This is a genomic window from Pantoea sp. MHSD4, assembly GCF_021043305.1.
GTDB classification, from domain to species: Bacteria; Pseudomonadota; Gammaproteobacteria; order Enterobacterales; family Enterobacteriaceae; genus Pantoea; species Pantoea eucalypti.
Genome location: NZ_JAJNDH010000010.1, coordinates 1 through 57,671, shown reverse-complemented (window position 1 = coordinate 57,671; position 57,671 = coordinate 1). Strand labels below are relative to the sequence as shown.

55 protein-coding genes and 1 riboswitch (1 of these 56 running past the window's edge) are annotated in these 57,671 nt (G+C 54.7%); of the genes, 29 read left to right on the top strand and 26 right to left on the bottom strand.

From position 1 onward, the window contains the following. Positions 1-340 carry the 5' portion of an ADP-glyceromanno-heptose 6-epimerase gene (gene rfaD, locus LQK91_RS20955; RefSeq protein WP_010258257.1) on the bottom strand. It extends 593 nt beyond the left edge of the window, so only the first 340 of its 933 coding nucleotides appear in the window; its start codon is at positions 338-340; the stop codon falls past the left edge of the window. A gap of 230 nt (positions 341-570) precedes the next feature. On the opposite strand from rfaD, the gene LQK91_RS20950 reads away from it, so the two are divergent. Together LQK91_RS20950 and tdh are read left to right on the top strand one after the other, a co-directional pair. Continuing rightward, positions 571-1,767, top strand: coding sequence for a glycine C-acetyltransferase (locus LQK91_RS20950; protein WP_008926948.1), 1,197 nt, complete (start codon positions 571-573; stop codon positions 1,765-1,767). A 10-nt stretch (positions 1,768-1,777) separates the two neighbouring features. Beyond that, positions 1,778-2,806: an L-threonine 3-dehydrogenase gene (gene tdh / locus LQK91_RS20945; protein WP_105100104.1), complete on the top strand. Its 1,029-nt coding sequence runs from the start codon at positions 1,778-1,780 to the stop codon at positions 2,804-2,806. A gap of 28 nt (positions 2,807-2,834) precedes the next feature. On the opposite strand, the gene LQK91_RS20940 is transcribed toward tdh, so the two are convergent. The 4 genes from LQK91_RS20940 to envC all read right to left on the bottom strand — a co-directional run bounded on the left by LQK91_RS20940 (position 2,835) and on the right by envC (position 7,279). Continuing rightward, positions 2,835-3,746 carry a hypothetical protein gene (locus tag LQK91_RS20940; RefSeq protein ID WP_105100105.1) on the bottom strand — a complete coding sequence of 304 codons (912 nt, stop codon included), beginning with the start codon at positions 3,744-3,746 and terminating at the stop codon, positions 2,835-2,837. Then, the gene (locus LQK91_RS20935; protein ID WP_105100106.1) at positions 3,739-4,968 is read right to left on the bottom strand and encodes a glycosyltransferase; all 1,230 of its coding nucleotides are present in this window, start codon (positions 4,966-4,968) and stop codon (positions 3,739-3,741) included. The genes LQK91_RS20940 and LQK91_RS20935 overlap by 8 nt, the downstream gene beginning before the upstream one ends. Positions 4,969-5,071: 103 nt before the next feature. Beyond that, entirely contained in the window at positions 5,072-5,974 is a 903-nt protein-coding gene (locus tag LQK91_RS20930) for a divergent polysaccharide deacetylase family protein (protein ID WP_008926944.1), read from the bottom strand. A gap of 3 nt (positions 5,975-5,977) precedes the next feature. Beyond that, on the bottom strand, positions 5,978-7,279 hold the full coding sequence (gene envC / locus LQK91_RS20925; protein ID WP_003851287.1) for a murein hydrolase activator EnvC: 1,302 nt from the start codon (positions 7,277-7,279) through the stop codon (positions 5,978-5,980). A 252-nt stretch (positions 7,280-7,531) separates the two neighbouring features. Here envC and LQK91_RS20920 point away from each other — a divergent pair, with 252 nt between their 5' ends. The 5 genes from LQK91_RS20920 to cysE all read left to right on the top strand — a co-directional run bounded on the left by LQK91_RS20920 (position 7,532) and on the right by cysE (position 10,652). Next, positions 7,532-7,963, top strand: a complete 432-nt coding sequence (locus LQK91_RS20920) for a rhodanese-like domain-containing protein (protein WP_003851285.1) — start codon at positions 7,532-7,534, stop codon at positions 7,961-7,963. A gap of 19 nt (positions 7,964-7,982) precedes the next feature. Further along, complete coding sequence (gene grxC / locus LQK91_RS20915) at positions 7,983-8,237, top strand: glutaredoxin 3 (RefSeq protein ID WP_008926942.1); 255 nt, start codon at positions 7,983-7,985, stop codon at positions 8,235-8,237. Between the two features lie 38 nt (positions 8,238-8,275). Then, positions 8,276-8,746 (top strand): protein-export chaperone SecB, encoded by a 471-nt coding sequence (secB, locus tag LQK91_RS20910; RefSeq protein WP_003851281.1) that lies wholly within the window; start codon positions 8,276-8,278, stop codon positions 8,744-8,746. Next, complete coding sequence (gene gpsA, locus LQK91_RS20905) at positions 8,746-9,762, top strand: NAD(P)H-dependent glycerol-3-phosphate dehydrogenase (protein ID WP_003851280.1); 1,017 nt, start codon at positions 8,746-8,748, stop codon at positions 9,760-9,762. Before secB ends, gpsA begins: the two co-directional genes overlap by 1 nt. A gap of 68 nt (positions 9,763-9,830) precedes the next feature. Next, entirely contained in the window at positions 9,831-10,652 is an 822-nt protein-coding gene (gene cysE / locus LQK91_RS20900; protein WP_003851279.1) for a serine O-acetyltransferase, read from the top strand. On the opposite strand, the gene trmL is transcribed toward cysE, so the two are convergent. The 3 genes from trmL to cpxR are packed head-to-tail and all read right to left on the bottom strand — an operon-like array spanning position 10,649 to position 13,229. Then, entirely contained in the window at positions 10,649-11,122 is a 474-nt protein-coding gene (gene trmL / locus LQK91_RS20895; protein ID WP_003851277.1) for a tRNA (uridine(34)/cytosine(34)/5-carboxymethylaminomethyluridine(34)-2'-O)-methyltransferase TrmL, read from the bottom strand. The two genes, cysE and trmL, sit on opposite strands and share 4 nt — an antisense overlap. Positions 11,123-11,157: 35 nt before the next feature. Then, the gene (gene cpxA, locus LQK91_RS20890; protein WP_003851276.1) at positions 11,158-12,537 is read right to left on the bottom strand and encodes an envelope stress sensor histidine kinase CpxA; all 1,380 of its coding nucleotides are present in this window, start codon (positions 12,535-12,537) and stop codon (positions 11,158-11,160) included. Beyond that, entirely contained in the window at positions 12,534-13,229 is a 696-nt protein-coding gene (gene cpxR, locus LQK91_RS20885; RefSeq protein WP_003851274.1) for an envelope stress response regulator transcription factor CpxR, read from the bottom strand. Before cpxR ends, cpxA begins: the two co-directional genes overlap by 4 nt. Positions 13,230-13,377: 148 nt before the next feature. On the opposite strand from cpxR, the gene cpxP reads away from it, so the two are divergent. From cpxP to LQK91_RS20855, 6 genes are all read left to right on the top strand, one after another. Beyond that, positions 13,378-13,887 (top strand): cell-envelope stress modulator CpxP, encoded by a 510-nt coding sequence (gene cpxP / locus LQK91_RS20880; protein ID WP_003851271.1) that lies wholly within the window; start codon positions 13,378-13,380, stop codon positions 13,885-13,887. A gap of 454 nt (positions 13,888-14,341) precedes the next feature. Further along, positions 14,342-14,497 carry a general stress protein gene (locus LQK91_RS20875; RefSeq protein WP_003851267.1) on the top strand — a complete coding sequence of 52 codons (156 nt, stop codon included), beginning with the start codon at positions 14,342-14,344 and terminating at the stop codon, positions 14,495-14,497. A gap of 243 nt (positions 14,498-14,740) precedes the next feature. Then, complete coding sequence (fieF, locus tag LQK91_RS20870; protein WP_003851265.1) at positions 14,741-15,643, top strand: CDF family cation-efflux transporter FieF; 903 nt, start codon at positions 14,741-14,743, stop codon at positions 15,641-15,643. A gap of 207 nt (positions 15,644-15,850) precedes the next feature. Then, on the top strand, positions 15,851-16,813 hold the full coding sequence (pfkA, locus tag LQK91_RS20865) for a 6-phosphofructokinase (protein WP_003851263.1): 963 nt from the start codon (positions 15,851-15,853) through the stop codon (positions 16,811-16,813). Between the two features lie 144 nt (positions 16,814-16,957). After that, complete coding sequence (locus LQK91_RS20860; protein ID WP_003851261.1) at positions 16,958-17,947, top strand: sulfate ABC transporter substrate-binding protein; 990 nt, start codon at positions 16,958-16,960, stop codon at positions 17,945-17,947. Between the two features lie 161 nt (positions 17,948-18,108). Beyond that, entirely contained in the window at positions 18,109-18,882 is a 774-nt protein-coding gene (locus LQK91_RS20855) for a CDP-diacylglycerol diphosphatase (RefSeq protein ID WP_003851260.1), read from the top strand. 28 nt (positions 18,883-18,910) lie between these two features. On the opposite strand, the gene tpiA is transcribed toward LQK91_RS20855, so the two are convergent. After that, positions 18,911-19,678, bottom strand: a complete 768-nt coding sequence (tpiA, locus tag LQK91_RS20850) for a triose-phosphate isomerase (RefSeq protein WP_105100107.1) — start codon at positions 19,676-19,678, stop codon at positions 18,911-18,913. A gap of 120 nt (positions 19,679-19,798) precedes the next feature. Beyond that, a complete protein-coding gene (locus LQK91_RS20845; protein WP_003851254.1) occupies positions 19,799-20,389 on the bottom strand; it encodes a DUF1454 family protein in 591 nt (196 codons plus the stop codon). Between the two features lie 98 nt (positions 20,390-20,487). On the opposite strand from LQK91_RS20845, the gene LQK91_RS20840 reads away from it, so the two are divergent. Beyond that, positions 20,488-20,922 carry a DUF805 domain-containing protein gene (locus LQK91_RS20840; protein WP_105100108.1) on the top strand — a complete coding sequence of 145 codons (435 nt, stop codon included), beginning with the start codon at positions 20,488-20,490 and terminating at the stop codon, positions 20,920-20,922. Here LQK91_RS20840 and fpr read toward each other — a convergent pair. Further along, entirely contained in the window at positions 20,913-21,659 is a 747-nt protein-coding gene (gene fpr, locus LQK91_RS20835) for a ferredoxin--NADP(+) reductase (protein ID WP_105100109.1), read from the bottom strand. The genes LQK91_RS20840 and fpr overlap by 10 nt on opposite strands. A 273-nt stretch (positions 21,660-21,932) precedes the next feature. On the opposite strand from fpr, the gene emrD reads away from it, so the two are divergent. Next, positions 21,933-23,126 carry a multidrug efflux MFS transporter EmrD gene (gene emrD, locus LQK91_RS20830; RefSeq protein ID WP_105100110.1) on the top strand — a complete coding sequence of 398 codons (1,194 nt, stop codon included), beginning with the start codon at positions 21,933-21,935 and terminating at the stop codon, positions 23,124-23,126. Here emrD and glpX read toward each other — a convergent pair. From glpX to LQK91_RS20815, 3 genes are all read right to left on the bottom strand, one after another. After that, a complete protein-coding gene (gene glpX, locus LQK91_RS20825; protein WP_105100111.1) occupies positions 23,116-24,126 on the bottom strand; it encodes a class II fructose-bisphosphatase in 1,011 nt (336 codons plus the stop codon). The two genes, emrD and glpX, sit on opposite strands and share 11 nt — an antisense overlap. A 95-nt stretch (positions 24,127-24,221) precedes the next feature. Continuing rightward, a complete protein-coding gene (gene glpK, locus LQK91_RS20820) occupies positions 24,222-25,733 on the bottom strand; it encodes a glycerol kinase GlpK (protein WP_003851245.1) in 1,512 nt (503 codons plus the stop codon). A gap of 30 nt (positions 25,734-25,763) precedes the next feature. After that, positions 25,764-26,615 carry an MIP/aquaporin family protein gene (locus tag LQK91_RS20815; RefSeq protein ID WP_003851244.1) on the bottom strand — a complete coding sequence of 284 codons (852 nt, stop codon included), beginning with the start codon at positions 26,613-26,615 and terminating at the stop codon, positions 25,764-25,766. 405 nt (positions 26,616-27,020) lie between these two features. On the opposite strand from LQK91_RS20815, the gene zapB reads away from it, so the two are divergent. Beyond that, positions 27,021-27,260 carry a cell division protein ZapB gene (gene zapB, locus LQK91_RS20810; protein WP_003851242.1) on the top strand — a complete coding sequence of 80 codons (240 nt, stop codon included), beginning with the start codon at positions 27,021-27,023 and terminating at the stop codon, positions 27,258-27,260. 53 nt (positions 27,261-27,313) lie between these two features. Here zapB and rraA read toward each other — a convergent pair whose 3' ends face one another. The 6 genes from rraA to priA all read right to left on the bottom strand — a co-directional run bounded on the left by rraA (position 27,314) and on the right by priA (position 34,497). After that, on the bottom strand, positions 27,314-27,799 hold the full coding sequence (gene rraA, locus LQK91_RS20805) for a ribonuclease E activity regulator RraA (RefSeq protein ID WP_105100112.1): 486 nt from the start codon (positions 27,797-27,799) through the stop codon (positions 27,314-27,316). 158 nt (positions 27,800-27,957) lie between these two features. Further along, positions 27,958-29,295, bottom strand: coding sequence for an HslU--HslV peptidase ATPase subunit (hslU, locus tag LQK91_RS20800; protein WP_003851236.1), 1,338 nt, complete (start codon positions 29,293-29,295; stop codon positions 27,958-27,960). 10 nt (positions 29,296-29,305) lie between these two features. Continuing rightward, positions 29,306-29,836 carry an ATP-dependent protease subunit HslV gene (gene hslV, locus LQK91_RS20795; RefSeq protein ID WP_003851234.1) on the bottom strand — a complete coding sequence of 177 codons (531 nt, stop codon included), beginning with the start codon at positions 29,834-29,836 and terminating at the stop codon, positions 29,306-29,308. Positions 29,837-29,924: 88 nt separating this feature from the next. Beyond that, positions 29,925-30,947, bottom strand: coding sequence for a cell division protein FtsN (ftsN, locus tag LQK91_RS20790; protein ID WP_105100113.1), 1,023 nt, complete (start codon positions 30,945-30,947; stop codon positions 29,925-29,927). 152 nt (positions 30,948-31,099) lie between these two features. Then, on the bottom strand, positions 31,100-32,137 hold the full coding sequence (gene cytR / locus LQK91_RS20785; protein WP_008926938.1) for a DNA-binding transcriptional regulator CytR: 1,038 nt from the start codon (positions 32,135-32,137) through the stop codon (positions 31,100-31,102). 164 nt (positions 32,138-32,301) lie between these two features. Beyond that, a complete protein-coding gene (priA, locus tag LQK91_RS20780; protein WP_003851229.1) occupies positions 32,302-34,497 on the bottom strand; it encodes a primosomal protein N' in 2,196 nt (731 codons plus the stop codon). Between the two features lie 226 nt (positions 34,498-34,723). Between priA and rpmE the strand changes: the two genes are divergently transcribed. Then, entirely contained in the window at positions 34,724-34,939 is a 216-nt protein-coding gene (rpmE, locus tag LQK91_RS20775) for a 50S ribosomal protein L31 (protein WP_003851227.1), read from the top strand. A gap of 80 nt (positions 34,940-35,019) precedes the next feature. On the opposite strand, the gene metJ is transcribed toward rpmE, so the two are convergent. Next, on the bottom strand, positions 35,020-35,337 hold the full coding sequence (gene metJ, locus LQK91_RS20770; RefSeq protein ID WP_003851225.1) for a met regulon transcriptional regulator MetJ: 318 nt from the start codon (positions 35,335-35,337) through the stop codon (positions 35,020-35,022). A gap of 273 nt (positions 35,338-35,610) precedes the next feature. On the opposite strand from metJ, the gene metB reads away from it, so the two are divergent. From metB to metF, 3 genes are all read left to right on the top strand, one after another. Next, complete coding sequence (gene metB, locus LQK91_RS20765) at positions 35,611-36,771, top strand: cystathionine gamma-synthase (protein WP_003851223.1); 1,161 nt, start codon at positions 35,611-35,613, stop codon at positions 36,769-36,771. A 2-nt stretch (positions 36,772-36,773) separates the two neighbouring features. Next, positions 36,774-39,209, top strand: a complete 2,436-nt coding sequence (locus LQK91_RS20760; RefSeq protein ID WP_105100114.1) for a bifunctional aspartate kinase/homoserine dehydrogenase II — start codon at positions 36,774-36,776, stop codon at positions 39,207-39,209. Positions 39,210-39,411: 202 nt separating this feature from the next. Beyond that, positions 39,412-40,308, top strand: a complete 897-nt coding sequence (gene metF, locus LQK91_RS20755; protein ID WP_008926936.1) for a methylenetetrahydrofolate reductase — start codon at positions 39,412-39,414, stop codon at positions 40,306-40,308. 94 nt (positions 40,309-40,402) lie between these two features. Here the strand turns inward: metF and ppc are convergent, their stop codons facing one another. After that, the gene (gene ppc / locus LQK91_RS20750) at positions 40,403-43,054 is read right to left on the bottom strand and encodes a phosphoenolpyruvate carboxylase (RefSeq protein ID WP_105100115.1); all 2,652 of its coding nucleotides are present in this window, start codon (positions 43,052-43,054) and stop codon (positions 40,403-40,405) included. A gap of 353 nt (positions 43,055-43,407) precedes the next feature. Beyond that, the gene (gene argE / locus LQK91_RS20745) at positions 43,408-44,556 is read right to left on the bottom strand and encodes an acetylornithine deacetylase (RefSeq protein ID WP_003851216.1); all 1,149 of its coding nucleotides are present in this window, start codon (positions 44,554-44,556) and stop codon (positions 43,408-43,410) included. 167 nt (positions 44,557-44,723) lie between these two features. Between argE and argC the strand changes: the two genes are divergently transcribed. The 4 genes from argC to argH all read left to right on the top strand — a co-directional run bounded on the left by argC (position 44,724) and on the right by argH (position 49,226). Next, positions 44,724-45,728, top strand: a complete 1,005-nt coding sequence (gene argC, locus LQK91_RS20740) for an N-acetyl-gamma-glutamyl-phosphate reductase (protein ID WP_003851214.1) — start codon at positions 44,724-44,726, stop codon at positions 45,726-45,728. Between the two features lie 14 nt (positions 45,729-45,742). Beyond that, positions 45,743-46,519: an acetylglutamate kinase gene (argB, locus tag LQK91_RS20735; RefSeq protein WP_078805310.1), complete on the top strand. Its 777-nt coding sequence runs from the start codon at positions 45,743-45,745 to the stop codon at positions 46,517-46,519. A 24-nt stretch (positions 46,520-46,543) separates the two neighbouring features. Further along, positions 46,544-47,761: an argininosuccinate synthase gene (locus LQK91_RS20730; protein WP_003851209.1), complete on the top strand. Its 1,218-nt coding sequence runs from the start codon at positions 46,544-46,546 to the stop codon at positions 47,759-47,761. Positions 47,762-47,852: 91 nt separating this feature from the next. After that, positions 47,853-49,226: an argininosuccinate lyase gene (gene argH, locus LQK91_RS20725; protein WP_105100116.1), complete on the top strand. Its 1,374-nt coding sequence runs from the start codon at positions 47,853-47,855 to the stop codon at positions 49,224-49,226. A 119-nt stretch (positions 49,227-49,345) separates the two neighbouring features. Here argH and LQK91_RS20720 read toward each other — a convergent pair whose 3' ends face one another. After that, on the bottom strand, positions 49,346-49,492 hold the full coding sequence (locus LQK91_RS20720; RefSeq protein ID WP_153574532.1) for a hypothetical protein: 147 nt from the start codon (positions 49,490-49,492) through the stop codon (positions 49,346-49,348). 180 nt (positions 49,493-49,672) lie between these two features. On the opposite strand from LQK91_RS20720, the gene oxyR reads away from it, so the two are divergent. Continuing rightward, on the top strand, positions 49,673-50,590 hold the full coding sequence (gene oxyR, locus LQK91_RS20715; protein WP_003851204.1) for a DNA-binding transcriptional regulator OxyR: 918 nt from the start codon (positions 49,673-49,675) through the stop codon (positions 50,588-50,590). On the opposite strand, the gene sthA is transcribed toward oxyR, so the two are convergent. Continuing rightward, entirely contained in the window at positions 50,573-51,973 is a 1,401-nt protein-coding gene (gene sthA, locus LQK91_RS20710) for a Si-specific NAD(P)(+) transhydrogenase (protein ID WP_003851201.1), read from the bottom strand. The genes oxyR and sthA overlap by 18 nt on opposite strands. 192 nt (positions 51,974-52,165) lie before the next feature. Between sthA and fabR the strand changes: the two genes are divergently transcribed. Both fabR and LQK91_RS20700 read left to right on the top strand, forming a co-directional pair. After that, positions 52,166-52,813 (top strand): HTH-type transcriptional repressor FabR, encoded by a 648-nt coding sequence (gene fabR, locus LQK91_RS20705; RefSeq protein WP_003851200.1) that lies wholly within the window; start codon positions 52,166-52,168, stop codon positions 52,811-52,813. A 14-nt stretch (positions 52,814-52,827) separates the two neighbouring features. Then, the gene (locus LQK91_RS20700; protein WP_003851197.1) at positions 52,828-53,181 is read left to right on the top strand and encodes a YijD family membrane protein; all 354 of its coding nucleotides are present in this window, start codon (positions 52,828-52,830) and stop codon (positions 53,179-53,181) included. 49 nt (positions 53,182-53,230) lie between these two features. On the opposite strand, the gene trmA is transcribed toward LQK91_RS20700, so the two are convergent. Further along, entirely contained in the window at positions 53,231-54,334 is a 1,104-nt protein-coding gene (trmA, locus tag LQK91_RS20695; protein ID WP_008926930.1) for a tRNA (uridine(54)-C5)-methyltransferase TrmA, read from the bottom strand. A 110-nt stretch (positions 54,335-54,444) separates the two neighbouring features. Beyond that, positions 54,445-54,627: riboswitch (cobalamin riboswitch) on the top strand. A gap of 69 nt (positions 54,628-54,696) precedes the next feature. On the opposite strand from trmA, the gene btuB reads away from it, so the two are divergent. Then, entirely contained in the window at positions 54,697-56,577 is a 1,881-nt protein-coding gene (gene btuB, locus LQK91_RS20690) for a TonB-dependent vitamin B12 receptor BtuB (protein ID WP_105100117.1), read from the top strand. Further along, positions 56,522-57,373, top strand: coding sequence for a glutamate racemase (gene murI / locus LQK91_RS20685; protein ID WP_033762375.1), 852 nt, complete (start codon positions 56,522-56,524; stop codon positions 57,371-57,373). The genes btuB and murI overlap by 56 nt, the downstream gene beginning before the upstream one ends. The last annotated feature ends 298 nt before the right edge of the window (positions 57,374-57,671 follow it).

Genomic DNA, 57,671 nt, shown 5'->3' with positions numbered 1-57,671 from the left:
CGTAGAGGAACGGGATCTCGCGCTCAAGACAGAAGTGAAGCAACTCTTTGGAGTACTGATAGTTGTTTTCCATCATGTACTTGCCATCCCACTCAGTGGTGGAGGAGCAGGCACCCTGATGGAATACCGCTTCGATCGGGCCTAAATCATCGCCCGCCATTACGCTCATCAGGAACTCTTCTTTGTCCATGTAATCGACGATATCCAGGTCGACTAAATTGGCAAACTTGGTGCCATCCTTCAGATTATCCACCACCAGAATGTCGGTGTGACCGCGATCGTTCAGCGCTTTGACGATGTTGCTGCCAATCATTCCTGCGCCGCCAGTTACGATAATCATGTTGTTACCTTCAACGTTGTGGGGTGAAACAGGAGGTTTCACACACGAATACCTCACATCATAACATTTCATCAGGGTGCAGACAGCCAGATGACTCTGTAACGCTTTGTGTGTACATCCGCGCGGCGTGAACTATGCTGCAAAAATGACATTCTGTTGGGCGATTTATCGTGAAGAAGCGGCCTGTTCAGTAAGATATGCCAGATTTTTGCCATCTGAGGAGAGCAATGATGCCTGCGCAATTTTATCAACAACTTCGTCAGCAACTTGATGATGCACGTCAGGAAGGACTGTTTAAACAGGAGCGGATCATCACCTCTGCCCAGCAGACGGAGATCGCAGTGGGCAGCGATCCGGCAGTGATTAACTTCTGCGCCAATAACTATTTAGGTCTGGCGAACCATCCGGCGCTGATTCAGGCGGCGAAAGCGGGGATGGATTCGCATGGTTTTGGCATGGCGTCGGTGCGCTTTATCTGCGGCACCCAGGATAGTCATAAGCAGCTGGAAAAGCGGCTGGCAGATTTTCTGGGCATGGAGGATGCCATTCTTTACTCCTCCTGTTTCGATGCCAACGGTGGCCTGTTTGAAACCCTGCTTGATGCCCAGGATGCAATAATTTCCGACGCGTTGAATCACGCCTCCATTATTGATGGCGTCCGGCTGTGCAAAGCGCAGCGATATCGCTATGCCAATAATGACATGGTGCAGTTGCGCGCCTGTCTGCAGGAAGCGCGCGATAAAGGTGCCCGTCATATTTTGATCGCAACTGATGGCGTCTTCTCTATGGATGGGGTGATTGCGAATTTGCCCGCCATCTGCGATCTGGCAGATGAGTTCTCCGCGCTGGTGATGGTGGATGACTCCCATGCGGTGGGCTTTGTCGGGAATGCCGGACGCGGAACCCATGAATATTGCGACGTCATGGGTCGGGTCGACATCATTACCGGCACGCTGGGTAAAGCGCTGGGCGGCGCGTCCGGAGGCTACACTGCAGCAAAAGCTGAAGTAGTGGAGTGGCTGCGTCAGCGCTCCCGTCCTTATCTGTTCTCCAACTCACTTGCCCCGGCTATTGTAGCTGCCTCGCTGCGGGTGCTGGATCTGCTCAGCGAAGGCGATGGGCTGCGTCAGCGTCTGTGGGATAACGCCCGTTACTTCCGGGAGCAGATGACGGCCGCGGGCTTTACGCTGGCCGGTGCCGACCACGCCATTATTCCGGTGATGCTGGGTGAAGCCAGCGTCGCCCAGCAGTTTGCCCACCTGCTGCAGCAGGAAGGTATCTACGTGACCGGTTTCTTCTATCCGGTGGTGCCAAAAGGTCAGGCACGCATTCGCACCCAAATCTCTGCGGCGCACACCCAGCAACAACTGGAGCGTGCGGTGGCGGCCTTTACCCGCATCGGCAAACAACTGGGCGTCATCGCCTGAGGAGTCCGTCATGAAAGCACTCGCCAAACTGAAGAAGGAAGAGGGCATCTGGATGGTGACCGATGCGCCGGTTCCTGAGCCCGGTCATAATGATCTGCTGATTAAAATTCGTAAAACCGCCATCTGCGGCACCGATGTCCATATCTATAACTGGGATGACTGGTCACGCAAAACCATCCCGGTACCGATGATTGTCGGTCATGAATATGTGGGTGAGGTGGTTGCGACAGGACAGGAAGTGAAAGGCTTTACGATTGGCGATCGGGTCTCAGGTGAGGGGCATATCACCTGTGGGCACTGCCGCAACTGCCGCGCTGGACGCACGCATCTATGCCGGAATACGATGGGCGTGGGCGTTAACCGCCAGGGGTGCTTCGCGGAATATCTGGTCATTCCGGCCTTCAATGCGTTCAAAATACCCGACAATATTTCTGATGAGCTGGCGGCAATCTTCGACCCCTTCGGCAACGCCGTACATACCGCACTGTCGTTTGATCTGGTCGGCGAGGATGTGCTGATCTCCGGCGCAGGCCCAATTGGCATTATGGCTGCAGCGGTCTGTCGCCATGTCGGCGCACGTAACGTTGTGATCACGGACATCAATGAGTACCGCCTGGAGCTGGCGCGGAAAATGGGTGTCACGCGTGCGGTCAATGTGGCGAATGAGAACTTGCGGGATGTGATGCATTCACTGGGTATGACGGAAGGGTTTGATGTCGGTCTCGAAATGTCCGGTGCACCGCCTGCGTTTCGTAGCCTGCTGGAGGTGATGAACCACGGCGGGCGCATCGCACTGTTGGGCATTCCGCCGGGTGAAATGGCGATCGACTGGAATCAGGTGATCTTCAAAGGGCTTTTTATCAAGGGAATTTATGGCCGCGAAATGTTTGAAACCTGGTACAAGATGGCAGCACTGATCCAGTCCGGTCTTGATTTAACGCCAGTGATTACCCATCGTTTTGGCATTGACGATTTCCAGCAGGGCTTTGATGAGATGCGTTCAGGACGTTCGGGAAAGGTGATACTGAACTGGAATTAAAACAACGGCCGCCGGGGCGGCCGCCTGATTAGCCTTGCTTTTTCTCTTCATCGGTCAGGTAGCGGACTTTACGCGTATAGTCCTGGCCTTTAAAGTTCAGCGGCTGTTGCGGATCGGTCAGGTATTTTTGCCATTCCGACAACGGGAATCCGCCGTGAGCGCCAACCACTTCAGGTGGGATCACCGCCGACTGTCCGCCAATTTTCTTCGAGACTGGCCAGTTAGCCCATTCCCCCAGATTGACGGTTTTAATATCCAGCATGTCCAGTAACACCGCCAGCGGGAGCTGATCGGTAGGCGGCTGGCTGTCGTTCATTAAATTCCAGGTATCATTAAACAGCGTCAGCCACAGCGGTGAAATACGCTGCCAGACTTCTCGCGTAGCAGCCAGGTAAGCGCCGTTAACGTGGTCTGTCAGATAGGGCCTGATACTATGCGGATAATAGGCGGGAATCGCTTCATCCGGCGCTCCCTCCAGCTTGGCAATCATTTTCCCCTGACGAAAACTGGAGTAAAGATGGCCTGGACCCATCATGATTTCAGGCATCTTAAGCAGATTGAGGTCGGAATCGATCATCAGAATGCCGTCGCCTTTTGCCTGCAGGGGCGCCTGCAATTTGATTAAACGGCTGCGATAGATCTGTTTGTAACGGTAGCTCTCTTCCCGGTGTGGGACATCCAGCGTTGCCACGCGGGTTTTTACGGGCAGGCTGCCAAAGGCGTGAGTGGGCTGATCGCTGACTATCACAATCTCTTCTGCTTCTGTCGCAAAGCGCGCCGCAAAATCAGCACTGAGCAGGGCTTCTTCAATATAGTCCGCGCCAGTGCAGGGAATCACGACAGACGTGACCGGCACAGTGCCCTGAACCGCTCTATTCGAATAAGGCAGGTTATGGCGCGCTCTGATATGACGGTAACGGGGATTCAAAAAATTAAGCATGAGGTTTCTTTTTGGCGACGCTTTGCAAAATATTCTCGACGCCGCTGATATAGGTTTCTATAGCGTACTGTTCACGTACGCGTTTCGCTGCCGCATTGGTCAGGCGCTGACGTAACTCCGCATCCTGCCACAGCGCAGTCAGATGCTGTGTCAGTTGCACCACGTTGCCATAATCAAACAGCAACCCGGTTTCATCATGACTGATCAATTCGGCAGTGCCGACTACGCGGGAGCCCACGACGGTGGTATTTACCAGCATCGCCTCCAGCACAACCCGTGGCAAGCCTTCACTGCGTGAGGCAAGAATAAAGGTATCAAAGGTTGTAAGGTAATCCATCGCATTGTTCTGGAAGCCCGTAAAGACCACGTGATGCTGGATGTTCTCTGCGGTAGCCAGTTGCAACAGATGCTGAAGCTCCGGGCCCGCTCCGACAATCATCATTCGCCAGTCTGCATCGGGGTTGGCGCGTTTAAAACGGCCCAGAGCCTGCAGAATGTGGTGATTAGATTTACGTAATATCAGGGAGCCGATCGTGCCAAACACAAAGGTCGACGGAGAGAGTTTAAAACGCTGGCGTACGTCAAGACGGCTGGGCAGAGGCTGGTGGATATCGATAGCATTACTGACGGTAAAACAGCGCTCCGCTTCCACGCCATGGCGGCGTAAGGTGTCACTAACACCCTGTGACACGGCAATGACCGCCTGACAATCCTGATTAACCATGTTAACCAGCCGCGGTTCCAGAACCGGATCGATACGGCAGTGCTGAACCACCGCTACCGGCAGGCTGCGCGCCGCCAGATAACCTTCCACATTGGTGCTGGGCTGGTTATTCATGTAGAGCGTGTCAAATTTCCCCAGTTGCAGCAATGAATTGATTTTGATGGCATTAGGCATAATGCGCCAGTGTGTATCAACTTTATCAATGGTGCGTTTCCTGAGTTTTTTATTGAAAAACAGCAGCGCCCGTGCGGCTTCTTTTATAAATTTGGCCCAGCGTGGTTGCCTGATTTGCGGAATAAAAAAGACCGGAATAGCCAGCGCATTCAGCGTGGCTTCGATGGTTTCGTCGTTGCCACGGCTGTAGTTGTGATAGAAGCAGCAGGTAATATCGAACTTTTGACGATCGATACGTTTCAACAGCTCCAGCATGCTGTTGGTGCCGCCGCCCCACTCTCTGCCGTTGTCCAGCAGCAGGATTTTTTGTTTATTAATCGTCATCCCTACACTGTTCCCGCAAAGCCCGTTATTGCCCGACCCAGGATTATAGTAATTTCTGTGCATAAATGAACGCTAAGCTCAGCACTTAGCATTCATGGCAAATTCAGAACAGATTTTTCAGCGTCTTAAACAGCGGACTGTTATTCACACTTTCGGCAATGACCGTCAAGGCTCTGGTCGCCGGAACCGGCGTCAGCGGCTGCTTCGGTTTACATATGTCGGCAGGCCGGAAGCGTGGCGTCACCGGTTTTGTCGGTGCCACAGGCGTCCGTGCGTTGTTGTGAAGAGATTCGTTCAATAGCTCGCTGGGGCGAACCAGCGTAATGTCGGCTGGCAGCGTGGGTAACATCTGCTGCAGCACCCGTACGGTGTTAGGGTGAGGATGCCCAATGGCAATGGCGTACCCATCGCGCTGCGCCAGCTTTACCGCCCGACTGAACTGCTGGCGGATGGCGTTGATATCCTGGCTGTCATCAAGGAAGACCCGGCGTTTTAACACTTTGACCTGGGTACCCTGAGCGGCAGGAATAGCCTGACTATTGGCGATGGTCATGCTATCAAGAAAGTAGAGATTATAGTGGTTCAGCGCCTGCATCACCTTCTGCATACCGGGCAGGCTTGAGGTCATCCTGCTGCCCATATGATTGTTCAGACCCACGGCATAAGGCACGTTGTTAACCGCATTGCGCATGATGCGGGCGACCTCTTCGCTGCTCATCTCCGGCGTTAAGGTATCTTTTTCCAGCGGCTGTTTGCTCAGCGGCGCCATGGGCAGATGGATCAACACTTCGTGACCCCCCTGATGCGCTTTAATTGCCATTTCACGGGCATGGGGTGCGTTGGGTAATACCGCTACTGAAATAGCCTGGGGCATCTGCAGGACCTTGTTCTCTTCTGCAGGGCGATAGCCAACATCATCAATGACAATGGACAGTTTGCCCGCCTGCGCAGCGGAGCAGAACAGCAGGGCGCTCATCAGAACGGGGAGTTTTCGACGTTGCAGCAAAACTTATTTTCCTAACCACGGGAGTGGATTGACGGCCTGTCCCTGACGTCGGATTTCAAAATAGAGCGATGGGGTACCGCGGCCACCACTGGTGCCCACCAGTGCAATAGGCTGTCCTGCCTTCACCTGCGTACCCACGCTCACCAGCGCACTTTGGTTGTAGCCATACAGACTCATATCACCTTTACCGTGTTCCAGCACCACCACCAGACCGTAGCCCTGTAACCAGTCGGCCATCAGCACACGGCCATCGGCGATAGCTTTCACCTCGGTACCTTCCCGCGCATCAATTACCAGGCCTTTCCAGCGAAGTTCACCCTGTAGTTGTTCACCAAAGCGATGTTCAATGCGTCCGCGAACCGGCCACAACGCCTGACCGCCCGCACGACCGAGCCCACCAGTACGCGCCACCAGTTCGCGTTCGCTCTGGGTCGGCTGATAGCTGGAGCCTTTGGCTTTCGCCTGCGCCTGACGCTGACGCACTTTTTCAGCCTCACGCGCTTCGCGGGCTGCACGCTCGCGCGCCTCACGTTCCGCCCGGGCGATTTTATCCTGCAGACGGCTTTCATTCTGGCGCATCTCGACCAGATCGGCCTGATCTTTTTCCAGCGCGCTTTCCAGCGACGTCAGGGTTTTTTTACGTGCTTCGCTCGCCTGTTGCAGCTTCTGCTGCTGGCCCTGCTGCTGTGCCAGTAAGTCTTTCTGCTGCTGTTGCTTTTGCTCAAGTGTGACGCGTTGCTGATTTAAGTCCTGACGCGTCTTTTGCAGCGATTCAATGCTTTTCTGGCGGGCAGCATTCATATAACCAAAATAGGCCAGAATACGCTCACTGCGCTGGCTCTCTTCACCGCCCATCAAAAGCTGTACTCCGTTGTGCTTACCCTGACGAAACGCCGCATCAAGCTGCTCGGATAACAGGCTTTCCTGTTGGGTTTGCTGTTTTTCAAGACGGGCGATGGAGGTGGTGAGCTGTTTGATCTCACTATTCAGGGCGCTGAGGCTATTGCGGGTGTCACGCAGCTGACGGCTTGCCTGCGCGATGATTTTTTCCTGGCTTTGCAGCTGATCCAGTAATTTGCTGCGTTGCACCTTCTGCGCTTTGACGCTTTTCTCTTTCTCAGCAATGTTTTGCTGGATGGACTGCAGCTGAGATTTGCTGTCTTCTGCACTTTGGGCTGCGGCAGGCAATAACAGTGCCCCCGCACAAAGCAGGCTAAGGGAGAGGCTGGACAGGTGTATGAACAACGGCAGGTTATCGCCGTTGCGACGGGTCCTTGTGTGCGAAACGGTTGTTTTTCCCTTCATAGGCCAATGATTATTCCACGATGAACCGCCGCTTACCAGTGCTCCCCACTGGCATTTGCTTTTCCAGTTATGTCTACTTTCGCAATGACATACATTAAGCCTTACGCCATTTTTGCTATTCAGCCACTTTTTTTGGAAAATGGCGCACAAATCGATACTCTGGCCGCATAGCATCTGTACATGCGAAGTGGCGCAGGTATACTCAGAACCCTTGTTTTAGCTTATTAGCCCGGTCTGGAGTCGTTACCCCTCATGCAAGAAATTATGCAGTTTGCAAGCAATCACCCCATCCTGAGTCTGGCATGGGTCGTTTTACTCGTTCTGGTGATTGTGACTACCGTTAAAGGAATGTTCTCTAAGGTAAAAACGATCAGCCGCGGTGAAGCAACCCGCCTGATTAACAAAGAGGACGCGGTAGTGGTAGACGTGCGTTCGCGCGACGATTTCCGCAGAGGGCATATTTCAGGCGCTGTAAATGTGGCAGCCGCTGAGATTAAAAAAGGCAACATCGACGAACTGGCAAAGCACAAAGCGCAGCCCATAATTGTGGTATGTGCAACCGGACAAAGCGCGGGTGATTCTGCTGCGCACCTGAGCGCTGCAGGCTTTGAGCAGGTTTCAGTGCTGAAAGACGGTATCAGTGGCTGGAGTGGTGAAAATCTGCCATTAGTCCGCGGTAAATAATCATACAGAGGTGTTGATCATGGCAAATGTTGAAATGTATACCAAGGCCACCTGTCCTTACTGCCATCGGGCGAAGGCGCTGTTAACGCAAAAAGGCGTATCGTTTCAGGAGATCCCTATTGATGGGGACATGGCGAAACGCGAAGAGATGATCAAGCGTAGCGGCCGTACCACCGTGCCTCAGATTTTTATTGATGCGCAGCACATTGGCGGCTGCGATGACTTATTCGCACTCGATAATCGCGAAGGTTTAGATCCCTTACTGCAGGCGTAATTTTACGCCGGACAATCTCATACATAGGATTTGGTCACATGTCAGAACATAACTCGAACGAAATGCAATTCCAGATTCAGCGCGTCTTCACCAAAGACATCTCTTTTGAAGCGCCTAATGCCCCGCAGGTTTTCCAGAAAGAGTGGGAACCGGACGTTAAACTGGATCTGGACACTGCATCTTCTCAGCTGGCTGACGAAGTTTACGAAGTGGTACTTCGTGTGACTGTAACCGCGACTGTGGGCGAAGAGACGGCTTTCCTGTGTGAAGTTCAGCAGGCCGGTATCTTCACCATCAGCGGTATCGAAGGAACGCAGATGGCACATTGCCTGGGTGCATACTGCCCGAACATTCTGTTCCCGTACGCTCGCGAATGCATTACCAGCCTGGTATCCCGTGGTACCTTCCCGCAGCTGAACCTGGCACCGGTTAACTTTGATGCGCTGTTCATGAACTATCTGCAGCAGCAGCAAGGTGAAGAAGGTGCTGAACCACATCAGGATGCCTGATGGAAACTCACGCTTCGATTAGCGTCATCGGTGCCGGTTCTTACGGCACCGCTTTGGCGATTACGCTGGCCCGTAACGGCCATCCGGTGCTGTTGTGGGGACATAACCCGACGCATCTGGCTCAACTTCAGAATGACCGCTGTAACACCGCTTTCCTGCCCGATGTGCCGTTTCCCGACAATCTTTCCCTTGAATCTGATCTGACCAAAGCTATTGCTGCCAGCCGCGACTTATTGATCGTGGTGCCGAGTCATGTCTTTGGCGATGTGCTGCAGCAGATCAAGCCTCATCTGCGACCAGACTCACGCATTGTCTGGGCGACTAAAGGGCTGGAAAAAGAGACGGGTCGTCTGCTGCAGGATGTGGCGCGTGAAATTGTCGGCGATACTATTCCGCTGGCCGTCATCTCCGGACCCACTTTTGCGAAAGAACTGGCAGCCGGATTACCGACCGCCATCGCGCTGGCCGCAACGGATGCGCAGTTTGCAGACGACCTGCAGCAGAAACTGCACTGCGGTAAGAGCTTCCGTGTTTATAACAACCCTGACTTTATTGGCGTCCAGCTCGGCGGCGCAGTAAAAAACGTGATTGCTATCGGAGCCGGAATCTCCGACGGAATAGGTTTTGGCGCGAATGCGCGTACCGCACTGATCACCCGCGGTCTGACTGAAATGAGCCGGTTAGGTGCAGCGCTGGGTGCCGATCCCACGACGTTTATGGGCATGGCCGGTCTGGGCGATCTGGTACTGACCTGTACTGATAATCAGTCGCGTAACCGCCGTTTTGGCATGATGCTGGGCCAGGGCGAGGATGTAGATAGCGCACAACGCATTATCGGACAAGTTGTAGAAGGCTATAGAAACACCAAAGAAGTCAAGGCATTGGCTGCGCGGCTGGGTGTGGAAATGCCGATTACCGAGCAGATTTATCAGGTGCTGTATTGCGAAAAACCGGCGAGAGATGCAGCATTGAGCTTGCTGGGACGCACAAGGAAGGACGAAAACAGCACTGGCTAACGCAGGACGCGTAGCATCATTACCTGCAGCGCCCATTCAGGCGCTTTTTTTATCGGGAGAAAGCAGCAATGTCGTCTGATGAGTTAGAACTGGTCTGGAACAATATCAAAGCAGAAGCGCGTGCCCTGGCTGATTGTGAGCCGATGCTTGCCAGCTTCTTCCACGCGACATTGCTAAAACATGAAAATCTCGGTAGCGCACTGAGTTATATGCTGGCCAACAAGCTGGCTAACCCGATTATGCCCGCCATCGCCATTCGTGAAATCGTTGAAGAAGCCTATCGTGAAGATCCGTCGATGATTATGTCAGCGGCTTACGATATTCAGGCTGTGCGTCAGCGCGACCCGGCAGTGGATAAATACTCTACGCCGCTGCTCTACCTTAAAGGTTTTCACGCCTTACAGGCCTACCGCATTGGCCACTGGCTGTGGAATGAAGGCCGACGCGCACTGGCGGTTTACCTGCAGAACGAAATCTCTGTCTCCTTTGCCGTCGATATTCACCCCGCCGCCCATATTGGCCACGGCATTATGCTCGACCATGCCACAGGCATAGTGATTGGTGAAACCGCCGTGGTGGAAAATGATGTTTCGATTCTGCAATCGGTGACGCTGGGCGGTACCGGCAAAACCAGTGGAGACCGTCATCCGAAAATCCGTGAAGGGGTGATGATTGGTGCCGGCGCGAAAGTCCTTGGCAATATTGAAGTCGGCAAGGGAGCAAAAATCGGTGCCGGTTCCGTGGTGTTACAGCCCGTGCCGCCGCACACCACTGCCGCAGGCGTTCCCGCGCGTATCGTCGGTAAGCCAGGCAGTGAGAAGCCGTCGATGGATATGGATCAGCACTTCAATGGCAGCCTGGCCGGTTTTCAGTTTGGCGACGGCATCTAGTCTTTGATCAGCGCGCCCGCGTAATCAAGCTGGCGCCACGCTTCATAAACCACAACCGATACAGCATTCGACAAATTCATACTCCGGCTTTCTGCTCTCATCGGGATGCGGATTTTTTGCTGCGCCGGTAACGCGGCCAGGATCTCGGCAGGCAATCCGCGGCTCTCCGGCCCAAACAGCAGATAATCGCCCGCCTGATAGGCGACGGCGCTGTGTGCAGGCGTCCCTTTGGTCGTCAGTGCAAACAGACGCTCAGGCGACTCAGTGGCGATAAACGCCTGATAGTCAGCATGGAATTTGATGGCGGTGAATTCGTGATAATCCAGCCCGGCGCGACGTAAGCGCTTGTCATCCCAGGCAAAGCCGAGCGGCTGAATCAAATGAAGCTGAAAGCCCGTATTGGCGCAAAGGCGGATGATATTGCCGGTATTCGGCGGAATTTCTGGTTCAAACAAGACAATGTTAAGCATAAGGCCCCCGATGACAGGGGCCGAAGCATAGCAAATTATTGACGGCCGGAGGAGTAGAGCGGCAACCAGAGGGTCAGACGCAAACCGCCTAATGGACTGTCATCGGCTTTAACCCAGCCGCGATGTTGCTGCACGGCCGTTTCGACAATTGCCAGGCCAAGACCGGTGCCGCCTGATTCGCGATCGCGCGCTTCATCGGTTCGATAGAAAGGACGGAAAATCTGTTCACGATCTTCCGGACTCACGCCAGGACCATCATCATCGACGTGGACCGTGATACCGGAAATATCAACGGAGAAGCTGACGCTGATGTGCGTGTGTGAATAGCGCAGCGCATTGCGCACAATATTTTCCAGCGCACTCTCCAGCGCATGAGGGTTCCCATAAAGCGGCCACGGGCCTGGCGGATAGGGGATATCCATCTTCTTGCCCATCTGCTCAGCTTCGAAACGGGCATCTTCCAGCACCCCATTCCACAATTGATTTGCCTTCATTGCTTCGCTGACCAGCGCATTTTTATGCTGGGTGCGGGAGAGCACCAACAGATCGTTAATCATGCCATCGAGACGCTGTGCTTCCATCTCAATGCGGCCCAGCTCTTTACCTTCACCCTGACGCCGACGCAGCAGGGCGGTAGCCAGTTGCAGGCGGGTCAGTGGGGTGCGAAGTTCATGACTGATATCCGATAACAGACGTTGCTGACCGGTCATCATCCGTTCCAGCGCACTGACCATCTGGTTAAAGCTGGAACCCGCAGCCAGAAACTCCTGCGGACCCGACTCCAGTTCCGGATGCTGACGTAGATTCCCGCTTGCGACTTCGTCAGCAGCATATTTCAGCTTACGTGCCGGACGTGCCAGGCTCCAGGCCAGCCACAGCAGCAGCGGTGAGCTGATGAGCATGGTGACGATAAGCAGCAGCAACGGACGGTCAAACAGCAGATTGACGAAGTCGAGCTGAGAGCTATTGGCGGGACGGATCATGTAAAGCTGGTAGTTATCTTCGCCATCGCGAACGGCAAAAGGCCCTACCAGCTCAACGCGACCATATTTCTTCTTCTGAGGATGATCGGCATTGTCAGACTGGCCGATAAAATTGCGGATAACCTGCATTTCATTATGTTGCGCGCCAATCACCCGACCTTCACTGGTTACTAACAGCAGCCGCTGACCCGGCGGTGCCCATTTTTCCACGGCACGAAACAGACGACGCCACCACATCAGATCGTTAGGGGGATCCTGTGACAGCTCTGCTTCAACGTGTTGCTCAATCATGATGCCCTGCCGCTGTTCACTTTCCAGCAGCGAGGTCATCTGTCGTGAATCGAGCTTGGGAACCATCAACACCAGCATCAACACCAGCGCCAGCGTCAACCAGAAGATGGCGAAGATACGGGTGGTCAGACTTCCAATCATGATGCGGAAACCATCAGGTAGCCACGGCCACGTAAGGTTTTAAACCAGGGATGACCATCACGGCGCTCAGGCAGCTTGCGACGCAGATTCGAGATATGCATATCAATGGCACGGTCAAAAGGTGTCAGGCGTTTGCCCAGCACTTCCTGGCTCAGATGTTCACGCGACACGACCTGGCCCAGGTGCTGCGCCAGCAGATAGAGCAGGGTGAATTCTGTGCCGGTCAAATCCAGCGTAACGTCATCAAAACTGGCCTCCTGACGGCCGGGATTGAGTCTCAGACAGTCCACTTCCAGTGTGGGCGAGCTGTTGTCGTGTTGCTGCTGTTCACTCCAGTTAGAACGCCGCAAAATAGCGCGGATACGCGCCACCAGCTCGCGATCGTTAAACGGCTTAGGCAGATAGTCATCTGCGCCCAGTTCGAGGCCCAGAACACGATCCAGCTCGCTGCCGCGCGCCGTTAGCATGATGACGGGGGTTTGATGTTGCTGACGCAGTTCTTTCAGAGTGTCGATACCGTTTTTCTTCGGCATCATGACATCCAGTAAAAGCAAATCAATCGAGTTATCGATCAGGTTCAGCGCTTGTTCACCATCACTGGCGACGACCACTTCAAACCCTTCCATTTCTAACAGTTCTTTCAAAAGCGAAGTTAATTCGCGGTCGTCATCTACCAACAGGATTTTATTCATTTTTGTAGCCCTCCGCAGGCAAAATACCGTGTTCCTGGCGCACCTATCCATCGCTTTACGTAGTTTTACACCCCCTGACGGATGTTTGCAGCTGTCGCCGTACACTGGCTCTCGTTGAATCGCAAAACGGAACGAACTGGAGTATACGATGCGCAAATTAACCGCCGTCGTCCTTGCCTCAGCGATGGCTCTGAGTGTCGCCAGCGCAGATGCTAAAGATGCGACGACGATTGACGAGATGCATCATGGCGGATTGCCGACAGGCAGTATGACGCAAAATCCGCAAAGCCACATGTTCGACGGCATCGAGCTGACTGAAGAACAGCGTCAGCAGATGCGAGACCTTATGCAACAGGCAAGACATGATCGCCCGGTCGTTCATATTGACGATATCGCTGCATTACACGAATTAGTGACTGCAGACCAGTTTAACGAAGCGGCCATTCGCCAAAAGGCGGAAGTCATCGCCAGAGTTCAGGTTGAACAACAGGTCGAGATGGCGCGCGTACAGAATCAAATGTTTCAACTGCTAACGCCGGCCCAGCAGTCCGCGTTACAGAAAAATTACCAGCGGCGACTTAACGAGCTGCGACAGTTTTCGAATTTGCAGTCAGCTTCATCGCTGCAGGCAGTGAGTAGTACCAGCAGTAACCAGTAATATAGTATCCCTGTTTTCCTTGCCATAGACACATCCCTGTCTTCCCCCACCATGATGGTGGGGGTTTTTTTTATCTTTTTTTCACTTTTTTTATTTTGACAGGAATCATCACCGCACAACAAAACCCCCGTTTTATTAGCGCTTGTCGGGAATTTGTTGGGAAGAATCGCTGATTTCTTAATATCTGGAACATGCTGTAAATTTAAGCGAGCCGGTGAGCATTTTTTCATCATGAAAATATCATAACTTACTGAAACTAAATGAATTGCAGACAAGTCATTAACATTTTAATTATATTTTTCAGTGAGATACATTCCCCGCGTTACGCTTGCTGGTTCAGTCACACCTTCTACACTAAATCTTGTCACTGCAGGGAAGTTAAGTGTCTTTGCGAAGTCTCAGGGAGCAACAACCACATTATGTAGTCCTGATAAATCTATTAACGGAGTAAGTTATGGCAGAGCATCGTGGTGGTTCAGGTAATTTCGCAGATAATCCGCAAAAAGCGTCTGAAGCTGGCAAAAAAGGCGGACAGAACAGCGGCGGCGGAAATTTCAAAAACGATCGTGAAAAAGCATCTGAAGCCGGGAAAAAAGGCGGCAAAAAGTAGTCGCCGACACGTTCCTGGAATTAGCCCGCGGCTGAAAGTAGCCAGGCAATGATGTGTATAACACTTCGCCCCGTCCTTCCCAGGCCGGGGCTTGTTTTTTGTACCTGCTTATTCCTGTCGCGATTTCAAAACAGCCTTCTTCATCGAATGACCTCCTAAGCACAGCCCGCCTCCCGGTGTTAAACTTCAGCCATTCATCTCTTTAAGTGTGCATCTTCACTGATGCTGCATAGGGAATCTGGCATGCAACACTCTTATGGCCGACTGGTAAAGCGTGCTGCGCTCGCGGCCACCATTCTTGCGTCTGTGCTGTTACTCGTGAAAATTTTTGCCTGGTGGTACACCGGTTCAGTGAGTTTGCTGGCTTCACTGGTGGACTCGCTGGTGGATATCGCTGCATCGCTAACCAACCTGCTGGTGGTGCGCTATGCGCTGCAGCCTGCTGATGAAAATCACACGTTCGGGCACGGCAAAGCGGAGTCGCTGGCGGCGCTGGCACAAAGTATGTTTATCTCCGGCTCGGCACTGTTTCTGTTTCTGACCGGCCTGCAGCATCTTGCCTCCCCCAGCGAGATGCGGGCGCCGGGTGTTGGTATTGTAGTAACCATTGTGGCACTGAGCTCAACGCTGGTACTGGTTGCCTTTCAGCGCTGGGTAGTGCGTAAAACCCGCAGTCAGGCCATTCGGGCTGACATGCTGCACTATCAATCCGACGTCATCATGAATGGCGCCATACTGATTGCGCTGGTGCTGAGCAGCTATGGCGTTGTACGGGCGGATGCCCTGTTTGCGCTGGGGATTGGTGTTTTCATTCTTTATAGCGCATTGCGGATGGGCTACGAAGCCGTACAGTCATTGCTGGATCGCGCATTGCCGGAAAATGAACGGCAGCAAATCCTGACGCTTGCGACAAACTGGCCGCAGGTGCAGGGCGTACATGATCTGCGAACCCGGCAGTCCGGCCCGACCAAATTTATTCAGCTTCATCTGGAACTGGAAGATCAGCTGCCACTGGTTCAGGCGCATCGGGTTGCCGACCAGGTTGAGAAAGCATTACGCAAAGAATTTCCCGGGTCTGACGTAATTATCCATCAGGATCCCTGTTCTGTGGTACCGTCTGAGACCAGGGACTCTTTAGGTTTTTAACGTAAATGAATCAAATCGATACGGAAGGGATGACGTAGCGCTAACTTTGCTGCAAAAAATAGTGAAAAGTTGTCTGACCTGAATCAATTCAGCAGCAAGCCTTTGATATACTATCTGCCATCACATGTCGCGCTAATCGTGAAATGATCTTCTGCAGCGATCGACAGGCAGGATTAACCCTTAGTTTTGAACAATCCAGAGGTTGTCATGATCAAAAAAATTGGTGTATTAACCAGCGGCGGTGACGCCCCAGGCATGAACGCAGCTATTCGTGGAGTGGTACGTTCCGCGCTGAGTGAAGGACTGGAAGTTTTTGGGATCTATGATGGCTATCTGGGATTGTACGAAGATCGCATGATCAATCTTGATCGCTACAGCGTCTCCGACATGATTAACCGCGGCGGCACTTTCCTGGGCTCAGCGCGTTTCCCCGAGTTCCGTAATGAAGATGTGCGCCAGGTTGCCATTGAGAACATGAAAAAGCGCGGCATTGATGCACTGGTGGTGATTGGTGGTGACGGATCTTACATGGGTGCTAAGCGCCTGACTGAAATGGGCTTCCCCTGCATTGGTTTGCCAGGCACCATCGATAACGATGTGGCCGGAACGGATTACACCATCGGTTATTTCACTGCACTGGAAACCGTGGTTGAAGCGATTGACCGTCTTCGCGACACCTCTTCCTCGCATCAGCGTATCTCGATTGTTGAAGTGATGGGCCGCTACTGTGGCGATCTGACCCTGGCGGCGGCGATTGCCGGTGGCTGCGAGTTCATCGTCCTGCCAGAATTCCCGTACACCCGCGAAGAGCTGGTAGCGGAAATCAAAGCAGGCATCGCCAAAGGTAAAAAGCACGCTATCGTGGCGATTACTGAGCACATCTGCGATATCGACGACCTGGCGCGTTTCATTGAAACAGAAACCAAACGTGAAACCCGTTCGACCGTTCTGGGCCATATTCAGCGTGGCGGTGCACCTTGTGCGTATGACCGTATCCTGGCGTCACGCATGGGCGCTTACTCCATTGAACTGCTGATGCAGGGTTACGGTGGCCGTTGCGTGGGTATTCAGAATGAGAAGATGGTGCATCACGACATCGTCGACGCGATTGAAAACATGAAACGTCCGTTCAAGCGCGACTGGCTCGACACGGCGAAAAAACTCTACTGATTCTTCTGCGGGGGTGTGCTGCACAGCATGCCCCGGCATATCCCCGCTATATTCCCCCCGGTTATAACAGCTTATTTTTAATTCTTTTAGCTCTGTAATGGTTTATGTCACGCTTAGCCCATAACGACATTGGGAGAGTGCGTAATGAACAAGTGGAGTATCGGCGTTACCCTGTTGCTGGCCTCAACCAGCGTTCTGGCGAAAGACATTCAGCTGTTAAACGTTTCCTACGATCCAACCCGTGAGCTGTACGAACAGTACAACAAAGCGTTCAGTGCGCACTACAAACAGGAAACCGGCGATAATGTCGTGGTCCGTCAGTCGCACGGTGGCTCCGGCAAGCAGGCAACTTCAGTGATTAACGGCATCCGTGCGGATGTGGTTACGCTGGCGTTGCAATCGGATGTCGATGCTATTGCAGAACGCGGTCGTATTGATAAGAACTGGATTCAGCGTCTGCCAGACAACTCCGCGCCTTACACCTCCACCATTGTCTTCCTGGTCCGCAAAGATAATCCCAAGGGCATTCACGACTGGAGCGACCTGACCAAACCCGGCGTGTCCGTGATTACCCCAAACCCGAAAACCTCTGGCGGCGCACGCTGGAACTATCTGGCGGCCTGGGGCTGGGCGCTGGATCATAACAACGGCGATCAGGCCAAAGCGCTGGCGTACGTCAGAGCGCTGTTTAAAAACGTTGAGGTGCAGGATTCCGGTGCACGCGGCGCAACTAACACCTTCGTTGAACGCGGGATTGGTGATGTGCTGATTGCCTGGGAAAACGAAGCTTATCTGGCGGTTAACAAATTGGGTAAAGACAAGTTCGAGATTGTCACCCCGAGCGAATCGATTCTGGCTGAACCCACCGTGTCCGTGGTCGATAAAGTGGTAGATGAAAAGGGAACGCGCAAAGTCGCAGACGCCTATCTGAAATACCTCTACTCGCCAGAAGGTCAGACTATCGCTGCTCAGAACTACTATCGTCCGCGTGATGCTGAAATCGCGAAGAAATTTGCCAGCCAGTTTGCGCCGGTGAAGCTGTTTACCATCAAGGACAAATTTGGTGGCTGGGCAGAGGCTCAGAAAGCGCACTTCGCCGATGGCGGCAGCTATGACCAGGTCATGAAACCGTAATACGTTGCGGTCAGCGCTCCCTGCGCTGACCGCTCACCCGCAACAATCCCACCTTTCTCTTTTCTCTGCCCGGCTGCTGACTGATCTGCCCGAATTCCCCGTGACATTTTTTTCCCGCCAGGCGAGGATGCAGGCTGCTAAACCATTCAGGAAGCGTTGTTATGCCGACACATCGTCGTGCAACCAGTCTGGTTGCGGTTCTGCTGGTGCTGGTCATTGCGGGGATACTGGTTGCCGCACTGCATTTCAAAAAGAACAGTGATGCGCTGTGGCAGATTGTCAGCGAGAAATGTGTGCCTCATCAGCAGAGCAGCGGAGACCCGGCGCCCTGTCAGCGTGTCGATCAGCAGCATCGCTATGCCATGCTGAAAGATATGAATGGGCCGTTGCAGTATCTGCTGATCCCGCTCGACAAAATCACCGGCATCGAAAGCCCACGGTTACTGCAACCCGCTACGCCCAACTACTTTGCCCTTGCCTGGCATGAACGCTCTCTGCTTGCAGAGCGACGCGGCTCTCCCATTGATGATCGGGTTCTTTCACTGGCGATCAATTCACAGTATGGCCGTACGCAGAATCAACTCCATATTCATCTCTCCTGTCTGCGACCCGATGTGCGTCAGCAGCTGGATCGGCTGACGCCGCAGCTTAGCGGTCAGTGGCAGGACATTACGCTGCGTAAGCACCGCTACTGGCTGCGAGCTCTGACGCCAGATGAACTGACTCAGCAGAGTGCCTTTATCCGGCTGGCCGATGAGCGGCCAGAGGCGCGCACAGAGATGGGGAAATATGGTCTGGCACTGGCGGAATTAAGCGATGGGCGACTGGTGCTGATGGCGATAGAGCGGAACTGGCTGCTGCTGAACAGGGGTTCGGCGGAGGAAGTGCAGGATCACGCCTGTGAGCTGATTGCGCCCATAAAAAAGGCGGCTTAAGCGCCGCCCTTGACCGGAATGCTAATGCTTAGGCGCTTTTTGCCGCCGCCGCTGCTTTAACGATTACCGCGAAAGCATCTGCTTTCAGTGACGCACCGCCAACCAGCGCGCCATCGATATCAGGCTGGGTGAACAGCTCAGCAGCATTCTTGTCGTTCACTGAGCCGCCATACTGAATGATGATTTGTTCTGCGATAGCCGCATCTTTCTTCGCAATATGATCACGAATGAATTTGTGCACGGCCTGTGCCTGAGCAGGGGTCGCAGATTTGCCGGTACCGATGGCCCAGACGGGCTCATACGCGATAACCGCATCTTTAAACGCTTCGGCGCCCTGCGTTTCCAGAACGGCATCCAGCTGACGAGCGCAGACTTCTTCGGTTTTACCCGCTTCGTTTTCCGCTTCGGTTTCACCAATGCACAGCACAGGAACCAGGCCCACTGACTTCAGCACCGCATATTTCTTCGCGATGAACTCGTCGCTCTCTTTGTGATAAGTGCGGCGTTCTGAGTGACCGATGATGATATATTTCGCGCCGATATCTTTCAGCATCTCTGCGGAAACTTCACCGGTAAACGCGCCAGACAGGTTAACGTCCACGTTCTGCGCACCCAGTGCGATGTGGCTACCGGAGATGGCATGTTTTGCCTGCTCGAGATAGAGCGCTGGCGGTGCAATGGCCACGCCACAACCGTCAACGCCAGAGAGTTCCTTGCGCAGACCCGCGATCAGTTCAGCAGTGAGTTGCTTGCTGCCATTCAACTTCCAGTTACCCATAACCAGTGGATGTCGCATTCTATCCTCCGCATAACGCGATACATGAAAAATCGCTGCCAGCTGGCAGCGTTGTCTGCGAAACAGTATAGAGATCAAATGTAGCGATGGCTTTGCTTTTCGTCATTTTCAGCGACATCTTCAGGGGGGAGCAAGCGCAAGTTTTACCGGCTCGACAGCGAAGGTTAGCCCCTTGTCGCCGTTATCAGCGACCACAAAGCGAAGCGCGCCATCGACCTGCGCAAAGTAAGGCAAATCCTTGCCCTCCTTCAGTAAGCTCTCCAGCTTTTTGCGTCCCTCGTCTGCACCTAATCCCGGTACAAAGAAGCGCAGCATAGCGGTCATGTAGGCCATGGCTTTTTGCTCAGAGGCGTTCTGATCCGGGCCAGGCAGTGGCAGCCAGGTGATCTGCAGCGTCTTGATTTTGCCGGTACCGGGCTCCAGCGCGGTAGACGCATAGAGCGTCTCGTTAATTTTGCTGGCAGCACGCGTCAGGTTACTTTTGTCGCCCCGATTATCAATGGCGCGATATTCCGGCAGCATCAGCGTCGCATTAGCCAGATTATACTTTTCGCGAAACTGGCCGATAGTCATATCAAAGGTGGGCGCACCCGCCAGCAGGTAGGGCGCGGTGGGTAATGCATCGGGCCGTTCCTGCGGTGGCGGATCGGCGGCAAAGACCGGAACCGTCAGCGCAAACGATAACAGCAGTGCGCCAGGCAAATTCTTCATTTTGTCGATCCTAACCCGTAAACTCAGGCGCAAATTAAAACGGTTTTTATCCGCGAGGTCAAAAGCGCGGCGGTTCTTTTCTCTCTGGATGATAATGCATGACGTTACAACAATGGTGTTTTTCCTGGCGTGGCAGGCTGGGACGACGTGATTTCTGGATCTGGCAGGCAGTCTGGTTGCTGACAACGACACTGTTATTTACCCTGGCAGCAAACGACTGGGTTGAAACCCAGATGGCGGCTTTCGGGGTGGTCTGCCTGATGTGGCCCGCCAGCGCGGTCATTGTAAAACGTCTGCACGATCGTAATCGTCCCGGCTACTGGGGATTTCTGGTGATAGTGGCCTGGCTGCTGGTGGCGGGAAACTGGAGCATGCTGGGCGGCATTCTGCCCTGGCTGCTGGGTCGCGCCATTCCCTTTGTGTTATTCGCTGGCCTGCTGCTCGAACTCGGCGTTTTTCGCGGCACCCCCGGCGCTAACCGGTTTGGTACCGCGACGCAGCCGGTGCGATACCGGCAACTGGCTCACCAGTAATGTTCGCTGGTGATATGGCCCGGCTTGCGCTTCAGGTGTTTACGCATTTCGCGCGTCTCTTTCAGTAATTGCTGGGTGTCGCGCACCATCTGCGGGTTGCCGCACAGCATCACATGGCTGCTGTCGGCATCCAGCGTTAATCCGGTGGCACGCTCCATCTCGCCATTTTCGATCAGCGCCGGAACCCGGCCCGTCAGCGAACCGGGGATCGTTTCGCGGCTCACCACCGTCTGGATGTGCAGCTTGCCCTGATAACGCTGTTGCAGCTGCTGCATCAGTGGCAGAAAGCTCAGGTCGTCCGCATAGCGTGCGGCATGGACCAGCACGATGTTTTCAAAGCGATCCAGTCCTTCGCCCTGCTGAAGCATAGAAAGGTAAGGGCCAATAGCGGTGCCGGTTGCCAGCATCCATAATGTTCTGCACGCCGGGACTTCATCAAGCACAAAGAATCCCGCGGCTTCTTTCGTGACCATCACTTGATCGCCAGGCTGAAGGGCCTGCAGATGCGGACTCAGCTTGCCATCGGGCACGGTAACCAGGTAAAACTCCAGCAGGTCATCCTTTGGCGCATTGACGAAAGAGTAAGCGCGCTGCACCCGCTCGCCGTCAATTTCCAGAGCCAGTTTGGCAAATTGCCCCGCGATAAAGGGATCGATGGGCGCTGTTACCCGCAGACTGAACAGCGCATCCGTCCAGTTTTTCACTTCCTTTACTTCAGCATTGACCCACTCAGCCATAATCACTCCCTGGTTGTTGATTATTCCGGCAGGTTTCTATTTTCGCGGCTGCCCGATGAGATTGCCAGCTTGTGGCCGGGCAAAGGCTCTAATCGACAAACTGTTGCTTTGTCTTTACAGGCTGGTGCATAAACTTGACAGGCGCAAGCCGGGACCTTTCGGCCTGCCTCTCGCTTTGTCATCTAATCCTGATATTTTGCCCGCCATAACAAGATGACTGGCGGGTGAACCGCTGTTTTAACCTCCTTTCACAGAAAGAAATTTTGCATAATCATGATTAGTAAACTGGAAAATCGCCCGCTGTTGGTGATGCTCATTGTGCTGGTGGCTGTCGGGCAGATGGCGCAGACCATCTACGTCCCGGCGATGTCGGTGATGGCGGACGCGCTGAATGTGCGGGATGGCGCGCTGCAGCGTGTGATGGCGGCCTATCTGATGACCTATGGCGGATCCCAGCTGATCTACGGCCCGCTGTCAGACAGTGTCGGTCGGCGTCCGGTGATCCTTGCAGGCATGATGATCTTTATGATCGGCGCAATCACGGCATTGATGGCGACCTCACTCGATATGCTGGTGCTCGGCAGCGCGATTCAGGGACTGGGAACCGGCGTAGCTGGCGTAATGGCCCGTACCATGCCGCGTGATCTCTATGAGGGGCACGCGCTGCGCCGTGCCAACAGCCTGCTTAATATGGGCATTCTGGTCAGCCCGTTGCTGGCACCGGTGATTGGTGCACTGTTGACCCAGCTCTTTGGCTGGCACGCCTGTTTCGCCTTTCTGCTGCTGCTCTGTCTGGCGGTTACTTTGTCTATGGCGCGCTGGCTGCCGGAAACCCGGCCACAGAGTGCTGAAGTGACCCCATTCTTCAAACGCTATGCCCGGCTGCTCAGCGACGCAAATTTCGTTCGCTACATTGTCCTGCTGATTGGTGCGCTGGCGGGTATTGCGGTATTTGAGTCGAGCTGTGGCGTGCTACTGGGCGGCGTGCTCGGCCTGCACAGCCTGACCGTCAGTATCCTGTTCATTCTGCCCATTCCGGCGGCGTTCTTCGGTGCCTGGTTCGCGGGACGCGAGCAGGGTTCATGGCACAGTCTGATGTGGTGGGGCGTGAATAGCTGTCTGCTGGCGGGCATCCTGATGTGGATCCCGGCATGGTTTGGCGTAATGAATATCTGGACGCTGCTGGTTCCGGCCGCGATGTTCTTCTTTGGGGCTGGCATGCTGTTCCCGCTGGCGACTTCAGGGGCAATGGAGCCGTATGCCTGGCTGGCTGGCAGCGCGGGTGCACTGATTGGCGGAATGCAGAACCTGGGATCGGGTCTTGTCGCGTGGCTTTCAGCCATGATGCCGCAGCGCGATCAGTTCAGCCTTGGCATGCTGATGTTCTTTACGGCACTGGTGATGCTGCTCTGCTGGTTGCCACTCTCACGTCAGCCGGAGCGCGGCAACCAGCCGGTTACAGGATAAACGGATGGAGTGCCGGATCCTTACGGTCAAGATAATGAATCGACTGGATGCGGCGAATAGTGCGAGATTTACCGCGAATCAGCAGGGTTTCGCTGGTGGCGACATTGCCCTGACGCGTAATGCCTTTCAGTAGTTCGCCACTGGTAATGCCGGTGGCGGCAAACACTACGTTGTCATTGCGCGCCATCTCACCTAGCGTCAGCTTCTTACCCGCTTCAATCCCCATCTCCGCACAGCGCTGCAGCTCCTGCTCGCCGAGGCGCCGGTTTTCAGCGCTGTCGCCTTTGACGTGATGACGCGCCAGCAGCCGACCCTGCATATCACCGTCCAGCGCACGGATCACCGCTGCTGAAACGACGCCTTCCGGTGCGCCGCCGATGCCATACATCACATCGACTTCGCTGTCTGGCATGCAGGTCAGAATTGAGGCGGCAACGTCACCATCCGGGAAGGTAAATACCCGCACGCCCAGCTGCTGTAACTCGCTAATCACCACATCATGGCGTGGCTTAGCCAGGATGGATACGGTCAGCTGTGACAACGGCTTGTTCATCGCTATTGCGATATTACGCAGGTTAGTTTCAAGCGGCAGGTCAAGGTCGATCACGCCCTGTGCTGCAGGACCCACGATCAGTTTTTCCATATACATGTCGGGAGCGTGCAGAAAGCTGCCTTTATCGCCCACGGCCATCACAGCCAGCGCATTGGCCTGGCCCAGTGCCGTCATGCGGGTACCCTCAATCGGATCGACGGCAATATCAACGGCATCGCCGTGACCGGTACCGACTTTTTCACCGATATAGAGCATCGGGGCTTCGTCGATTTCGCCTTCACCGATCACAATCTGACCGTCAATTTCAATGGAGTTCAGGACATGACGCATGGCATGGACAGCCGCACCGTCAGCCGCATTTTTGTCACCGCGTCCTAACCAGTGATAGCCTGCCAGGGCGGCAGCTTCGGTTACGCGGGAAAATTCAATGGCAAGTTCTCGTTTCATGGCATCTACCTGACAAAAAACCGGCAGGCAGTGTAACACAGCGGGGGAGCGGGGCGGGGAAAAGGCCCGCGACGGCAATGTCGCGGGCGTTGATATTACTCCTGTTCTTCCCACGCCTGTGCGCGGGCAACCGCTTTTTTCCAGCCAGCATAACGGAAGTTACGCTCGGTGGTTTCCAGGCTTGGACGGAACTCACGCTCAATAACGGCTTTAGAGCGCACTTCATCCAGATCCTGCCAGAAGCCAACAGCCAGACCCGCCAGATACGCAGAACCCAGCGCGGTCACTTCACGCACTTCCGGACGCTCAACACGGGTGCCGAGGATGTCAGCCTGGAACTGCATCAGGAAGTTGTTGGACACCGCACCGCCGTCTACACGCAGCGCCTGCAGGCGGGTATTGGCATCATTCTGCATCGCTTCCAGAACGTCACGTGTCTGATAAGCGATCGACTCCAGCGTCGCGCGGATGATGTGGTTAGAGTTTGCGCCACGGGTCAGACCGAAGATCGCGCCACGGGCATACGGGTCCCAGTAAGGTGCGCCCAAGCCGGTGAAAGCAGGCACCATGTAAACGCCGTTGGTATCTTTCACTTTCATCGCGAAGTATTCAGAGTCAGCCGCTTCACTGATCAGCTTCATCTCATCACGCAGCCACTGAATAGAGGCACCACCGATAAACACGGCACCTTCCAGCGCATAGTTCACTTCACCGCGCGGGCCACAGGCGATGGTGGTCAGCAGGCCGTGGGTTGAGGTCACCGCTTCAGTACCGGTGTTCATCAGCATGAAGCAGCCGGTGCCGTAGGTATTTTTCGCCATGCCAGGCTGTACACACAACTGGCCATACAGCGCGGCCTGCTGGTCACCGGCGATACCGGCGATAGGAATACGTGTACCGCCTTTACCACCAATGTTGGTCTGACCGTAAACTTCAGAAGAGGACTTCACTTCTGGCAGCATTTCACGCGGGATATCCAGGATATCCAGCATGCGCTGATCCCACTCCAGCTTGTGAATGTTGAACATCATGGTACGGGAGGCGTTGGTGTAGTCGGTGATGTGCACGCGTCCCTGAGTCATTTTCCAGACCAGCCAGGTATCGACGGTACCGAACAGCAGCTCGCCACGTTTTGCACGCTCACGCGCACCTTCAACGTGATCCAGAATCCACTTCACTTTCGTACCGGAGAAGTAAGGGTTAATCACCAGACCCGTGGTGTGCTGGATGTACTCTTCCAGACCCTCTTTCTTCAGTTTGTGACAATAGTCAGCGGTGCGGGGATCCTGCCAGACGATGGCGTTGTAGATCGGCTTACCGGTCTCTTTTTCCCAGACGATAGCGGTTTCGCGCTGGTTGGTGATACCGATTGCCGCAATCTCATCAGAGCGGATATCGGCATGTGCCAGCACTTCAACCAGCGTAGAGCTTTGTGAAGCCCAGATATCCATCGGGTCATGTTCAACCCAGCCCGCTTTCGGGTAGATCTGGGTGAATTCGCGCTGCGATACCGCGACGATGTTGGAGTCGTGGTCGAGAATGACGGCGCGTGAACTGGTTGTACCCTGATCGAGTGCGACAATGTATTTTTTATCTGTGGTAGTCATAAATTCATTCCTGATGATAAAAAGTGAAACTTACGCTTTACGCTGCTGAGCGCGTGCAACCGGTTTGTCTGCTGGAACACTCGGTTCCTGTGCGGCACCTGGCAGGTAGCGGCCAATCAGTGTGCGGTAACCTACTGCACCCAGGCAGGCACCCACCAGCGGGCCAAAAATTGGTACCAGGAAGTAAGGGATATCTTTACCACCCGTGAAGGCAACGTTACCCCAGCCAGCGAAGAAGGCGAACAGCTTAGGTCCGAAATCACGTGCCGGGTTAAGCGCAAAGCCGGTCAGCGGACCCATTGAGCCACCAATGACTGCGACCAGCAGACCGATCAACAGCGGCGCCATCGGTCCACGTGGGACACCGTTGCCATCGTCGGTCAGCGCCATAATCACCGCCATAAGCACTGCGGTAATAACCATTTCAACCAGGAACGCCTGGCCTACGCTGATGTGCGGATTAGGATAGGTTGAGAAGATACCCGCCAGGTCCAGACTCTGAACCGTACCGCGTACCATCTGATGACTCTGTTCGTAATCGAAAAACAGGCTGTAGTAGAGACCATAAACCAGCGCGGCCGCGCAGAATGCCCCGGCGATTTGCGCCAGAATATACGGCACCACTTTACGGCCTTCAAAGTTGGCGAACAGGCAGAGTGCAACGGTAACGGCAGGGTTCAGATGCGCGCCAGATACCCCAGCGGTAAGATAGACAGCCATTGAGACGGCTAAGCCCCAGATGATGCAGATTTCCCACTGACCGAAGGCGGCACCGGCAAGTTTCAGCGCAGCTACACAGCCTGCGCCAAAGAAAATAATCAAGCCTGTCCCCAGAAATTCGGCAATACACTGACCTTTGAGCGTGTTAGTTGTCTGACTCATAATAGTGGTTCCTGAAGCGAGGTTAAATTTTATCAGTTTTTGTTCTCAGTCCGTGAGGCACCCAGCTTTAATGTAGGGCTGATGTGAATTTATCGTTAACGAACATAAACGAGAAATAGCGAAATCATTTTTTGTGTACTGCGTCATAAAAATGCGCGTTTTCGCGTATTCCGGCTTTCCTTAGCCCATATTCGCGCCTGATGACAGAGAGGGTGGACACGTGCTGGAAAGCAGACGCAGTAAGCGCAGCGCAAATTCAGGGATTGGCTGAAAAGTGTTACAGACTGCGCTCGCAGCGGCCGCGTTGCTGGACTTGAGGGGTGAGGCTACATACAATCGGGACAACGTTGCTGGCTTAAGCTGGCATCATCAACGCCTTGCAGGAATTTAGGAGAGGTCAGAAAGATGTCATTTGAAGTATTTGAGAAACTTGAAGCGAAAGTACAGCAGGCGATTGATACCATCACGCTGTTGCAGATGGAAATCGAAGAGCTGAAAGAGCAGAACAACTCACTGCGTAACGATGCGCAACAAGTCGCGGGTAACCACGATGCGCTGATGCGCGAAAATCAGCATCTGAAAGAAGAGCAACACGTGTGGCAGGAACGTCTGCGTGCATTGCTGGGAAAAATGGAAGAGGTTTGAAGCCTCAGCTGATGTGAAAAACGGGTGCTCTGGCACCCGTTTTCATGTCTGGCCTATTCGAGGTCCAGCGCATCCTCTGACAGAATGATACCGGTGTTGTCGGCATAGAGATGGTCACCAGAGAAGAAGGTGACGCCGCCGAAGTTGACGCGCACATCGCTTTCGCCAATCCCTTCACCCGCAGCGCCAGCCGGAATCGCGGCAATGGCATGAATGCCAATCTCCAGCTCTTCCAGCTCATCAACCTGACGTACCGAACCGTAAACCACCAGGCCTTCCCATTCGTTAGTTGCCGCCAGGCGTGCCAGTTGGGCATCGACCAGCGCACGGCGCACTGAGCCGCCGCCATCAATCACCAGTACGCGACCACGGCCATTCTCTTCCAGCAGATCGTAGAGTAAGCCGTTGTCTTCAAAGCATTTCACTGTGGTAATCTGACCACCGAATGAAGTGCGCCCACCAAAGTTTGAAAAAAGCGGTTCAACAACATTCACTTCTTCATGGTAGATATCGCAGAGTTCAGATGTATCGTATTTCATAAGGGTTTCGTCTGTTTGCCACAGGAAGGGTAAGTATATCGCTATATGCAGATTGTTGGCAAAATCATCAGTATGAAAAAAGCATCGTTCGATCAAGAACATGCATAAAAAAGCCCAGCCGGGTGGGCTGGGCTTCGGAAAAGCGCTGAATCAGTGAATCAGAGAATGAAGCGGCTAAGGTCTTCGTCAGCCACCAGTTCATCCAGGTGTTTAGCCACATAGTCAGCATCAATGGTAAAGGATTCACCGTGACGATCGCTGGCGTCATACGAGATATCTTCCATCAGGCGCTCCAGCACGGTATGCAGGCGGCGCGCACCGATGTTCTCGGTGGTTTCGTTAACCTGCCATGCGGCTTCAGCGATCCGGCGAATACCCTCTTCGGTGAACTCAATGTTCACGCCTTCGGTATTCATCAGTGCTTTGTACTGCACGGTAATCGAGGCATTCGGTTCGGTCAGGATGCGCTGGAAATCATTGACGGTCAGCGCCTGTAGCTCAACACGAATCGGCAGACGACCCTGAAGTTCCGGAATCAGATCGGAAGGGCTGGCAACCTGAAACGCGCCTGAGGCGATAAACAGGATATGGTCGGTTTTGACCATGCCGTGCTTGGTGGAGACGGTGCAGCCTTCAACCAGCGGCAGCAGGTCGCGCTGAACGCCTTCGCGAGAGACATCGGGTCCGCCCGCATTCTGGCCGCCGCGCTTACAGATTTTATCGATCTCATCGATGAACACGATACCGTGCTGCTCGACCGCTTCAATCGCATCCTGCTTAAGCTCTTCCGGGTTAACCAGTTTTGCCGCTTCTTCTTCGATCAGGAGCTTCATCGCTTCTTTGATCTTCAGCTTGCGGGCTTTCTGCTTCTGGCCGCCGAGGTTCTGGAACATCGACTGCAGCTGGCTGGTCATCTCTTCCATGCCCGGAGGCGCCATGATTTCGACGCCTGGGCTGCTGGCCGCCAGATCGATTTCAATCTCTTTATCATCCAGCTGGCCTTCGCGCAGCTTCTTGCGGAATGACTGACGCGCTGCAGAGGGTTCAGCACTCTGCTCAGCCTGACCCCAGTTGTTTTTCGCGGGTGGAATCAGCACATCAAGAATGCGCTCTTCTGCCATCTCTTCGGCACGGTATTTATTCTTTTCAATCGCCTGACTGCGCACCATCTTGATGGCGGAATCAGTCAGATCACGAATGATAGAGTCCACTTCCTTACCGACATAACCGACTTCGGTAAACTTGGTCGCCTCGACTTTGATGAACGGTGCATTCGCCAGCTTTGCCAGACGACGTGCGATCTCGGTTTTACCGACACCGGTCGGACCGATCATCAGGATATTTTTTGGGGTCACTTCATGGCGCAGCTCTTCGTCGAGCTGCATGCGGCGCCAGCGGTTGCGCAGTGCAATAGCCACGGCGCGCTTGGCGCTGTCCTGGCCGATGATAAAGCGGTTCAGTTCGCTAACGATTTCGCGTGGAGTCATCTCAGACATATTTATACCCTTACGCCTTAGACGTTAATTCTTCGAAATTAACGTTGTGGTTAGTGTAGATGCAGATATCACCCGCGATATTCAGCGACTTCTCGACGATGTCGCGTGCGCCCATTTCGGTATTCTCCAGCAGCGCACGTGCCGCTGCCTGGGCGAAAGGCCCACCGGAGCCGATGGCGATCAGATCGTTTTCAGGCTGGATGACATCACCGTTACCGCTGATGATCAGTGAGGCTGACTCATCCGCGACGGCCAGTAAAGCTTCAAGGCGGCGCAGCATACGGTCGGTACGCCAGTCTTTGGCCAGCTCCACCGCTGCTTTCACCAGGTGGCCCTGATGCATTTCCAGTTTACGTTCGAAAAGTTCAAACAGGGTGAAGGCGTCTGCGGTGCCGCCAGCAAATCCGGCAATCACCTTATCGTTGTATAAACGACGCACTTTTTTAACGTTGCCTTTCATCACGGTATTGCCGAGCGTAGCCTGGCCATCACCGCCAATCACTACCTGGCCGTTGCGTCGTACACTTACTATTGTTGTCACGGGCAGACCCCTTGTTGCTGTCGGAAAAGGACTCCGCGCACGGGGCGCGGAGTATCATGCAACAGATATGGGGCGGGTTTGACGGGTTTCAACCCCCAACGGAGAGCGGAATACAGCTGGAGTGTCCGGAACTGCGAAGACGTTTCAGGGTGCTGTCAGCGGATGCGCGATCTTTATACGGACCAATCACCACACGATTCCAGCCGCCACCGGTGGTAATGCGGCTTTCAAAGCCTTCAAAGGCTAAGCCCGCACGTACCGACTCAGCCTGGTCAGTGCCTTTGAACGAACCACACTGCACCATCCAGCGCTGCGAAGAGGCTTTCTCCGCCGGTTTCGCCTTCGCGGTCTCCTGTGGCTTTGTCTGCACGTCTGGTTCCCGCGTTACTGGCGCAGGTTGCGACTGGCGCTGTACGTTTTGCTGCTGCTGCTGCTGCTGACGTTGCAACTGCTGCTGTTGTTGACGCTGTTGTTGTTGCTGCAACTGCAGCTGGCGTTGCTGTTGTTGCTGAGCCTGCAACTGCTGACGTTGTTGCTGAACCTGTTGCTGCTGACGTTGTTGCTGAACCTGTTGCTGCTGCTGAACCTGCTGCTGTTGCTGAACCTGCTGCTGTTGGCGTTGCAGCTGTTGCAATTGCTGCTGATGCTGCAGCGTCTGCTGACGTTGCGCCGGCGTCTGTTCATTCCACGGCACTTCATTGAGCTGTGTTGGCTGCTGACGCATATCAGCCTGCATCTGCTCCAGCAACTGGCGCTGTTCATCGGTCAATTGGGTCTGCGACTTCACTTCGCCACCCGAAGAGGGTTCGATCGGTGTCGGCACAGTAACCTGACGGTTTTCCAGCTCTTTAATGTATTTCCAGCGTTCTTCAGGCTTCGGCGGTAAGCCATTGCCGTTGGCTTTATGATCCGTAATGACCGGCACGTCTTCTTTCTTATGATGCGCCAGGAACCATAAACCACCGGCAAAGGTCACCAACACAGCGACCGCCAGTACAATCATCAATTTAGAAGTTCCCGAACCGCCTTTGCTCTTCTTGCCACGGCTGGGGCTTTTTTTGCGACGCGTCCCTGTTGAACGCCCGCGGCCTACATAATCTTTTTGTGCCACTCTCGTTCTTATACCCTTCAAAAATAGTGCCAGTTGGGCGAAATGATGATTTTTACGCGCCCGGCAAGGAGTCCGCCATGTTACTTAAGGGCCGGAACTTTGACCAGCTGTGTTCGCCTTAAGAATCTACTGAAAAAACCAGACGAATACGCTTATTTTTCACGCTTTTTTGCGCGTGCCGTACTGCCCCGAATCGTTAAACCGGCATCCAGCAGCCGCGAGCCGCTGATCACCCGTTTGCCATTTAACTCATCCAGCAGCAGAAGCATCGCTTCCCGGCCTATCTGATAGCGTGGTTGTGTGACCGTCGTCAGCGGTGGCTCGCAGTAACGTGATAACTCAATGTCATCAAATCCCACCACAGAGAGATCTTCCGGTATCCGCAGCCCGCAGCGTCTGGCCTGATTCATCGCGCCCAGCGCCATAATGTCGCTGTGACAGAACAACGCGCGCGGCGGTTGCGGCAGAGTCATCAGCTGATTCATGGCGGCAACGCCTGCTTCAAAGGTGAAGTCACCGCGCACAATATAGGTGGGATCGACCGTCAGCCCGCTGCGACGCATCGCCTGGACATAACCCTGTAAACGATACTGACAGAGTGGCATCTCTTCCGGCCCGGCGATACAGGCGATCTGCGTATGACCTAACTGCAGCAGATGATTTACCGCTTCAAACGCGGCAGTCAGGTTATCAATGTGAACCGTGGGCAGCGACATTTCCGGTGCAAACTCATTCGCCATCACCATGGGTGGCAAGTTGCGTTGCTCATCAATGCTGGCATCAAAAGGCAGTTGTGAGCCAAGCAGCACCATGCCATCGATCTGTCGTGTGACCATCAGGTTAAGAAAGGTTCTCTCCTGCTGATTCTGATGGGCGCAATCGCCGATCAGCACCAGATAGCCCTCTTCGGCGGCTGTGACTTCGACGCCACGAATGATTTCACTAAAGAAGGGATCGCAGATGTCAGGGACAATGACCAGGATGGTACGCGTCTCATTACGACGCGCGTTGCGTGTGGGGCCATGGGCCGCATAGCCGACGGCGGCAACCGCCTTCTCGACTTTATGGCGGGTAGCCGCAGAAACCTTCTCTGGATTCATCAGCGCACGCGATACGGTGGCGGTTGAGACGCCCGCGTGTTCCGCGACATCCTTCATCGTGGCGGCGGGCGGTTGTTGATTCTGCTCCAACACATGCTCCTGACGCGTTATGGCGCGTTCGATTTTGTTTTTGCCTGACCTGAAAGCAAACCGGGCAACATTGTTAACGATTGCCCGGCTGGTTGTTACTTAATTTGCATAAAAATTGTGACTTATGCGACATTTTTCGATCTGGCTCGCAGTGTCAGAAAAAATCAGCTCTCTGTCGGGTCAATATCCAGCGTCCATTTCACTTTGCGCGCGGCGGGTAGCGTGGAAACCAGCGGCAATGAACTGCTCAGCAGCTGTTGCAAACGCTGTCGGGAAGGATGCTGCAGCAGCAGTTGCCAGCGCCAGCGTCCGCTGCGTTTTGGCTGCAGAGCCGGCAATGGACCCATAAACCACATCGCCTTGTCATTGAGCGGGCTCGCCTCCAGCAAGTTACGGAGTTGTTGCAGAAATTCCGCCGCCTGCTGATTGTCCATATCTTCCGCGCGGAACAGCGCATGGCGGCTCCAGGGCGGCAGGTGAACTGCCTGTCGCTCCAGCAGCGCCTGCTGCGCAAATGCCGAATATCCCTGGTGCAGCAGTGTCTGAAGCAGAGGATGTTCCGGATGATGCGTCTGTAATAACACCTCGCCCTGCTTGCCAGCGCGGCCAGCACGACCGGCGACCTGAGTATAGAGCTGCGCAAAGCGTTCTGCCGCGCGAAAATCGGCTGAGAACAGTGCGCCATCAACATCCAGCAGCGACACCAGGGTGACATCCGGGAAATGATGCCCCTTGGCCAGCATCTGGGTGCCGACCAGAATGCGTGCGCCGCCGCGATGAACGTCAGCCAGATGCTGCTCCAGCGCCCCTTTGCGGCTGGTGGTATCACGGTCAATTCGCGACACCGGCACGCCAGGGAAGAGTGTACCGAGCTGCTGCTCCAGCTGTTCGGTTCCGACACCTACCGGCAGCAGATGCGTTGAACCACACTGCGGGCATTGATTAGGCAGCGGACGCTGGCTGTCGCAATGGTGGCAGCGTAGCTGGCGATGATGCTGGTGCAGCGTGTAGTAGCGATCGCAGCGGGTACATTCGGCAATCCAGCCGCAGTCGTGACAGAGCAGGGCGGGCGAAAAGCCGCGGCGGTTAAGAAACAGCAGCACCTGATTATCGGCCTGCAGATGCTGGCGCATTTTACCAATCAGGCCCGGTGCCAGGCCGCCGATCAGCTGCACACCTTTTAAGTCGATAAGCTGTTGCAGCGCCGGTCTGGCATTGCCGGCGCGCTTTGTCAGGTCGAGCTGGCGATACTTGCCGCTGCGGACATTGTGCAGCGTCTCCAGAGCGGGGGTCGCCGATCCCATAACAATCGGGATATCCTCTTCATGCGCGCGGAAAACGGCCAGATCGCGCGCCTGATAACGCCAGCCTTCCTGCTGTTTATAAGAGCTGTCATGCTCTTCATCAATGATGATGACGCCAGGACGGGCCAGCGGCGTAAACAGCGCCGATCGCGTGCCAATCACAATCGCCGTTTCACCGCGCCGTGCACGTAACCACACCGCCAGCCGCTCACTGTCATTTAAGGCGGAGTGCAGCACATCGATGGGCGCATCGAAACGTTCGCGAAAGCGGGCGATAGTCTGCGGAGTTAAGCCAATCTCCGGCACCAGCACCAGCGCCTGTTTACCGCGTGCCAGCACATTTTCCAGCACGCTGAGGTAAACCTCGGTTTTGCCGGAACCGGTAATGCCCGCCAGCAGCCACGCAGCATAATGCTCATCATCTGCCCGAATCGCACCTACTGCCATCGCCTGATCCGTATTCAGTCGCAGACGCTCGCCTTTCACAGCATAGGTAGTACGCCAGTCGTGCATCTGCGGCTGATGCTCATGCAGTTCGCACAACCCTTTGGCCCGCAGAGCCTGCAGCGTGGCTTCCGTAAGGTCATGTTCACTGACCTGATGACGATAGAGGGGTTGCTGACGCAGTGCTGCCAGTGCCTGCTGCTGTTTCGGGGCCCGCTTTAAACTTTCGGGTGCCGTTGCCCGGCCCTGCTCGGTAATTTCCCAGCGCCATAAGGGATTATCCTGCGCCGCTTTGCCCTGGCGCAGCAGCACTGGAATGGCATGGCTCAGCACTTCTCCCTGCGGCGAATGATAGTAGCTGGCGGCCCAGTTAAGGATGCGCCACAGCGACGGCGGATAGAGTGACTCACTATCCAGCACCTCGATCACTTGCCTGAGTTGTGCTTCCGGCAGATCGCTGCTGTCACGAAAGGCGACTACAATCCCGATCATCCTGCGATTGCCAAAGGGCACACTTACGCGACCGCCGATGACCGGCTGCGCACCCTGTGGCGGCAGATAGTCAAACAGGCGGGGCAAGGGGACGGGCAGGGCGACCTGGACTACGGGCATAACTCTCTCTTTCCGGCATCATCATCGGGGAAGCTAGTGTACACGCTGACCCTGATGGCGGGTATCTCAGGAGATATTTGCAGCAATCGAAACTTACCTGTATAATATGCCGCCTTCGGTGAGAAATATTTGGCCGGAGTACACCCTATAATGTTCAACCGCGTGTGGTGCTGTGCAGGTAAAAGCCTGGCACGGAGAGCGACACGGCCTTCTATGAGGTTTCCCCATGAAACAAGGTATTCACCCGAAATACGAAGCAGTTACTATCAAATGTACCTGCGGCAACGAGATCCACACCCGTTCAACACTGACTCACGAACTGAACCTGGACGTTTGTGGCAAATGCCACCCGTTCTATACCGGTAAGCAGCGTGAAGTGGCAACTGGTGGCCGTGTTGACCGCTTTAACAAGCGTTTCAGCGTGCCAGGCGCTAAAAAATAAGATTAAAAGGCACCTGAACCTGTGGGTTCGGCGGCAAGAAAAAACCCAGCTTCGGCTGGGTTTTTTTATGCGCTGACGAATCAATATTCCCAGGTGTCGGGATCGATGCCCATATCGCGCATGATCTTTTTCGCTTCTTCAGGAATTTCATCGCTGCGTTCTTTACGCAGGTCCACGTCGTCTGGCAACGGTTGCCCGGTAAAGGCATGCAAAAAGGCTTCGCAAAGCAGCTCACTGTTGGTGGCGTGACGCAGGTTGTTCACCTGACGACGGGTACGCTCATCCGTTAAAATCTTCAGCACGCTCAATGGGATAGATACCGTAATCTTCTTGACCTGCTCGCTCTTCTTACCGTGCTCAGCGTACGGGCTGATATATTCGCCGTTCCATTCAGCCATGGGTTACCTTAATTAATAAACGTTAAATGTGAGGAAATCAGCGAATTATGCCTGATTTTTTCCTGCCTGACCCCTGATATGGCGGGTTTTCTTCGCTCACTGCCTCTGCATCACAGAGGGGAACGCCAGGCGATGACGCATAATTTTAGCGGTTATTGCGTTTTTGCTCAATCTATACGCAAAGACATTTAGATGTCCAGATGTATTGACGTCTAATTAGAGGGTGATATCCTGTGGCCTACATTTTATTCACTCTTCAGGAACAATTCGCTCATGACGCGTAAACCGGCAACCATCGCAGTGCGCAGCGGTTTGAATGATGACGAGCAATATGGCTGCGTTGTCCCGCCAATCCACCTCTCTACGACCTACAACTTCCTGGATTTTAATGAGCCTCGTGCGCATGACTACTCCCGTCGTGGCAACCCCACGCGTGATGTCGTACAGCGTACCCTGGCCGAACTGGAGGGAGGAGCGGGCGCGGTATTAACCAATACCGGGATGTCGGCGATTCACCTGGTGACGACGGTGTTCCTGAAGCCTGGCGATCTGCTGGTTGCGCCACACGACTGTTATGGCGGCAGCTATCGGCTGTTTGACAGCCTGAGCAAGCGCGGCGCGTATCGGGTTAAATTTGTCGATCAGGGCGACCCGGTGGCGCTGCAGGCGGCACTGGATGAAAACCCTAAACTGGTGCTGATTGAAAGCCCCAGCAATCCGCTGCTGCGCGTAGTGGATATCAGCGCGATTTGCGCCGCTGCCCGCGCAGCAGGTGCTATCAGCGTGGTGGACAACACCTTTATGAGTCCGGCGCTGCAGAACCCTCTGGCGTTGGGTGCCGATCTGGTGATCCATTCCTGTACCAAATACCTCAATGGCCACTCCGATGTGGTAGCGGGCGCAGTGATTGCCAAAGATCCGCAACTGGCAACCGACCTGGCCTGGTGGGCGAATAATATTGGTGTAACCGGCGCGGCATTTGACAGCTATCTGCTGCTGCGCGGAATTCGTACCCTGTCGCCGCGCATTGCGGCCGCACAACGCAACGCACTCGCGATTGTTGAGTATCTGAAGCAGCAGAAGCGGGTGAAAAAGTTGTATCATCCTTCGCTGCCGGAAAACGCCGGACACGAACATGCCGTACGTCAGCAGCGCGGCTTTGGTGCCATGCTGAGTTTTGAAATCGACGGTGATGAGGCACTGCTGCGCCGCTTCCTGAAAGCGTTGCGGCTCTTTACGCTGGCGGAATCGCTGGGTGGCGTGGAAAGTCTGATCTCCCATACCGCCACCATGACGCACGCGGGTATGTCAGCAGAAGCACGCGCGGCAGCGGGCATTTCCGATACGCTGCTACGGGTTTCTGTTGGTATTGAAGATCACGAAGATTTAATTGCCGATCTGGATAATGCATTCCGGATCGCAGCCGAGGGTTAAGTATGACGATTTCAGCAGGCGCGGGAACGCCGACTATCAGGCAGTTGCATAAGTTTGGTGGCAGCAGTCTGGCCGATGCGCGTTGCTATCAGCGCGTTGCCAGCATTATGGCGGATTACAGCCAGCCGGGCGACCTGATGGTGGTCTCTGCGGCAGGTTCAACCACCAACCAGCTGATTAGCTGGCTGAAGCTGAGCCAGAGCGATCGCCTCTCTGCGCACCAGGTGCAACAGGCCTTGCGTCGCTACCAGAGCGAACTGATCGGTGCGCTGCTGCCTGCTGAGATCGCCGAACCTTTAATTACTGCGTTTATTCGCGATCTGGAAAAGCTGGCGGCCCTGCTGGATGCGCCGATTACCGATGCGGTCTATGCCGAAGTGGTCGGGCACGGTGAAGTCTGGTCAGCACGCCTGATGTCAGCGGTCCTGAGCCAGCGTGATCTGCAGGCCTGCTGGCTGGATGCGCGTGAGTTTTTGCGTGCTGAACGTGCCGCTCAGCCACAGGTGGATGAGGGTAAATCCTGGCCACTGCTGCAGACTTTGCTGGCGCAGCATCCCCATAAGCGCATCGTGGTCACCGGCTTTATCAGCCGTAACGATGCCGGTGAAACCGTCCTGCTTGGCCGTAACGGCTCCGACTATTCCGCTACGCAGATCGGTGCGCTGGCGGGTGTCGGACGTGTGACGATCTGGAGCGATGTGGCGGGCGTTTATAGCGCCGATCCCCGCAAAGTCTCTGATGCCTGTCTGCTGCCGCTGTTAAGGCTGGATGAGGCCAGTGAGCTGGCGCGTCTGGCGGCACCGGTGCTGCATACCCGTACGCTGCAGCCGGTTTCCGGCAGTGATATCGATTTGCAATTGCGCTGCAGTTATCAGCCGGAGCAGGGCTCAACCCGAATTGAACGCGTGCTGGCCTCCGGAACAGGCGCGCGCATTGTCACCAGCCATGACGATGTTTGCCTGATTGAGATTCAGCTGCCAGAGCAGCATGACTTTGCCATCCTTCACAAAGAGATCGACCTGTTGCTGAAGCGCGCGCAGCTGCGACCGCTGGCGTTTGGCGTTCATCCTGACCGTCAACTGCTGCAGCTCTGTTATACCTCCGAAGTGGTTAACAGTGCCTTTACGCTGCTACAGGATGCCGGTTTACCGGGCCATCTGCAGCTGCGCGATGGCCTTGCGCTGGTGGCGCTGGTTGGCGCAGGCGTTACCCGCAATCCGCTGCATACCCATCGCTTCTGGCAGCAGTTAAAAGATCAGCCGGTTGAGTTCATCTGGCAGTCAGAAGAGCACATCAGCGTGGTCGCGGTGCTGCGCGTCGGCCCGACGCAGCATCTGATTCAGGGACTCCATCAGTCGCTGTTCCGTGCAGAAAAGCGCATCGGCCTGATGCTGTTTGGCAAAGGCAATATCGGTTCACGCTGGCTGGAGCTGTTTGCCCGCGATCAGGAAACGCTGTCAGCGCGGACCGGCTTTGAATTTGTGCTGGCGGGTGTCGCGGATAGCCGTCGCAGTCTGCTGAGCTATGAAGGGCTGGATGCCAGTCGGGCACTCGCCTTCTTTGATGATGAAGCGGTGGAACGCGATGAAGAGTCGCTGTTCCTGTGGATGTGCGCGCATCCGTTTGATGACCTGGTAGTGCTGGATGTCACAGCCAGCACACCGCTGGCACAGCAGTATCTCGACTTTGCCAGCCACGGCTTTCACGTTATCAGCGCCAATAAGGTCGCGGGTGCGTCAGACAGTCAGACCTGGCGGCAGATTCGTGATGCCTTTACCAAAACCGGGCGTCACTGGCTCTATAACGCCACCGTAGGCGCAGGCCTGCCGATCAACTACACGGTACGCGACCTGCGCGACAGCGGCGATACCATCCTGGCAATCAGCGGGATCTTCTCCGGTACGTTGTCCTGGCTGTTCCTGCAGTTTGATGGCACGGTGCCGTTTACCGAGCTGGTGGATCAGGCCTGGCAGCAGGGCTTAACCGAGCCGGATCCGCGCGCCGATCTCTCGGGTCAGGATGTGATGCGTAAGCTGGTGATCCTGGCGCGTGAAGCAGGCTACAACATCGAGCCGGATCAGGTACGGGTGGAATCGCTGGTGCCAGACAACTGTCAGCAGGGCTCAGTAGACCACTTCTTTGAAAATGGTGAAGAGCTGAATGAGCAGATGCTGCAGCGTCTGGAAGCCGCGCAGGAGATGGACCTGATGCTGCGTTACGTTGCCCGGTTTGATGCCAACGGTAAAGCACGTGTCGGGGTCGAAGCGGTGCGTCCGGAACATCCGCTGGCTTCGCTGCTGCCGTGCGACAACGTCTTTGCGATTGAAAGTCGCTGGTATCGCGACAATCCGCTGGTCATCCGCGGACCCGGTGCAGGCCGTGATGTTACCGCAGGTGCAATACAGTCAGATATTAATCGCCTCGCACAGTTGCTGTAATTTCTCTTAAACAGGCGCTTCGGCGCCTGTTTTCAATGCGTTATCTCTCCTCTGTTGAAACTTCTTCAAGTTGATTGAAAATTGATCACGGCTGTTGATCATTTTTAAGTTGACGGCATCCGCAGATTACGTCATTTTGAACATCTGGACGTCTAAACGTGTAGATGTTCGCAGGCCGATTGTTAATCGATGAGGGTGCAGGATGAGTTTCTTTCATGCCAATCAGCGCGAAGCGCTAAACCAGAGCCTGGCTGAGCTGAACGGGCAAATTAATGTTTCATTTGAGTTCTTCCCGCCGCGTACCAGCGAAATGGAAGAGACCCTGTGGACCTCCATCGATCGTCTGAGCAGCCTGAAACCAAAATTCGTTTCTGTTACTTACGGCGCGAACTCAGGGGAGCGCGACCGCACCCACAGCATTATCAAAGGCATTAAAGATAGAACCGGGCTGGAGGCTGCACCCCATCTGACCTGTGTTGATGCCACGCGGGATGAACTGCGCACCATTGCTCAGGATTACTGGAACAATGGCATTCGCCATATTGTGGCGCTGCGCGGTGACCTGCCTCCCGGCAGCGGCAAGCCTGAGATGTACGGCAGCGATCTGGTGTCGCTGCTGAAAGAGGTCGGCGATTTTGATATTTCCGTCGCCGCCTATCCTGAAGTCCATCCCGAAGCGAAAAGCGCCCAGGCCGATCTGATTAACCTGAAGCGTAAAATTGATGCGGGCGCAAACCGGGCGATTACCCAGTTCTTCTTCGACGTTGAAAGCTATTTACGTTTTCGCGATCGCTGTGTTTCGACCGGTATTGATGTGGAAATTGTGCCGGGCATTCTGCCGGTCTCTAACTTTAAACAGCTCCAGCGCTTTGCCACGCTGACCAATGTGCGTGTGCCAGGCTGGATGAACGCGATGTTTGCCGGTCTGGATGATGATCCGGAAACGCGCAAAATGGTGGGCGCCAATATCGCGATGGACATGGTAAAAATTCTGTCACGCGAAGGGGTGAAAGATTTCCATTTTTACACGCTGAACCGTGCCGAAATGAGTTACGCCATCTGTCACACGTTAGGTGTGCGTCCTGCCGCTGCGGCTTAAGCCTCTTGTTACAGCCAATAAAAAAGTCGGGAACGTCCCGACTTTTTTGTTTTTCTGGCGGGCAGCGCTGACCGTTGTCAGCGCCTGACCACGATTAACCGGTATTGCGCATACCTGCCGCCACACCTGCAATCGTCACCATCAGCGCCTGCTCTACGCGGGCATCCGGCTCCTCACCACGGGCTTCCTGCGCACGTGAACGATGTAGCAGTTCTGCCTGGAGTACGTTGAGCGGATCGGTATAGACGTTACGCAGCGCAATCGACTCGGCAATCCACGGCTGGTCAGCCATCAGGTGTGAGTCATTGGCGATGGTCAGTACCGCTTTGATATCCGCAGCAAGCTGTTCGCGCAGTTGTTTACCCAGTGGCCAGAGTGATTTATCGACCAGACGCTGATCGTAATATTCCGCCAGCCACAGGTCGGCTTTCGAGAAGACCATCTCCAGCATCCCCAGACGGGTGGAGAAGAATGGCCAGTCGCGGCACATCGCTTCCAGCTGATCCTGATGACCGGCTGCCATCGCCTGCTGCAATGCAGCACCGGCACCCAGCCAGGCAGGCAGCATCAGACGGTTCTGCGTCCAGGCGAAAATCCATGGAATCGCACGCAGCGACTCTACGCCACCGGTAGGACGGCGTTTGGCCGGACGTGATCCCAGCGGTAATTTACCCAGCTCCTGCTCCGGCGTCGCCGAACGGAAATAAGGGACGAAGTCAGCGTTTTCACGCACATAACCACGATACATCGCACAGGAGTCAGTTGAGAGCTGATCCATAATGTCGCGCCATTCGCGTTTTGGCTCTGGCGGTGGCATCAGGTTTGCTTCCAGAATTGCGCCGGTGTAGAGCGACAGGCTGGCGATGGTCACGGCCGGTAAGCCATATTTAAAGCGGATCATCTCACCCTGTTCAGTCACACGCAGACCGCCGCGCAGGCTGCCTGGCGGTTGTGACAGCAGTGCGGCATGGGCGGGCGCGCCGCCACGACCAATGCTGCCGCCGCGTCCGTGGAACAGCGTCAGTGAAATACCGGCCTTCTCGCAGGTTTTAATCAGGGCATCCTGTGCCTGATATTGCGCCCAGCTGGCGGCCATGACACCGGCATCTTTCGCCGAGTCAGAATAGCCAATCATCACCATCTGTTTGCCCTGAATAAAGCCGCGATACCAGTCGATGCTCAGCAGCTGGCTCATCACGTCGTTCGCGTTATTCAGATCATCAAGCGTTTCAAACAGCGGTGCAACCGGCATGGCATAACCGATGCCCGCTTCTTTCAGCAGCAGATGCACGGCCAGCACGTCGGAAGGGGTTTTCGCCATCGAAATAACATAGGCGGCGATAGAACCCTGCGGGGCTTCCGCCGCGACACGACACGTCTCCAGCACTTCACGCGTCTCATCGCTGGGTTCCCAGGTACGAGGCAGCAGCGGGCGCTTGGAATTCAGTTCACGGATCAGGAACGCCTGCTTGTCCGCTTCAGACCAGCTTTCATAATCGCCGAGGCCCAGATAACGGGTCACTTCGGCAATCGCCTCTGTGTGACGGGTGCTCTCCTGGCGCAGATCGATACGCACCAGCGGCACGCCGAAGCATTTCACGCGGCGCAGCGTATCAAGCAACTGACCGTTAGCGATAATGCCCATGCCGCACTGTTGCAGTGACTGATAGATGGCAAACAGCGGGTCCCACAGTTGATCGTTGGAGACCAGCAGATCGGCCGGACGCGGCAGGCGTTCGCCTTTCAGGCGACGTTCCAGGAACGACTGGGTCGTCATCAGCTGACTGCGCAGACATTTCAGGATCACACGGTAAGGTTCCAGCGCTTCCGGCTCGCCGCTGAGTTCGCGGATCTCTTCACTGCACTCGGACATCGACAGCTCGGAGATCAACACGCCGATATCGCGCAGGAACAGGTCAGTGGCTTTCCAGCGGCTCAGCTGCATCACATGGCGGGTAATCGACGCCGTGACGTTCGGGTTACCGTCGCGGTCGCCACCCATCCACGAGGTGAACTGAACCGGCACGAAATCGACCGGCAGCCTGATGCCAAACGCCTCTTCGACCTGCTCGTTCAGCTCACGCAGGAAAGCAGGAACGCCTTCCCACAGGCTGTTTTCTACGACGGCAAAGCCCCATTTGGCTTCGTCTACTGGGGTCGGACGATATTTACGGATCTCATCGGTGTGCCACGCCTGCGCCACCAGCTGGCGCAAACGGCGCATAATCTGGTTGCGTTCGTAGTCGGAGACATCGCTGTGATCAAGCTGCTTCAGGCAGCTGTTAACTTCAACCAGCTTGTGAATCAGTGTACGACGGGTGATTTCGGTCGGGTGCGCAGTCAGCACCAGCTCCAGAGACAGTGATTCAATGGCCGCAAGGATGTCGCTTTCGCTGATATCTTTCTGCTGTTTCAGGGTATCAAAGGTCTTTTTCAGCAGTTCAGGATGGTTCTCACCCTCACCACTTTGCGAGATGGTCTGATACTGCTCAGCCACGTTAGTGAGGTTCAGAAACTGGCTGAAAGCGCGTGCAACCGGCAGAAGCTCCTCGTTGGAGAGGTTCTGCAGCGTATTGAGCAGTTCTTTACGATGAGTGTCATTTCCTGCACGGGATGACTTGGAGAGCTTACGGATGGTTTCAACCTGGTCGAGGATGTTCTCTCCCAGTGCATCCTTAATCGTATCCCCGAGCAGTTTGCCGAGCATACTGACATTACTTCGCATTGCGGAATATTGTTCGTTCATTGGACCCTGACACCCTTATCGTCTTGAAAAACTCATACACCCGACCTTTCAGGCAGCAGAAAAATCAGCAACATTGTGTCCCCGATAATCTACAGGGAACCGGCTCCGTTGCCGCCTGTCCACATTCTGAAACGTTCTGGATAATCACCCGGTGGGCATAACATCGTCTTTTATCTAGCCACGTAATGCTGCGTTCGTCAAATGCGTTAAAGTGCACTGAAGATGTGGCTAACTAACGGAAATTCGTAGAATTTATAGAGAAAGAAGCGGGATAAGTTATTCTTATTGTTAAATCCCGCAGATTGCGGGGGCATTTTGCTGTTAATACAGTGAAATGCCCCATTTGCTGTCAATCAGTGACAAAAATGCTGCACAACCTGACTGATTAGCGCCCGTGTCGGCTTAATAAATGCCGTATCAATAAATTCGTCGGGCTGATGCGCCTGATTGATTGAGCCCGGGCCCAGGACCAGCGTTGGACAGAGTGTTTGAATAAACGGCGCCTCGGTACAGTAATTCACCACCTCGGTTGGCGTACCCAGTAATTTCTCAACCACACTCACCAGTTCATGATTTACCGGACACTCATAGCCCGGAATCGGCGGATGCAGTTCGGCCACGGTGACCCGGCCCGGCCAGCGTGCACTCACCGGTGCCAGCGCCTCGTTCAGCAACCCATCCAGATCGCTCAGCGACAGGCCCGGCAACGGACGAATATCCATATGCAGTTCACAGCAGGCGCAGATACGGTTCGCGGCGTCTCCGCCATGAATATGGCCGAAATTCATGGTCGGATAAGGGATAGCGAAGCCGTCATGGTGATAACGCTCCTGCAGCGTCGTGCGCAGTTGCATCAGATGAGTGATCGACTCATGCATCAGTTCAATGGCGTTGACACCGCGTGCCGGATCGCTGGAATGGCCCGATTTCCCCTCGATGCGAATCACATTCGACAGATGGCCTTTGTGCGCGCGCACCGGTTTAAGCGAAGTCGGTTCACCGATGATGGCACAGTCGGGACGCAGCTGCGTCGATTCAGAGAAATATTTGGCGCCAGCCATGGTGGTCTCTTCATCGGCCGTGGCAAGGATATAGAGCGGTTTGCTCAGCGTGCTGACATCCACATCGCGCAGCGTGTCGAGAATAAAGGCGAAGAAGCCTTTCATGTCTGCTGTGCCCAAGCCGTAGAGCTTGTTGTCGTGCTCGGTCAGGGTAAAGGGATCGCGCGTCCAGCGGCCATCATCAAAGGGAACGGTATCCGTATGACCGGCTAACAGCAGGCCGCCCGCACCGGTGCCGGTGCGCGCCAGCATATTAAATTTATTGCGGGTGCCGGGCACCGGCTGCACTTCAACGCTGAAGCCAAGGTCGCGGAACCAGCCGGCCAGCAAATTGATTAAAGTTTCATTACTCTGATCCAGTGCGGCATCGGTTGCGCTGATCGACGGTGTGGCGATTAACTGGCGGTACAGTTCAATAAAAGGCGGTAATTTTGTCTTCACTGTTGGCGGTCCTTGGGTTAGGATGTATCCATATTCATGCAGTAATAGTGAATAAAAATACATTAACGTCCTCTGCAAGGGAACCATAAATCACTGCAGATGACAGGGTGGGTAACGGGGCAAGGCCGCGACCCGGAACGTGCGACTGTAAAAAGGGTTACAGCCTGATGTTGAATACGCTGATCGTTGGTGCCAGTGGTTATGCCGGTGTAGAGCTTGCCACCTTCCTGAATCGCCATCCACATATCAACATAACCGCTTTGGCGGTTTCTGCGCAAAGCCCTGATGCTGGCAAGCGCCTCTCTGACCTCCATCCACAGCTGAAAGGCGTAGTGGATTTACCGCTACAGCCGCTGAGCAGCGCAGCTGAGTGGGCAGACAAAGTGGATGTGGTGTTCCTGGCGACGGCGCATGAAGTCAGCCACGATCTGGCGCCGGAATTCCTTAAGGCCGGTTGTGTCGTGTTCGACCTGTCAGGCGCGTTCCGCGTTAATGACGCTGATTTTTATACCCGCTTCTATGGCTTCACCCATCAGCATGGTGACTGGCTGGACAAAGCGGTGTACGGCCTGGCGGAATATCAGCATGAGAAAATTCAGCAGGCGCAGCTGGTAGCGGTACCGGGTTGCTACCCGACCGCTGCGCAACTGGCACTGAAACCCCTGGTGGATGCCGGACTGTTGAACGATGCGCAGTGGCCAGTCATTAACGCCACCAGTGGCGTGAGCGGTGCCGGACGTAAAGCCAATGTCGGCACCAGTTTCTGCGAAGTAAGTCTTCATCCTTATGGCCTGTTTAACCATCGTCACCACCCGGAAATTGTTGCGCACCTCGGTACACCCGTGATCTTTACGCCGCATCTGGGCAGTTTCCCGCGCGGTATTCTGGCAACGATTACCTGCCGTCTGAAAGCGGGTGTCAGCCGCGAAGATATCGCCGCTGTTTTCCATCGCGCCTATGACAATAAGCCACTGGTGCGGCTCTATGATAAGGGCGTGCCGGCGCTGAAAGCCGTTGTGGGCCTGCCTTACTGTGATATCGGTTTTGAAGTACAGGGCGAACATCTGATTGTCGTCGCCGCCGAAGATAATCTGCTGAAAGGCGCGGCATCGCAGGCGGTACAGTGCCTGAACATCCGGTTCGGCTTCCCTGAAACGCAGTCACTGATTTAACGGACAACTTAACCATGACCAATCCATTGATTATTAAGCTGGGCGGTGTGCTGTTAGACAGCGAAGAAGCGCTGGCCCGTTTGTTTGAAGCGCTGCTGAAATATCGCAGCGCCCATCAGCGTCCGCTGCTCATTGTCCACGGCGGCGGTTGCCTGGTCGATGAACTGATGAAAAAGCTGGCGCTGCCAGTCATGAAGAAAAATGGCCTGCGCGTCACCCCAGCCGATCAGATCGACATCATTACCGGTGCACTGGCGGGAACCGCAAACAAAACGTTGCTGGCCTGGGCAAAAAAATCGGGCATCAACGCGGTCGGCCTCTGCCTGGGCGATGCGGGCATTGTGAATGTCGCTCCGTTTGATGAAGAACTTGGCCATGTTGGCCACGCAACGCCGGGTAATCCGGCCTTGCTGAACACGCTGCTGGCGGCGGGTTACATGCCGGTGGTGAGCTCAATTGGTATTACTGACAGCGGCGACCTGATGAACGTCAACGCTGACCAGGCGGCAACCGCGCTGGCCTCGACGCTGGGTGCCGATCTGGTTCTGTTGTCCGACGTCAGTGGTATTCTCGACGGCAAAGGTCAGCGCATCGAAGAGATGACCGCCGACAAAGCTGAGCAGCTGATTTCCCAGGGCATTATTACCGATGGCATGATTGTTAAAGTCCACGCGGCACTTGATGCGGCGCGTACACTGGGTCGCCCGGTCGATATTGCCAGCTGGCGTCATGCTGAGCGGCTGACTGATCTTTTTAACGGCGTGTCGATTGGCACCCGGATTCTCGCTTAACGACTCTGATTCAAGGATTACGAAATGCAAACGCAAAACATCAAAAAAATCGTTCTGGCTTACTCCGGTGGTCTTGATACTTCGGCCATCATTCCATGGCTGAAAGAGAACTACGGCGGCTGTGAAGTGGTCGCATTTGTAGCGGATATTGGTCAGGAGCGCGGCGATCTGGAAGGTGTTGAGAAGAAAGCCCTGCAGTCTGGCGCCTCTGAATGTCACGTGGTTGACCTGCGTGAAGAGTTCATCAGCGACTACGTTTATCCGGTACTGCAGACCGGCGCGTTGTATGAAGGGACCTATCTGCTGGGCACCTCTATGGCGCGTCCTATCATCGCAAAAGCGCAGGTTGAGCTGGCACTGAAAGTAGGCGCGGATGCGCTGTGTCATGGTGCAACCGGTAAAGGCAATGACCAGGTGCGTTTCGAAACCACCTACACCGCGCTGGCACCACAGCTGAAAGTCGTGGCACCGTGGCGTGAATGGAACCTGCGTTCACGTGAAGCACTGCTGGACTATCTGAAAGAGCGCAACATTCCGACCACCGCTTCGCTGGAAAAAATCTACAGCCGTGACGAAAACGCCTGGCATATCTCCACCGAAGGCGGCGTGCTGGAAAGCCCGGCCAATGCACCAAATAAAGATTGCTGGGTCTGGACTGTCGATCCGCTGGAAGCGCCTGACCAGCCTGAAGACGTGACTGTAACCGTTGAGAAAGGTCGTGTTGTGGCGGTTAACGGCGAAAAACTGAGTCCGTTCCAGTGTCTGGAAAAACTGAACGTGCTGGGCGCAAAACATGGCGTCGGCCGTATCGATATCGTTGAAAACCGTCTGGTAGGCATTAAATCCCGCGGCTGCTACGAAACCCCTGGCGGCACCATCATGGTGAATGCGCTGCGTGCGGTTGAGCAGCTGGTCCTGGATCGCGATAGCTTCAAATGGCGTGAGCAGCTGGGCCACGAGATGTCTTACGTCGTTTATGATGGTCGCTGGTTCGCTCCGCTGCGTAAGTCGATTCAGGCTGCTGCCGAATCGCTGGCGGAAGAAGTTAACGGTGAAGTGGTGCTGCAGCTCTACAAAGGCCAGGCGACAGCCACTCAGAAGCGTTCTGCGAACAGCCTCTACTCGGAAGAGTTCGCTACCTTCGGTGAAGATGAAGTTTACGATCACCGTCACGCGGGCGGCTTTATCCGTCTGTTCTCGCTCTCTTCGCGTATCCGCGCCCTGAACGAGCAGAAGAAGTAATTTTTCAGGCGGGGTGCGCCTCGCCTCACAGTTTTGATTCAGGGGCGGCATTTATGCCGCCTCTTGTTTAACGATTCAGAGGAGTTTTCACATGGCACTTTGGGGTGGACGGTTTACTCAGGCAGCGGATCAACGTTTTAAACAGTTCAATGACTCGCTGCGCTTCGATTACCGCCTGGCAGAGCAGGACATCATTGGCTCTGTTGCCTGGTCCAAAGCGCTGGTGACGGTCAATGTGCTGACTCAGGATGAGCAGCAGCAACTTGAAGCGGCCCTGAATTCGCTATTGAATGAAGTGCGTGAAAATCCTGAACAGATTCTGCAGAGCGATGCCGAAGATATTCACAGCTGGGTTGAAGGTAAGCTGATCGACAAAGTCGGCTCGCTGGGCAAAAAGCTGCACACCGGCCGTAGCCGCAACGATCAGGTCGCGACCGATCTGAAACTGTGGTGCAAGGTACAGATCGAAGCGCTGCTGGGCGCCACACGTGAGCTGCAGCAGGCGTTAGTGATTACCGCCGAAGCCAATCAGGATGCAGTGATGCCGGGCTACACCCACTTGCAGCGTGCGCAGCCGGTGACGTTTGCGCACTGGTGTCTGGCCTACGTTGAAATGCTGGCGCGTGACGAGAGCCGTCTGCAGGATACCCTGAAGCGTCTTGATGTCAGCCCGCTGGGCTGTGGCGCACTGGCCGGTACCGCTTACGAGATTGATCGTCAGCAGCTGGCAGGCTGGCTGGGCTTCGCTTCCGCCACACGTAACAGTCTGGATACCGTATCAGACCGCGATCACGTGCTGGAACTGCTCTCTGACGCGGCCATTGGCATGGTGCATCTGTCGCGCTTTGCGGAAGATATGATTTTCTTCAACACCGGCGAAGCAGGCTTTATTGAGCTGTCAGATAAAGTGACCTCAGGCTCATCACTGATGCCGCAGAAGAAAAATCCGGATGCGCTGGAGCTGATTCGCGGCAAATGTGGTCGTGTGCAGGGTGCACTGACCGGCATGATGATGACGCTAAAAGGTCTGCCGCTGGCCTACAACAAAGATATGCAGGAAGACAAAGAAGGGCTGTTTGACGCGCTGGATACCTGGCTCGACTGTCTGCATATGTCAGTGCTGGTGCTGGATGGCCTGCAGGTTAAACGTCCGCGTTGCCAGGAAGCCGCTGAACAGGGCTACGCAAACTCTACTGAGCTGGCCGACTATCTGGTCGCCAAAGGCGTGCCGTTCCGTGAAGCACACCATATCGTTGGCGAAGTTGTCGTGGCGGCTATCGGGCAGGGCGTAGCACTTGAAGCGCTGTCGCTGGCACAACTTCAGCAGTTCAGCGCGGTGATTGGCGAGGATGTCTATCCGATTCTGGCGCTGCAATCGTGTCTGGATAAGCGTAATGCGCAGGGCGGTGTTTCTCCGCAGCAGGTTGCCCGCGCTATCGGTGACGCTAAACAGCGTCTGGCGTGATCAGCAGGTAAAAAAAAGCGGGCACATTAAAATGCCCGCCAACCTCTAGCTTCAGAACTACTATTTTTTATAGGCACATCATCAAAGCGCCCGCTCTCCCGGCCGACGCTCAGACTCTCTTACGCTGACAGCAAGTATTGACGCAGATCTTCACTGCCGCCAGCATGACGACCGCCCATGAAGACCTGCAGTACCGTCGCCAGGCCTGAAACGGCTCCTGAACTGACGGTTGTCGAATCCTGTCCCATCACAATTTTCGTACTCAATGACATGCTCACTCAGCCTCTGTATGGCCTGCGCACAGAAGCCGCAGCTGGCTTTATAGAGATGAAGACAGACTCCTGAGCTTTTTGTTGCGCGCATTATTCCCAACCACCCTTGATAGGGCCAATCGTTCATTGCTATTCTATCTATCGCCACGGGCTATCGTGGTTTGGAGGGTAATAATGAATATTCGTGATCTTGAATATCTGGTTTCGCTTGCTGAACACCGTCATTTCCGCCGTGCGGCGGATGCATGTCATGTCAGTCAGCCCACGTTAAGCGGGCAGATCCGTAAGCTGGAAGATGAGCTGGGTGTGATGCTGCTGGAGCGCACCAGCCGTAAAGTGCTGTTCACGCAGGCAGGTTTACTGCTGGTGGATCAGGCGCGTACGGTGCTGCGTGAAGTGAAAGTGCTGAAAGAGATGGCCAGTCAGCAAGGGGAAGCGATGTCAGGTCCGCTGCATATCGGCCTCATCCCGACCACCGCGCCGTATTTACTGCCACAGATTATCCCGACGCTGCACCAGACCTTCCCGAAACTGGAGATGTATCTGCACGAAGCGCAGACGCAACAGCTGCTGTCACAGCTCGACAGTGGCAAGCTCGACTGTGCGATTGTTGCACTGGTCAAAGAGAGTCAGGCCTTTATCGAAGTGCCGCTGTTTGATGAGCCAATGAAGCTGGCTGTCTATGCCGATCATCCGTGGTGCGATCGCGATCGTGTGCCAATGTCCGATCTGGCCGGCGAGAAATTGCTGATGCTGGAAGATGGACACTGTCTGCGTGACCAGGCGATGGGATTCTGCTTTGAGGCGGGTGCCGATGAAGATACCCATTTCCGGGCGACCAGTCTTGAGACACTGCGCAATATGGTGGCAGCAGGCAGTGGCATTACGCTGTTACCGGCGCTGGCAGTTCCACCAGAGCGTATTCGCGACGGTGTCTGCTATCTCACCTGCTACAAACCGGTGCCACAGCGCACGATCGCGCTGGTCTATCGTCCGGGTTCACCTCTGCGCAGCCGTTATGAACAGCTGGCAGAGGCAATTAAAACCCACATGGCACACTATTTCGACGCTGCGTTAAAACAGGCGGTTTAAGCCGTTTAACGCCGCAACGCGATAGGCTTCGGCCATCGTCGGATAGTTAAAGGTGGTATTCACGAAGTACTCAATCGTGTTGCCACCATTTTTTTGCTCCATGATCGCCTGACCGATGTGAATGATCTCAGCGGCACGCTCGCCAAAGCAGTGGATCCCCAGAATCTCTTTGGTTTCCCGATGGAACAGAATCTTCAGACTGCCAACGTTCATGCCCACAATCTGCGCGCGTGCCAGATGTTTAAACTGCGCGCGGCCCACTTCGTAAGGCACCTTCATTGCCGTCAGCTGCTGCTCGGTTTTACCCACGGAGCTGATTTCCGGAATGGTGTAGATACCGGTTGGGATATCTTCAATCAGGTGTGCTGACGCTTCCCCTTTGATAATCGCCTGTGCGGCAATACGGCCCTGATCGTAGGCGGCTGAGGCCAGGCTTGGATAGCCAATCACGTCACCGACGGCATAAATGTGCGGCTGCGCTGTCTGATACATGCTGTTCACTTTCAGCAGGCCACGCCCATCGGCTTCCAGACCGACGTTTTCCAGCGAAAGGGAATCGGTGTTACCGGTACGGCCGTTGGCGTACAGCAGGCAATCCGCTTTCACTTTCTTGCCCGACTTCAGATGCATGATGACGCCATCTTCCACGCCTTCGATCTTCTCAAACTCTTCATTGTGACGAATCACTACGCCGCTATTCCAGAAGTGGTATGAGAGAGAATCCGACATCTCCTGATCGAGAAACGCCAGCAGGCGATCGCGGGTATTAATCAGGTCAACTTTGACGTTGAGACCACGGAAAATCGATGCATATTCACAGCCGATGACGCCAGCGCCGTAAATAATGACGTGACCCGGTTCGTGGTGCAGATTAAGGATAGAGTCGGAGTCGTAGACGCGGGGATGCGTAAAGTCGACATTATCAGGATGGTAAGGCCGTGAACCACAGGCGATAACAAACTTCTCTGCCGTCAGCGTCTCACGCGTGCCATCAGGTTGTTCAATCTCAATCGTATTGGCATCAACAAAATGGGCATCGCCCTGATAAAGCTCACAGCGGTTACGCTCGTAGAAGCCCTGGCGCATGGCTGTCTGCTGGCTGATCACGCTTTCAGTGTGATTAAGAATGTCGGCGAAAGAGGAGCGAAGCAGTCGGGTATGATCGCTGTAGAGCGGGTTTTGGTTGAATTCGATAATGCGACTGACGGCGTGGCGAAGGGCTTTGGAAGGGATGGTTCCCCAGTGCGTACAGCCGCCGCCGATGTTGTGGTAGCGTTCGACCACGGCGATGCGCGCTCCCTGTTTTACCAGCCCCATCGCCGCCCCTTCACCGCCGGGCCCTGAGCCAATCACAATGGCATCGTAATCGTAAGACTTTTGCATACCGATACGTCCTATTATTTATACATTTTTACAACGAGATTCTAACATCTCGTCGCGCACTTCTGAATTCTATCAGCGATTTTCATCACATTTTGACAAAGTGTGAGGTTCACAGGCAGTGACAAAGAATGCCAATCTGTACGCTGAAAATTTTGCTATAGTGCCCGCTCAACACCGCTAAAGGCAGAGAGAATGGGCGTCAGAGCGCAACAAAAAGAACGTACACGACGTACACTGATTGAAGCAGCGTTCAGTCAGCTCAGCGCCGAACGCAGTTTTGCCAGTTTGAGTTTGCGGGAAGTTGCCCGTGAAGCGGGGATTGCACCCACCTCCTTTTATCGTCATTTCAAGGATGTTGATGAGCTTGGCCTGACGATGGTGGACGAAAGTGGGCTGATGCTGCGACAGCTGATGCGTCAGGCACGACAGCGTATCGCCAAAGGCGGCAGCATCATTAAAACGTCGGTGTCGACCTTTATGGAGTTCATCGGCAACAACCCCAACGCTTTCCGCCTGTTACTGCGTGAACGTTCCGGCACCTCTGCTGCTTTCCGTGCCGCCGTGGCGCGTGAAATTCAGCACTTTATCGCTGAACTGGCTGACTATCTTGAGGTCGAAAATCGCATGCCGCGCAGTTTTACCGAAGCGCAGGCTGAAGCGATGGTGACCATTGTCTTCAGCGCCGGTGCAGAAGCACTGGACGTTGATGCTGAGCAGCGACGTAAGCTTGAGGATCGGCTGGTGTTACAGTTGCGGATGATCGCCAAAGGCGCTTATTACTGGTACCGCCGTGAGCAGGAACGACTGGCGGTCACCCTGGAAAAACCCGAAGAGCAATGAGTAAGGATCAGTTCATGACCCACCCAGGTACCCGCGATAAAAGCACTCTGGCACTGGCTTTTATTACCGGCTTAGCGATTAACGGTTCGTTTTCTGTGCTGTTCAGCGCCTTTGTTCCCTTTTCGATTTTTCCGCTGATTGCGCTGGGTCTGGCGGCCTGGTGTCTGCATCAGCGGTATCTCAACACCAACATGCCGGACGGCATGCCAGGCCTGGCGGCGGCGTTTTTCCTGCTGGGGATTCTGGTTTATAGCGCGCTGGTGCGGGCAGAATACCCGGACATTGGCTCTAATTTCGTTCCTACCGTTCTGATGGTCGCGCTGGTGTTCTGGATTGCGACGCGGTTTAAGCGCAAGCGTAATCAGTAGGGATATCGGCAGGGAAAAAAAACGGGAACCTCAGGGTTCCCGTTTTTGTTTACGCTTTACGCGTCAGCAGCACACCGCATTCCATGTGGTGGGTGTAGGGGAACTGATCAAACAGCGCCAGCCGCGTCACGTCGTGCGTTTCTGACAACGTTTGCAGATTGTCACTCAGGGTTTGTGGGTTGCAGGAGATATAAAGGATGCGCGGATACGCCTGCACCATTTTCACCGTCTCTTCATCCAGGCCGCTACGTGGTGGATCGACAAATATCGTCTCGCACTCGTAGCTGGTCAGATCAATCCCTTCCAGACGATTAAAGCTGCGCACGCCATTCATCGCCTGAGTAAACTCCTCCGCCGCCATGCGAATGATCTGCACGTTATCAATCTGGTTCACGGCAATGTTGTATTGCGCCGACGCAACAGAAGGCTTGGCGATTTCCGTTGCCAGAACGCGGCGGAAATTGCGCGCCAGCGCCAGCGAGAAGTTGCCGTTACCGCAGTAAAGCTCCAGCAGGTCACCCTGTGAATCCTGCGTCACATCCAGCGCCCACTCCAGCATCTGAATATTCATTGCCGCGTTAGGCTGGGTAAAACTGTTCTCGACCTGACGATAGATAATCTCGCGACCCGCAACCGGCAGACACTCATCGACATAGTCGCGATCCAGACAGATTTTGGTTTTGGTCGCACGGCCAATTAACTGCACATCCAGACCTTCCGCACGCAGTTGATCACGCAGCGCGGCGGCTGCCTGCTGCCACTCATCATCCAGCTTGCGATGATAGAGCAGTGAAATCACAATCTGATTGCTCATGGTTGACAGATAGTCGATCTGGAACAGCTTATGACGCAGGGTGCGGTTATCACGGATCGCGGCGATCATCTTTGGCATCAGCTGATTGATCAGCTGGCTGGCTGCCGGGAACTGATCGACCCGGATCCGCTCGCGCGTCTGCTGATCAAAGATGATGTGATAGATATCATCACCGTCGTGCCACAGGCGGAATTCGGCGCGCATCCGATAGTGGCTGACCGGCGAACGGAACACCTCCACGTCGGGCGCAGCAAACGGCGTCATCATCGTCTCTAAACGACTGACTTTTTCCGCCAGCTGTGCGTCATAGTCTTCAATGGGGAGATGTTCGGGTGTCATGAGCAATCCTGATTAATAGCTTACCAGCGGGCGATTGTAGGCATTCACTTGCTGATGTCCAGTCCCACAGCGATAAGATATTTGGCAGTCTGGACTTCCGTATCTCCACTCCGTAGACTGCAGACGCCGGCCTCAAGCCTGAGTTAATAGGGAATCCAGTGTGAATCTGGAGCTGACGCGCAGCGGTAAGGAATGTCGTGATGAGTGCAATTGCAGACACTGTCCTCCGGGATGGGAAGTCATCATCATTTATGGTTCCCAGCCCGAAGACCTGCCGGTGTAACGTCGCTACTCGTACAATCATCGCGTTCTATTGATTGTCGGCCTGCGGCATCCTGCTTCGTCTTATGGATGCGATTAAAATGACAAAAAAAACTGCATCGCTGTTCGCTCTGAGCGCAACGGCGATTTCTCTCTGGGCGCAAAACGGTTTTGCGCAGGGGAATGATGATACGCAAATCGTTACTGCCAACCGTTTTGCCGAACCTGTTTCCGGGGTGCTGGCGCCGACAACCGTCGTCACGCGTGATGAGATTGATCGCTGGCAGGCCAAAAGTCTGACAGATGTGATGCGCCGTCTGCCGGGTGTCGATGTCGCGCAAAGCGGCGGGTCAGGGCAGCAGAGTTCGCTGTTTATTCGGGGTACTGAGTCCAGACATGTGCTGATCCTGATTGATGGTATCCGGCTTAATCAGGCGGGTATTACCGGTTCGTCCGACCTCAGCCAGATCCCCCTGTCGCTGGTGCAACGCATCGAATATATTCGCGGCGCACGTTCCGCGGTTTACGGTTCTGATGCCATTGGCGGCGTGGTGAATATTATTACGGGCCGTTCGCAACCGGGCACGACGCTGACGGCGGGCATGGGATCCAACGGCTATCAATCGTATGACGGCTCAACCCAGCAGATGCTGGGCGACGCGACAAAGCTTACCCTGGCAGGCAACTATACCTACACCAAAGGGTATGACGTGGTGGCGGGCTATCCCAATGACTATGGCCCGGCGCAGCACGATCGCGACGGCTTCATGAGCAAAACCCTGTATGGCAACCTTGAGCATCAGTTCAGCGATGAACTCAGTGGTTTTGTGCGCGGCTATGGCTTTGATAACCGCACTGCCTATGACGGGTCTTACACGTATGATGACAGCTTCACGAATATCATCGGCCTGGCGGATACCCGTCAGCTCTACAGCCAGACCTGGGACACCGGGTTACGCTTCAACCGCGACGTCTACTCCACCCAGCTTATTGCCAGTTATGGCCATACCAAAGACATTAACTACGATCCGCGCAATGGCCGCTACGGCGCTGCATCCACCTTTGATGATGTCACTCAGTACAATCTGCAGTGGGGCAATACTGTGCAGGTGGGGCAGGGCGCCGTCAGTGCGGGTGTTGACTGGCAGAAAGAGACAACGGAACCGGGCACGAACTATTTATCAGATGGCTATGAACAGCGTAATACCGGCCTCTACGTGACCGGGCAGCAACAGTTTGGCAGCGTCACTCTTGAGGGTGCGGTACGTGGTGACGATAACAATCAGTTCGGCTGGCATAACACCTGGCAGACGGCGGCGTCATGGGAGTTTATTTCCGGGTACCGCGCGTTCGCTTCGTATGGTACTGCTTTCAAAGCGCCTAATCTGTCGCAGGTATACAGCCCATTTTATGGCAACCGCGACCTCGATCCTGAAAAAAGTAAGCAGTGGGAAGGCGGCTTTGAGGGGCTGACCGGGCCGGTGAACTGGCGCGTGTCGGGCTATCGCAACGACATTGATGACCTGATTGAAGGCGATCCGCAGACCTTCCGCTACTACAACATTGAGAAGGCACGTATTAAAGGCGTTGAAGCCACCGCTGGATTCGATACCGGGCCGCTGACGCATCAGCTCTCATATGATTATGTCGATGCGCGGGATGGCAGCACCGATCAGCCGCTCGTTCGCCGGGCTAAGCAGCAGGTCAAGTATCAGCTTGACTGGACACTGCATGAGTTTGACTGGTCCGTGACTTATCACTATCTGGGCGACCGTTATGATACCGACTTCAACAGCACGCCCAGCCGTCGTGTGAAATTAGGCGGTGTCAGCCTGTGGGATCTCGCCGTCTCATATCCTGTCACTTCACAACTCACGGTTCGTGGTAGAATTGCCAACCTGTTCGATAAAGATTACGAGACAGTGTATGGCTATCAGACTCCAGGACGAGAGTATTACCTCAGCGGCAGCTACAACTTCTGATTTGCGTCCCACCGTGCTGGTGTTTGATTCCGGCGTCGGTGGGCTTTCTGTCTATGATGAGGTCCGTCAGCTGTTGCCGGATCTTCATTATCTCTACGCCTTCGATAACGCTGGATTCCCTTACGGCGAGAAAAGCGAAACCTTCATCGTGGAACGCGTGGTCGCTATCGTTGAGGCCATTACACAGCGTTATCCTCTCTCATTAGTCATCATCGCCTGCAATACAGCCAGCACGGTTTCATTGCCTGCTTTACGTGAACGCTTTGCGTTTCCTGTCGTGGGTGTGGTTCCGGCGATTAAACCTGCCGCGCGCCTGACGCGAAATGGTGTGGTCGGGTTGCTGGCGACGCGGGCTACAGTGCGCCGTCCTTATACCCACGAGCTGGTGGCGCAATTCGCCGGTTCCTGCAACATCGAAATGCTGGGATCGGCGGAGCTGGTGGAACTGGCAGAAGCTAAGCTACACGGTGCTGAGGTTGCACTGGATGAGGTGCGCCGTATTGTTCAGCCGTGGCTGCGGATGGCTGAACCACCGGACACGGTTGTTTTAGGCTGTACGCACTTCCCTTTACTGCGCGAAGAGCTGCAGCAGGTGTTACCTGAAGGGACGCGTCTGATTGATTCCGGTGCGGCAATTGCCCGACGAACAGCCTGGCTACTGGAACATGAAGCGCCTGAAGTAAATTCTTCGCAACAGAACGTCGCATTCTGCACGGAGCTGGATGGTGAAGCGGTACAATTATCACCCGTTTTACAGCGTTATGGCTTCCCGTTGCTTGAAAAACTGGCGCTTTAGCGGCTTTTCGCTGAAAAAAGAAGCACTCGAAATTTTATTTGAAATTAGCACTTGTCAGCCTCCGAGAACTCCCTATAATGCGCCTCCACTGACACGGCACAACGGCTTACGAAGCGCCGGGTTGAGTAGGTTCGAAATCATACGAACCAGTGAGTTAAGCGAAAATAAATGCTTGACTGACAATGCGGAAAGCGTAATATACGCAGCCCGCGCCGCAGTAAATCGCGGCATGCTCTTTAACAATTTATCAGACAATCTGTGTGGGCACTCGCAGGATTGATATCAGCGTCTCCGGACG

Bases quoted from the DNA above. Each gene is read 5' to 3' on its own strand.
- gpsA (WP_003851280.1), top strand. From the start codon at position 8,746: ATGGAAACTCACGCTTCGATTAGCGTCATCGGTGCCGGTTCTTACGGC.
- cpxA (WP_003851276.1), bottom strand. From the start codon at position 12,537: ATGATTGGAAGTCTGACCACCCGTATCTTCGCCATCTTCTGGTTGACG.
- sthA (WP_003851201.1), bottom strand. From the start codon at position 51,973: ATGCAAAAGTCTTACGATTACGATGCCATTGTGATTGGCTCAGGGCCC.
- LQK91_RS20935 (WP_105100106.1), bottom strand. From the start codon at position 4,968: ATGACGATTAATAAACAAAAAATCCTGCTGCTGGACAACGGCAGAGAG.
- btuB (WP_105100117.1), top strand. From the start codon at position 54,697: ATGACAAAAAAAACTGCATCGCTGTTCGCTCTGAGCGCAACGGCGATT.
- LQK91_RS20815 (WP_003851244.1), bottom strand. From the start codon at position 26,615: ATGAGTCAGACAACTAACACGCTCAAAGGTCAGTGTATTGCCGAATTT.
- argH (WP_105100116.1), top strand. From the start codon at position 47,853: ATGGCACTTTGGGGTGGACGGTTTACTCAGGCAGCGGATCAACGTTTT.
- metF (WP_008926936.1), top strand. From the start codon at position 39,412: ATGAGTTTCTTTCATGCCAATCAGCGCGAAGCGCTAAACCAGAGCCTG.
- LQK91_RS20730 (WP_003851209.1), top strand. From the start codon at position 46,544: ATGCAAACGCAAAACATCAAAAAAATCGTTCTGGCTTACTCCGGTGGT.
- LQK91_RS20940 (WP_105100105.1), bottom strand. From the start codon at position 3,746: ATGCTTAATTTTTTGAATCCCCGTTACCGTCATATCAGAGCGCGCCAT.
- metB (WP_003851223.1), top strand. From the start codon at position 35,611: ATGACGCGTAAACCGGCAACCATCGCAGTGCGCAGCGGTTTGAATGAT.
- argB (WP_078805310.1), top strand. From the start codon at position 45,743: ATGACCAATCCATTGATTATTAAGCTGGGCGGTGTGCTGTTAGACAGC.
- zapB (WP_003851242.1), top strand. From the start codon at position 27,021: ATGTCATTTGAAGTATTTGAGAAACTTGAAGCGAAAGTACAGCAGGCG.
- fieF (WP_003851265.1), top strand. From the start codon at position 14,741: ATGCAACACTCTTATGGCCGACTGGTAAAGCGTGCTGCGCTCGCGGCC.
- trmL (WP_003851277.1), bottom strand. From the start codon at position 11,122: ATGCTTAACATTGTCTTGTTTGAACCAGAAATTCCGCCGAATACCGGC.
- hslU (WP_003851236.1), bottom strand. From the start codon at position 29,295: ATGTCTGAGATGACTCCACGCGAAATCGTTAGCGAACTGAACCGCTTT.
- cpxR (WP_003851274.1), bottom strand. From the start codon at position 13,229: ATGAATAAAATCCTGTTGGTAGATGACGACCGCGAATTAACTTCGCTT.
- fabR (WP_003851200.1), top strand. From the start codon at position 52,166: ATGGGCGTCAGAGCGCAACAAAAAGAACGTACACGACGTACACTGATT.
- trmA (WP_008926930.1), bottom strand. From the start codon at position 54,334: ATGACACCCGAACATCTCCCCATTGAAGACTATGACGCACAGCTGGCG.
- LQK91_RS20700 (WP_003851197.1), top strand. From the start codon at position 52,828: ATGACCCACCCAGGTACCCGCGATAAAAGCACTCTGGCACTGGCTTTT.
- tpiA (WP_105100107.1), bottom strand. From the start codon at position 19,678: ATGCGACATCCACTGGTTATGGGTAACTGGAAGTTGAATGGCAGCAAG.
- argC (WP_003851214.1), top strand. From the start codon at position 44,724: ATGTTGAATACGCTGATCGTTGGTGCCAGTGGTTATGCCGGTGTAGAG.
- oxyR (WP_003851204.1), top strand. From the start codon at position 49,673: ATGAATATTCGTGATCTTGAATATCTGGTTTCGCTTGCTGAACACCGT.
- LQK91_RS20920 (WP_003851285.1), top strand. From the start codon at position 7,532: ATGCAAGAAATTATGCAGTTTGCAAGCAATCACCCCATCCTGAGTCTG.
- envC (WP_003851287.1), bottom strand. From the start codon at position 7,279: ATGAAGGGAAAAACAACCGTTTCGCACACAAGGACCCGTCGCAACGGC.
- rpmE (WP_003851227.1), top strand. From the start codon at position 34,724: ATGAAACAAGGTATTCACCCGAAATACGAAGCAGTTACTATCAAATGT.
- tdh (WP_105100104.1), top strand. From the start codon at position 1,778: ATGAAAGCACTCGCCAAACTGAAGAAGGAAGAGGGCATCTGGATGGTG.
- emrD (WP_105100110.1), top strand. From the start codon at position 21,933: ATGATTAGTAAACTGGAAAATCGCCCGCTGTTGGTGATGCTCATTGTG.
- fpr (WP_105100109.1), bottom strand. From the start codon at position 21,659: ATGGCTGAGTGGGTCAATGCTGAAGTAAAGGAAGTGAAAAACTGGACG.
- glpK (WP_003851245.1), bottom strand. From the start codon at position 25,733: ATGACTACCACAGATAAAAAATACATTGTCGCACTCGATCAGGGTACA.
- glpX (WP_105100111.1), bottom strand. From the start codon at position 24,126: ATGAAACGAGAACTTGCCATTGAATTTTCCCGCGTAACCGAAGCTGCC.
- secB (WP_003851281.1), top strand. From the start codon at position 8,276: ATGTCAGAACATAACTCGAACGAAATGCAATTCCAGATTCAGCGCGTC.
- LQK91_RS20860 (WP_003851261.1), top strand. From the start codon at position 16,958: ATGAACAAGTGGAGTATCGGCGTTACCCTGTTGCTGGCCTCAACCAGC.
- LQK91_RS20875 (WP_003851267.1), top strand. From the start codon at position 14,342: ATGGCAGAGCATCGTGGTGGTTCAGGTAATTTCGCAGATAATCCGCAA.
- cpxP (WP_003851271.1), top strand. From the start codon at position 13,378: ATGCGCAAATTAACCGCCGTCGTCCTTGCCTCAGCGATGGCTCTGAGT.
- metJ (WP_003851225.1), bottom strand. From the start codon at position 35,337: ATGGCTGAATGGAACGGCGAATATATCAGCCCGTACGCTGAGCACGGT.
- murI (WP_033762375.1), top strand. From the start codon at position 56,522: ATGGCTATCAGACTCCAGGACGAGAGTATTACCTCAGCGGCAGCTACA.
- pfkA (WP_003851263.1), top strand. From the start codon at position 15,851: ATGATCAAAAAAATTGGTGTATTAACCAGCGGCGGTGACGCCCCAGGC.
- grxC (WP_008926942.1), top strand. From the start codon at position 7,983: ATGGCAAATGTTGAAATGTATACCAAGGCCACCTGTCCTTACTGCCAT.
- LQK91_RS20845 (WP_003851254.1), bottom strand. From the start codon at position 20,389: ATGAAGAATTTGCCTGGCGCACTGCTGTTATCGTTTGCGCTGACGGTT.
- LQK91_RS20840 (WP_105100108.1), top strand. From the start codon at position 20,488: ATGACGTTACAACAATGGTGTTTTTCCTGGCGTGGCAGGCTGGGACGA.
- LQK91_RS20760 (WP_105100114.1), top strand. From the start codon at position 36,774: ATGACGATTTCAGCAGGCGCGGGAACGCCGACTATCAGGCAGTTGCAT.
- LQK91_RS20950 (WP_008926948.1), top strand. From the start codon at position 571: ATGCCTGCGCAATTTTATCAACAACTTCGTCAGCAACTTGATGATGCA.
- priA (WP_003851229.1), bottom strand. From the start codon at position 34,497: ATGCCCGTAGTCCAGGTCGCCCTGCCCGTCCCCTTGCCCCGCCTGTTT.
- LQK91_RS20855 (WP_003851260.1), top strand. From the start codon at position 18,109: ATGCCGACACATCGTCGTGCAACCAGTCTGGTTGCGGTTCTGCTGGTG.
- rraA (WP_105100112.1), bottom strand. From the start codon at position 27,799: ATGAAATACGATACATCTGAACTCTGCGATATCTACCATGAAGAAGTG.
- cysE (WP_003851279.1), top strand. From the start codon at position 9,831: ATGTCGTCTGATGAGTTAGAACTGGTCTGGAACAATATCAAAGCAGAA.
- ppc (WP_105100115.1), bottom strand. From the start codon at position 43,054: ATGAACGAACAATATTCCGCAATGCGAAGTAATGTCAGTATGCTCGGC.